Origin of the sequence: Butyricicoccus porcorum, assembly GCF_002157465.1 — a bacterium.
GTDB lineage: Bacteria > Bacillota > Clostridia > Oscillospirales > Butyricicoccaceae > Butyricicoccus_A > Butyricicoccus_A porcorum.
Genome location: NZ_NHOC01000005.1, coordinates 229,615 through 287,285 on the forward strand (window position 1 = coordinate 229,615; position 57,671 = coordinate 287,285).

Annotated in this window: 49 protein-coding genes, 2 tRNA genes, 1 pseudogene and 1 riboswitch (2 of these 53 only partly in view); of the genes and pseudogenes, 13 read left to right on the forward strand and 39 right to left on the reverse strand. The window is 54.9% G+C overall.

Annotated features, from left to right (window positions below; genetic code table 11):
- Positions 1 to 514 carry the 3' end of a PEP/pyruvate-binding domain-containing protein gene (locus CBW42_RS06905; RefSeq protein ID WP_087019086.1) on the forward strand. 2,069 nt of this gene lie to the left of the window's left edge, so the window shows 514 of its 2,583 coding nt (coding positions 2,070-2,583); the start codon falls outside the window, past its left edge; its stop codon occupies positions 512 to 514.
- Positions 515 to 613: 99 nt separating this feature from the next.
- Here the strand turns inward: CBW42_RS06905 and CBW42_RS06910 are convergent, their stop codons facing one another.
- Both CBW42_RS06910 and CBW42_RS06915 read right to left on the reverse strand, forming a co-directional pair.
- Positions 614 to 1,855, reverse strand: coding sequence for an MFS transporter (locus CBW42_RS06910; protein ID WP_087019088.1), 1,242 nt, complete (start codon positions 1,853 to 1,855; stop codon positions 614 to 616).
- Entirely contained in the window at positions 1,848 to 2,663 is an 816-nt protein-coding gene (locus CBW42_RS06915) for a zinc dependent phospholipase C family protein (RefSeq protein WP_087019090.1), read from the reverse strand. The genes CBW42_RS06910 and CBW42_RS06915 overlap by 8 nt, the downstream gene beginning before the upstream one ends.
- A gap of 230 nt (positions 2,664 to 2,893) precedes the next feature.
- Here CBW42_RS06915 and CBW42_RS06920 point away from each other — a divergent pair, with 230 nt between their 5' ends.
- Positions 2,894 to 3,709, forward strand: coding sequence for a MerR family transcriptional regulator (locus CBW42_RS06920; protein WP_087019092.1), 816 nt, complete (start codon positions 2,894 to 2,896; stop codon positions 3,707 to 3,709).
- A gap of 51 nt (positions 3,710 to 3,760) precedes the next feature.
- Here CBW42_RS06920 and CBW42_RS06925 read toward each other — a convergent pair whose 3' ends face one another.
- Together CBW42_RS06925 and CBW42_RS06930 are read right to left on the reverse strand one after the other, a co-directional pair.
- Positions 3,761 to 5,074, reverse strand: a complete 1,314-nt coding sequence (locus CBW42_RS06925; protein WP_087019094.1) for an FAD-dependent oxidoreductase — start codon at positions 5,072 to 5,074, stop codon at positions 3,761 to 3,763.
- A gap of 216 nt (positions 5,075 to 5,290) precedes the next feature.
- Positions 5,291 to 5,366 (reverse strand) — tRNA-Pro (locus CBW42_RS06930).
- A gap of 163 nt (positions 5,367 to 5,529) precedes the next feature.
- Here CBW42_RS06930 and CBW42_RS06935 point away from each other — a divergent pair.
- Positions 5,530 to 6,921: a glycine--tRNA ligase gene (locus CBW42_RS06935; protein WP_087019096.1), complete on the forward strand. Its 1,392-nt coding sequence runs from the start codon at positions 5,530 to 5,532 to the stop codon at positions 6,919 to 6,921.
- 201 nt (positions 6,922 to 7,122) lie between these two features.
- On the opposite strand, the gene CBW42_RS06940 is transcribed toward CBW42_RS06935, so the two are convergent.
- The 3 genes from CBW42_RS06940 to CBW42_RS06950 all read right to left on the reverse strand — a co-directional run bounded on the left by CBW42_RS06940 (position 7,123) and on the right by CBW42_RS06950 (position 10,078).
- On the reverse strand, positions 7,123 to 7,374 hold the full coding sequence (locus CBW42_RS06940) for a hypothetical protein (protein WP_087019098.1): 252 nt from the start codon (positions 7,372 to 7,374) through the stop codon (positions 7,123 to 7,125).
- 109 nt (positions 7,375 to 7,483) lie between these two features.
- The gene (locus CBW42_RS06945) at positions 7,484 to 9,184 is read right to left on the reverse strand and encodes a Na/Pi cotransporter family protein (protein WP_087019100.1); all 1,701 of its coding nucleotides are present in this window, start codon (positions 9,182 to 9,184) and stop codon (positions 7,484 to 7,486) included.
- 15 nt (positions 9,185 to 9,199) lie between these two features.
- The gene (locus CBW42_RS06950) at positions 9,200 to 10,078 is read right to left on the reverse strand and encodes a substrate-binding domain-containing protein (protein WP_242969821.1); all 879 of its coding nucleotides are present in this window, start codon (positions 10,076 to 10,078) and stop codon (positions 9,200 to 9,202) included.
- 283 nt (positions 10,079 to 10,361) lie between these two features.
- Between CBW42_RS06950 and pepF the strand changes: the two genes are divergently transcribed.
- Complete coding sequence (gene pepF / locus CBW42_RS06955) at positions 10,362 to 12,161, forward strand: oligoendopeptidase F (RefSeq protein WP_087019102.1); 1,800 nt, start codon at positions 10,362 to 10,364, stop codon at positions 12,159 to 12,161.
- A 122-nt stretch (positions 12,162 to 12,283) separates the two neighbouring features.
- Here the strand turns inward: pepF and CBW42_RS06960 are convergent, their stop codons facing one another.
- The 8 genes from CBW42_RS06960 to CBW42_RS06995 form a co-directional block, all read right to left on the reverse strand.
- Positions 12,284 to 14,074: an S-layer homology domain-containing protein gene (locus CBW42_RS06960; RefSeq protein WP_087019103.1), complete on the reverse strand. Its 1,791-nt coding sequence runs from the start codon at positions 14,072 to 14,074 to the stop codon at positions 12,284 to 12,286.
- Between the two features lie 151 nt (positions 14,075 to 14,225).
- Complete coding sequence (gene argF / locus CBW42_RS06965; RefSeq protein WP_087019105.1) at positions 14,226 to 15,152, reverse strand: ornithine carbamoyltransferase; 927 nt, start codon at positions 15,150 to 15,152, stop codon at positions 14,226 to 14,228.
- 94 nt (positions 15,153 to 15,246) lie between these two features.
- Complete coding sequence (locus CBW42_RS06970; protein WP_087019107.1) at positions 15,247 to 16,431, reverse strand: aspartate aminotransferase family protein; 1,185 nt, start codon at positions 16,429 to 16,431, stop codon at positions 15,247 to 15,249.
- Between the two features lie 29 nt (positions 16,432 to 16,460).
- A complete protein-coding gene (gene argB / locus CBW42_RS06975; RefSeq protein ID WP_242969822.1) occupies positions 16,461 to 17,330 on the reverse strand; it encodes an acetylglutamate kinase in 870 nt (289 codons plus the stop codon).
- A 16-nt stretch (positions 17,331 to 17,346) separates the two neighbouring features.
- Positions 17,347 to 18,573, reverse strand: coding sequence for a bifunctional glutamate N-acetyltransferase/amino-acid acetyltransferase ArgJ (argJ, locus tag CBW42_RS06980; protein WP_087019109.1), 1,227 nt, complete (start codon positions 18,571 to 18,573; stop codon positions 17,347 to 17,349).
- Between the two features lie 40 nt (positions 18,574 to 18,613).
- Positions 18,614 to 19,552: an N-acetyl-gamma-glutamyl-phosphate reductase gene (argC, locus tag CBW42_RS06985; protein WP_087019111.1), complete on the reverse strand. Its 939-nt coding sequence runs from the start codon at positions 19,550 to 19,552 to the stop codon at positions 18,614 to 18,616.
- 15 nt (positions 19,553 to 19,567) lie between these two features.
- Positions 19,568 to 20,986: an argininosuccinate lyase gene (argH, locus tag CBW42_RS06990; RefSeq protein ID WP_087019113.1), complete on the reverse strand. Its 1,419-nt coding sequence runs from the start codon at positions 20,984 to 20,986 to the stop codon at positions 19,568 to 19,570.
- A gap of 154 nt (positions 20,987 to 21,140) precedes the next feature.
- Positions 21,141 to 22,394: an argininosuccinate synthase gene (locus CBW42_RS06995; protein ID WP_273349310.1), complete on the reverse strand. Its 1,254-nt coding sequence runs from the start codon at positions 22,392 to 22,394 to the stop codon at positions 21,141 to 21,143.
- 432 nt (positions 22,395 to 22,826) lie between these two features.
- On the opposite strand from CBW42_RS06995, the gene CBW42_RS07005 reads away from it, so the two are divergent.
- The 3 genes from CBW42_RS07005 to CBW42_RS07015 all read left to right on the forward strand — a co-directional run bounded on the left by CBW42_RS07005 (position 22,827) and on the right by CBW42_RS07015 (position 24,431).
- Entirely contained in the window at positions 22,827 to 23,354 is a 528-nt protein-coding gene (locus CBW42_RS07005; protein WP_087019117.1) for a hypothetical protein, read from the forward strand.
- A gap of 157 nt (positions 23,355 to 23,511) precedes the next feature.
- Positions 23,512 to 23,784 carry an autorepressor SdpR family transcription factor gene (locus CBW42_RS07010; protein WP_087019119.1) on the forward strand — a complete coding sequence of 91 codons (273 nt, stop codon included), beginning with the start codon at positions 23,512 to 23,514 and terminating at the stop codon, positions 23,782 to 23,784.
- Complete coding sequence (locus tag CBW42_RS07015; RefSeq protein ID WP_165761095.1) at positions 23,781 to 24,431, forward strand: SdpI family protein; 651 nt, start codon at positions 23,781 to 23,783, stop codon at positions 24,429 to 24,431. Before CBW42_RS07010 ends, CBW42_RS07015 begins: the two co-directional genes overlap by 4 nt.
- Before the next feature lie 114 nt (positions 24,432 to 24,545).
- On the opposite strand, the gene CBW42_RS07020 is transcribed toward CBW42_RS07015, so the two are convergent.
- The 5 genes from CBW42_RS07020 to CBW42_RS07040 all read right to left on the reverse strand — a co-directional run bounded on the left by CBW42_RS07020 (position 24,546) and on the right by CBW42_RS07040 (position 30,702).
- Positions 24,546 to 25,889 (reverse strand): glucose-6-phosphate isomerase, encoded by a 1,344-nt coding sequence (locus CBW42_RS07020; protein WP_087019123.1) that lies wholly within the window; start codon positions 25,887 to 25,889, stop codon positions 24,546 to 24,548.
- 346 nt (positions 25,890 to 26,235) lie between these two features.
- Positions 26,236 to 27,459 (reverse strand): M20 metallopeptidase family protein, encoded by a 1,224-nt coding sequence (locus CBW42_RS07025; protein ID WP_087019125.1) that lies wholly within the window; start codon positions 27,457 to 27,459, stop codon positions 26,236 to 26,238.
- Positions 27,460 to 27,679: 220 nt separating this feature from the next.
- Positions 27,680 to 27,756: transfer RNA gene (locus CBW42_RS07030), tRNA-Arg, on the reverse strand.
- A 129-nt stretch (positions 27,757 to 27,885) separates the two neighbouring features.
- Positions 27,886 to 29,382, reverse strand: coding sequence for a glycerol kinase GlpK (glpK, locus tag CBW42_RS07035; RefSeq protein WP_087019127.1), 1,497 nt, complete (start codon positions 29,380 to 29,382; stop codon positions 27,886 to 27,888).
- A 69-nt stretch (positions 29,383 to 29,451) separates the two neighbouring features.
- Positions 29,452 to 30,702, reverse strand: a complete 1,251-nt coding sequence (locus CBW42_RS07040; protein ID WP_087019129.1) for a M16 family metallopeptidase — start codon at positions 30,700 to 30,702, stop codon at positions 29,452 to 29,454.
- Positions 30,703 to 30,905: 203 nt separating this feature from the next.
- Here CBW42_RS07040 and CBW42_RS07045 point away from each other — a divergent pair, with 203 nt between their 5' ends.
- The gene (locus tag CBW42_RS07045; RefSeq protein WP_087019131.1) at positions 30,906 to 31,289 is read left to right on the forward strand and encodes a hypothetical protein; all 384 of its coding nucleotides are present in this window, start codon (positions 30,906 to 30,908) and stop codon (positions 31,287 to 31,289) included.
- Positions 31,290 to 31,362: 73 nt separating this feature from the next.
- On the opposite strand, the gene CBW42_RS07050 is transcribed toward CBW42_RS07045, so the two are convergent.
- From CBW42_RS07050 to CBW42_RS07060, 3 genes are all read right to left on the reverse strand, one after another.
- Positions 31,363 to 33,486 (reverse strand): polyribonucleotide nucleotidyltransferase, encoded by a 2,124-nt coding sequence (locus CBW42_RS07050; RefSeq protein ID WP_087019133.1) that lies wholly within the window; start codon positions 33,484 to 33,486, stop codon positions 31,363 to 31,365.
- 179 nt (positions 33,487 to 33,665) lie between these two features.
- Positions 33,666 to 33,932, reverse strand: coding sequence for a 30S ribosomal protein S15 (rpsO, locus tag CBW42_RS07055; RefSeq protein ID WP_087019135.1), 267 nt, complete (start codon positions 33,930 to 33,932; stop codon positions 33,666 to 33,668).
- Positions 33,933 to 34,396: 464 nt separating this feature from the next.
- Positions 34,397 to 34,621: a hypothetical protein gene (locus CBW42_RS07060; protein ID WP_087019137.1), complete on the reverse strand. Its 225-nt coding sequence runs from the start codon at positions 34,619 to 34,621 to the stop codon at positions 34,397 to 34,399.
- A gap of 31 nt (positions 34,622 to 34,652) precedes the next feature.
- Positions 34,653 to 34,770: riboswitch (TPP riboswitch) on the forward strand.
- An 85-nt stretch (positions 34,771 to 34,855) separates the two neighbouring features.
- Between CBW42_RS07060 and thiC the strand changes: the two genes are divergently transcribed.
- Positions 34,856 to 36,166 carry a phosphomethylpyrimidine synthase ThiC gene (gene thiC / locus CBW42_RS07065; protein WP_087019139.1) on the forward strand — a complete coding sequence of 437 codons (1,311 nt, stop codon included), beginning with the start codon at positions 34,856 to 34,858 and terminating at the stop codon, positions 36,164 to 36,166.
- A 64-nt stretch (positions 36,167 to 36,230) separates the two neighbouring features.
- Here thiC and CBW42_RS07070 read toward each other — a convergent pair whose 3' ends face one another.
- From CBW42_RS07070 to CBW42_RS07090, 5 genes are all read right to left on the reverse strand, one after another.
- Positions 36,231 to 36,878 carry a DUF3267 domain-containing protein gene (locus CBW42_RS07070; protein ID WP_165761096.1) on the reverse strand — a complete coding sequence of 216 codons (648 nt, stop codon included), beginning with the start codon at positions 36,876 to 36,878 and terminating at the stop codon, positions 36,231 to 36,233.
- A 355-nt stretch (positions 36,879 to 37,233) separates the two neighbouring features.
- Positions 37,234 to 38,961, reverse strand: coding sequence for a phospho-sugar mutase (locus CBW42_RS07075; RefSeq protein WP_087019143.1), 1,728 nt, complete (start codon positions 38,959 to 38,961; stop codon positions 37,234 to 37,236).
- A gap of 328 nt (positions 38,962 to 39,289) precedes the next feature.
- Positions 39,290 to 39,733, reverse strand: coding sequence for a Gfo/Idh/MocA family oxidoreductase (locus CBW42_RS07080; RefSeq protein WP_133058278.1), 444 nt, complete (start codon positions 39,731 to 39,733; stop codon positions 39,290 to 39,292).
- The gene (locus CBW42_RS07085) at positions 39,649 to 40,314 is read right to left on the reverse strand and encodes a Gfo/Idh/MocA family protein (protein WP_087019147.1); all 666 of its coding nucleotides are present in this window, start codon (positions 40,312 to 40,314) and stop codon (positions 39,649 to 39,651) included. Before CBW42_RS07085 ends, CBW42_RS07080 begins: the two co-directional genes overlap by 85 nt.
- A 113-nt stretch (positions 40,315 to 40,427) precedes the next feature.
- Positions 40,428 to 41,270, reverse strand: a complete 843-nt coding sequence (locus tag CBW42_RS07090) for an AraC family transcriptional regulator (RefSeq protein ID WP_087019149.1) — start codon at positions 41,268 to 41,270, stop codon at positions 40,428 to 40,430.
- A gap of 215 nt (positions 41,271 to 41,485) precedes the next feature.
- Between CBW42_RS07090 and CBW42_RS07095 the strand changes: the two genes are divergently transcribed.
- Positions 41,486 to 42,484, forward strand: a complete 999-nt coding sequence (locus tag CBW42_RS07095) for a Gfo/Idh/MocA family protein (protein ID WP_087019151.1) — start codon at positions 41,486 to 41,488, stop codon at positions 42,482 to 42,484.
- 112 nt (positions 42,485 to 42,596) lie between these two features.
- On the opposite strand, the gene CBW42_RS07100 is transcribed toward CBW42_RS07095, so the two are convergent.
- The 9 genes and pseudogenes from CBW42_RS07100 to CBW42_RS07140 form a co-directional block, all read right to left on the reverse strand.
- Positions 42,597 to 43,808, reverse strand: coding sequence for a GTP-binding protein (locus CBW42_RS07100; protein ID WP_087019153.1), 1,212 nt, complete (start codon positions 43,806 to 43,808; stop codon positions 42,597 to 42,599).
- A 216-nt stretch (positions 43,809 to 44,024) separates the two neighbouring features.
- The gene (locus CBW42_RS07105) at positions 44,025 to 44,888 is read right to left on the reverse strand and encodes a DegV family protein (RefSeq protein WP_087019155.1); all 864 of its coding nucleotides are present in this window, start codon (positions 44,886 to 44,888) and stop codon (positions 44,025 to 44,027) included.
- Positions 44,889 to 44,923: 35 nt separating this feature from the next.
- Positions 44,924 to 45,358, reverse strand: a complete 435-nt coding sequence (locus CBW42_RS07110) for a MarR family winged helix-turn-helix transcriptional regulator (protein WP_087019158.1) — start codon at positions 45,356 to 45,358, stop codon at positions 44,924 to 44,926.
- A gap of 679 nt (positions 45,359 to 46,037) precedes the next feature.
- A pseudogene (locus CBW42_RS15245) lies at positions 46,038 to 46,865 on the reverse strand (PSP1 domain-containing protein); the annotation flags it as partial.
- Between the two features lie 65 nt (positions 46,866 to 46,930).
- Entirely contained in the window at positions 46,931 to 47,917 is a 987-nt protein-coding gene (locus CBW42_RS07120; RefSeq protein WP_087019163.1) for a DNA polymerase III subunit, read from the reverse strand.
- A complete protein-coding gene (locus CBW42_RS07125) occupies positions 47,904 to 49,379 on the reverse strand; it encodes an aminotransferase class I/II-fold pyridoxal phosphate-dependent enzyme (protein WP_087019165.1) in 1,476 nt (491 codons plus the stop codon). Before CBW42_RS07125 ends, CBW42_RS07120 begins: the two co-directional genes overlap by 14 nt.
- Positions 49,300 to 50,391 carry an alanine racemase gene (gene alr, locus CBW42_RS07130; RefSeq protein WP_087019167.1) on the reverse strand — a complete coding sequence of 364 codons (1,092 nt, stop codon included), beginning with the start codon at positions 50,389 to 50,391 and terminating at the stop codon, positions 49,300 to 49,302. The genes CBW42_RS07125 and alr overlap by 80 nt, the downstream gene beginning before the upstream one ends.
- 13 nt (positions 50,392 to 50,404) lie before the next feature.
- Positions 50,405 to 51,649: a lipid II:glycine glycyltransferase FemX gene (locus tag CBW42_RS07135; protein ID WP_087019169.1), complete on the reverse strand. Its 1,245-nt coding sequence runs from the start codon at positions 51,647 to 51,649 to the stop codon at positions 50,405 to 50,407.
- Positions 51,650 to 51,831: 182 nt separating this feature from the next.
- Complete coding sequence (locus tag CBW42_RS07140; RefSeq protein ID WP_087019171.1) at positions 51,832 to 52,653, reverse strand: epoxyqueuosine reductase; 822 nt, start codon at positions 52,651 to 52,653, stop codon at positions 51,832 to 51,834.
- A gap of 298 nt (positions 52,654 to 52,951) precedes the next feature.
- Here CBW42_RS07140 and serC point away from each other — a divergent pair, with 298 nt between their 5' ends.
- On the forward strand, positions 52,952 to 54,037 hold the full coding sequence (gene serC, locus CBW42_RS07145) for a 3-phosphoserine/phosphohydroxythreonine transaminase (protein ID WP_087019173.1): 1,086 nt from the start codon (positions 52,952 to 52,954) through the stop codon (positions 54,035 to 54,037).
- 64 nt (positions 54,038 to 54,101) lie between these two features.
- On the forward strand, positions 54,102 to 55,268 hold the full coding sequence (locus tag CBW42_RS07150) for a phosphoglycerate dehydrogenase (RefSeq protein WP_087019175.1): 1,167 nt from the start codon (positions 54,102 to 54,104) through the stop codon (positions 55,266 to 55,268).
- Positions 55,269 to 55,406: 138 nt separating this feature from the next.
- Here CBW42_RS07150 and CBW42_RS07155 read toward each other — a convergent pair whose 3' ends face one another.
- Positions 55,407 to 56,132, reverse strand: a complete 726-nt coding sequence (locus tag CBW42_RS07155; RefSeq protein ID WP_087019178.1) for a GntR family transcriptional regulator — start codon at positions 56,130 to 56,132, stop codon at positions 55,407 to 55,409.
- A 360-nt stretch (positions 56,133 to 56,492) separates the two neighbouring features.
- Here CBW42_RS07155 and ybaK point away from each other — a divergent pair, with 360 nt between their 5' ends.
- Positions 56,493 to 56,978, forward strand: coding sequence for a Cys-tRNA(Pro) deacylase (gene ybaK / locus CBW42_RS07160; protein ID WP_087019180.1), 486 nt, complete (start codon positions 56,493 to 56,495; stop codon positions 56,976 to 56,978).
- A gap of 65 nt (positions 56,979 to 57,043) precedes the next feature.
- Here the strand turns inward: ybaK and CBW42_RS07165 are convergent, their stop codons facing one another.
- Positions 57,044 to 57,671, reverse strand: partial view of a D-alanyl-D-alanine carboxypeptidase family protein gene (locus CBW42_RS07165; RefSeq protein ID WP_087019182.1) — the final stretch only. It continues 668 nt past the right edge of the window; 628 of the gene's 1,296 nt are visible here — the last part of the coding sequence; the start codon falls outside the window, past its right edge — the gene reads right to left on this strand; it ends in the stop codon at positions 57,044 to 57,046.

Genomic DNA, 57,671 nt, shown 5'->3' on the forward strand with positions numbered 1-57,671 from the left:
GACCTTTGACTATGTCGTACAGGTCGATCCAAAGGGCTACTACAATTATCCATATGTACAAAAACCTGCTGTTGCACGCGCCGTCGGTGCAGTCAACCGTGCATTCAATGAAACCGATGCAACCCTCATGCTGCTCGCACCGGGGCGCATCGGTACCTCCTCACCGGAGCTCGGTGTGCCGGTTGTCTTCGCGGATATTGCCAATTTTTCTGTCATCTGCGAGGTATCCGACAGTTCAGCGGGCTATATGCCGGAACTGTCCTATGGCAGCCATATGTTCCAGGATCTGGTCGAGGCGGATATCTTCTATGCCGCAGTCTTTGAATCAGAAAAGACCAAACTGTATCAGCCCGGTCTTCTGGCAGACTGTCCGGACATATTCGCAGAATTGTGTCCTGACGCACCCGAAGACCTGCGCGGTCTTGTGCGCGTATACGACGTGCGCGGACGCCATCTGACTCTGTGGTCGGAGATGATGACCGGACAGACCGTATGCGGCGAGAAACCCGAATAACACGTAAAAAAAGCCTCCGGCAGCCGCCGGAGGCTCAGTCTGTCGAAAAAGCCCAGGCTGATAGCCGGGCTTTTGTTATCGTAAAACCATACTTGTATTTTATGCTTCTGTTTCATACGCCACCGCCTTGCGGAACAGTATAATCCCGAGCAGGAACAGCACGACAATCGCGCCGACACCGAGGTTCATGCTGCCGGTCACCTGGGAAATGATGCTGACAACCGCGGTTCCCATAAAGGCCGCACCCTTGCCGCAGATGTCCAGCAGGCCGAAATATTCGCCCGATTTTTCCTGCGGAATGATTTTGGCGAAATACGAGCGGGACAGCGCCTGAATGCCGCCCTGGAACATGCCGACACACACCGCAAGAATCCAGAACTGCACCTGTGAATGCAGAAACATGGCAAACACGGCGATGCCGACATAGGCACAGATGCACACGGTAATCAATTGCTGCGGTTCAATCCGTCCCGACAGCCTGCCAAACAGCAGCGAAAATGGGCAGGCGACAATCTGTGTGACCAGCAATGCGAGCAGCAGGCCGGTCGAATCCAGCCCGAGCGCCGAACCATAAGCCGTTGCCATGTCGATGATTGTATACACGCCATCGATATAAAAAAAGAACGCAAGCAGGAAAAAGAGTACCTGCTTTTCCTGCCGCATGCCGCACAGTGTATGCCACAGACGGGAAAAGCTCATGCGGACGGCATGCGGGCGGCGTTCAACATAATACCGCTGGTGAAAGCTGCGCAGCAGTGGCAGCGTCATACACAGCCACCACACAGCTGTGAGCAGGAATGCCAGTGTCATCGCCATTTCCATCGAAATGCCAAGGCTGTCTGAACCGAGCACTATGCCGAGACAGGCGACAAACGGAATACAGCTGCCGATATAGCCCCATGCATAGCCGCTGGACGATACACGATCCATGCGCTCCGGCTCTGTGATATCAGTGAGCATGGAATCATAGAAAATCAGGCTGACAGCGTAACCGAATTTGGCAACCACAAAAACCACCAGAAACAGCAGCCACTGTTTCATAAAGCCGAGTGCGGCACAGCCCAGCGCGCCCACCGCCATTGCCGCCGCGAACAGCGGTTTTTTCATGCCTTTGATATCAGAAAACGTGCCAAACACCGGGCCGCTCAATGCAACCAGCAGCGTCGCAATCGAGGACGCATACCCCCAATAAGCAAGATATTGTACCGACGACAGCCCACCCTGATCTGCGAGATAATTAAAATAAATCGGCATGATGGTGGAGACCAGCATGACAAATGCCGAATTGCCGACGTCATACATCACCCACTGTTTTTCCAGCCGGGTCAGCGCTTTATCCATCTGTTTTCTCCTCCGGTGACGGGTCAAAGGTGCGGTCAAACAGACTGTCATATGTCCCACGCCCGTGTATGATATCAAAATAGGAGGAAATTGCTTCGACTGCCTTTGGCTGAGCCTGTACATAACGGCGTGCCAGTTCCTCTGTGCTGTCAAAACAAGCGGGATTGGCCCTGTAATTCACGACGAGGTCACACATGCCTCGGTTGCCTGACAACGTGAGGGCAGCATACAGCGCGCCGCGCCCCAGATGGGACGGCTGCGTAAGCAGGTTCAACTCCTGTACCATCGAACGCATGGCCTCATATGCCTGCCTCTGTGTTATACCGGAAAAAAATCGGCTGAGTACGGCGGCATGCGCTTTTGTCGGCTGAAGATGTCCGGTGACACAGTGGCGCACCGGATTATATCCATCGTGTACCATCAGTGCGCGGTCAAATTCCGCTTCAATTTCCGAATGGGAAATGCCGCTGTCCAAAATCTTCCGTGCCACATAGCCATGACACATGGCATCCAACACAAAATGGCACAAAAAACCATACGTATACACAAGCAACGGTCGGAAATCAAATTCCCGTAAAATCCGTTCCCCCGCCTGCGCAAATACTTCCTGTCCGGTCTGATTGTGCATGCTGTTGCCCAGCGCCTTCACTTCATTGGACAAAAACGGACGGTAATAAAACAGCACATCCGGCCCATGCAGCCCGATGTCATACAGCGGGCGATAGGTGTCAATCAGATGCTGCTGCTTCTCTGGCAAACGGTTGTATACGGTACAGCCAAAGCGATAATGTGCATATGTCGTTGGCATACCAGTCTCTCCCCTTTCTCTTCGATTGTCTATAAAGTCTAAAGTCTGTTGTTTCTTTTATTCTATACCTATAGCATAGGGGAAGGCAAACAAATTTACCACCATAGTTATGTTATTTTTTCTTAAAATCTATGTCAGCTTTTTTCAAATCCCTCTTGACTCTGACACTGTGGCAGGCTCTACAATAAAGCTGAGCTCAAACGAATCCGGACATATGTGAGGTACCGACCATGTTAAAAATCGGAGAATTTTCAAAGCTGTCCAGAGTCAGCATTCGCATGCTGCGCCATTACGATGAAATCGACTTGCTCGCGCCTGCCGCCATTGATCCGCATACCGGCTATCGTTACTACAGTGAGGATCAGCTGCCCATTGTCTGTCGAATCACTGCCCTGAAGGATCTTGGCTTCGGTCTGTCCCTGATTGGCGAAATCCTTGCCTGTGGCGAAAACCGGGAACAGATTGACCACTATCTCGCCATCCGGCAAATCGAGCTGGAGCAGCAAGCTGCGGATACCGCACGACGGCTGCGACTTCTGGACACCGCCCGCAGGCGGCTGCAAAAGGAGGAAGCTACTATGTATGATGTCACATTAAAATCCCTGCCTGAACGGCAGGTTGCCTCTGTCCGTATGACAATCCCTTCCTACGATCAGGAAGGCATGCTGTGGAGCATTCTGGTCAGTGAGACTGCATCGCTGCACATTCAGCCGGATGATCCATGCTATTGCAGTGTCATCTTCCATGACGGAGAATACCGTGAATCTGATGTAGATGTTGAAGCACAAAAAACGGTAAAGGGTTCATATCACGACACAGAACATGTCAAATTCAAGATCATGCCGCCCGTGACCTTCGCTTCTGCAACCTATCAAGGGCCGTACAGTGAAATCAATGCGGTCAACGCAGCTGTTGCTGCTTGGGTGCGTGACAACGGCTATATTTACGACGCTCCGGCATTTAATATTTATCATATCAGCCCACACGAAACGCAGAACCCTGAAGAATTTGTCACCGAGATCTGTTATCCGGTCAGAAAACCATAAATCTGCGAGCAGCGGCGGAATCCATCTTCCGCCGCTGCTTTTTATGTGCCGCTATTTTTTTGCCTGTGTTTTCAAATTTCCTGTCGCGGGATTGTCCAGCAAAGTTCCGTCCTCCGCAAAGCGTGATCCATGGCACGGGCAATCCCATGAATGTTCCTGTGCATTCCATTTCAATGCACAACTCATATGCGGACAACGCGGTTTGGAAAGAGTCAGCAGGTTGGCTGTGGCTTCCAGTGCATTGCTCACCAACTGTGGGCGCAGCATGGTTCGTGACGGAGAAAATACCCGCGCATGATCCGACTGCTTTCCCTGTACCATATCGCACAGCAGCATGGCAGCAGTCATAGAGGATGTCATTCCCCATTTGTGAAAGCCAGTTGCCACATACAACCCCGGTGTCGTCCTGCTGTATTGCCCAATATAAGGAATATCGTCCAGCGACATGCAGTCCTGTGCCACCCAGCGGCAGTGTTCCTGTGCATCCGGATAGTGCTTTTGTACAAACCGTTCCAGCTCTGCCCAACCGCCACCCGGTTTTCCGGTACGGTGTCCGCCGCCGCCAAGCAGCAACAACCCGTCCGCATTGCGGAAGGACATTCCACCCTTCGCTTCATCCACATACATGCCATGCACATCCGGTGCTCGTTCCAGTCCCAGTACATAGGAACGGTGCTGATACAGCTTGAGAAAATATGCACCATGCTTATTCAGCATTGGAAAATGTGTCGTTACAATAATGTTTGACGCGGCAATCCCGCCCCGGTTGGTCACAACGGTATGCCCGTCAAACGCACGGGCTGTAGTTTGTTCCCGAATCGGCAGACCGCGTGCAATCTCTGCGGCAAACTTCAGCGGATGGAACTGTGCCTGACCATGCACGCGCACTGCGCCCGCCGTGTCAAACGGCAGCGGCAGCTGATCGGCATATTCCGCACGAAAGCCGATGCGGTGCAGTGCTTCCAGCTCCTGCTCCAGTTTTTTTGGCTGATCTATGGAATATACAAAAGAATCTTTTTCCTCAAAATCACAGTCAATTGTCTGGCACAGCCTGCGGTACTGTGCGAGTGCTGCTTCATTCGCTTCCAGATACATGCGGGTTTTTTCCGAACCAAATCGACGGAGCATTTTGTCATAGATCAGGCCGTGCTGTACGGTCAGCTTTGCCGTTGTATTTCTCGTCACACCACAGCAAATCCGGTCTGCTTCAATGAGCAAACAGTCCACGCCCGCCTGTTTCAGCAAATACGTGCACAACAATCCCGCCATTCCGCCGCCGATAATCAAAACATCGGTTTTGCAGTCGCCGTCAAGCGATTCAAACGGCGGAAGCGCAGCTGTATCTGCCCATATGGAATTTATCATGCCATCACCCCGGCTTAGTATGTGCCGTTATCCAAAAAATGATGTACGAAACGTGGTAGGCGGTTCGCTCGCCTTTCATTTCCGGACAAAGGGCAGACTTCTTTACCCTCCGAGGTTTCCAGGCGCTATCCGAATCGGCATGATTCCCGTGGTAATTGCGGTAAAGAAAAAGAAGTAACCTGCCTGACTTCCCAATCAGACGGGTTACTTCTTGTTTGGTCCGAGTGACAGGATTTGAACCTGCGGCATCCTGCTCCCAAAGCAGGCGCGCTACCATCTGCGCTACACCCGGATGTATGATATTCTGCTGTTTTCCGGCACTGTTTTTCCGGTCTCCCGGACAGTTTCAAATGTCTTGACATTTAATTAGTATACGCTATAATAGGAGCATAGTCAAGTTTTTTTGACTAAATTTCGCGTGCATAAGCCATATGCGCCAGAAGGAGAAATAAAACATGAAAAACACCGAAAAAACGATGGAGAAAATTGTTGCCCTGTGCAAAGGACGCGGTTTTGTCTACAGCGGCTCCGAAATCTACGGAGGTCTTGCCAACACCTGGGATTACGGTCCGCTTGGTGTAGAGTTCAAGAATAATGTCAAAAACGCCTGGAGAAAGAAGTTTATTCAGGAGTCCCCGTGGAATGTCGGTCTGGATTCTGCGATTCTGATGAATCCGATGACCTGGGTTGCTTCCGGTCATGTCGGCGGCTTTTCTGATCCGCTGATGGATTGTAAGGATTGCCATACCCGTCACCGTGCTGACCAGCTGATTGAAGATGCCACTGGTGTAAATCCGGCTGGTTGGAGCAATCAGCAGATGATGGATTTCATCAAAGAAAAGAACATTGCCTGCCCGGACTGCGGTGGACATAACTTTACTGATATCCGTCAGTTCAATCTGATGTTCAAGACCTTCCAGGGTGTTACGGAGAATGCAAAGAGTGAGCTGTTCCTGCGTCCGGAAACCGCGCAGGGTATCTTTGTCAATTTCCAGAACATCCAGCGTACAACCCGCCGCAAGATTCCGTTTGGCGTTGGCCAGGTTGGCAAGTCCTTCCGTAACGAAATCACCCCGGGCAACTTCACGTTCCGTACCCGTGAGTTCGAGCAGATGGAGCTGGAATTCTTCTGCAAGCCGGGCACAGATCTGGAATGGTTTGCATACTGGAAGGATGCCTGCAAGAACTTCCTCCTGTCCCTCGGCATGAAGGAAGAAAACATGCGCCTGCGCGACCATGAGCAGGAAGAGCTGTCGCATTATTCCAATGCAACGACTGATATTGAATTCCTGTTCCCGTTCGGCTGGGGCGAGCTGTGGGGCATTGCTGACCGCACCGACTTCGACCTGACCCAGCATCAGAAGACCTCCGGTGTTTCGATGGAATATTTCGATCAGGAAGACAATACGAAGTATATTCCATATGTCATTGAGCCGTCCCTCGGCGCTGACCGTGTTGCACTGGCATTCCTGTGTGATGCATATGACGAAGAGGTTGTTGGTCAGGACAAGAAGGGCAATGATGATGTTCGTGTTGTCCTGCGCCTGCATCCGGCTCTGGCTCCGTACAAAGCTGCTGTCCTGCCGCTTTCCAAGAAGCTGCATGACCAGGCAATGCCGATCTATCAGGAGCTGGCAAAGTCCTTTAATATTGATTATGATGAAGCTGGTTCTATCGGCAAGCGCTATCGCCGTGAGGATGAAATCGGCACTCCGATGTGCATCACGGTTGACTTTGAGACCGAAACGGACGGCTGTGTCACTATCCGCGACCGCGACACCATGGAGCAGGTTCGTATCCCTGTTGCAGAGGTCAAGGATTACATCGCCAAGAAGTGTGAGTTCTAACTTTCTTTTCTTTTTGAGGAAAAGAAAAGAAAGCAAAAGAAAACCTTTCCCCGCGCTCCCGCGCGAACCCAAGAGCCCGGACAAACACGTCCGGGCTCTGGCTTTGTTTTTCTGTAACACTTACATCCGCTGCTGCTGCGCGAACCTAAAGCCCGGACAAACACGTCCGGGCTCTGGCTTTATCTTCTGTCTCTGTACTGCTTAATCCAGTTTTTCTCCGCAATACGAACAATACTCGGTTCCAAAGCCATGCAAATCCAGTGAATGCCCGCAAAACGGGCAGCGAACTGTAATGACACCAAACACAACACCGCCCAGTGCAAGCACCGCCCCGAGTACAAACATCGGATGAATCGGTTCCGCGCCAGACACTATGCCGGATAACCCAGCGAGAGCGATTCCTGCAATAATGGTTGCCATCATAACCCATCTGCAACGATTCGGATGCTTCATTTTTACCTCCAGTTTACCTCCAGATACTGCAAAACCCGGACAAACTATGTCCGGGCTTTGTTCTTTCTGTTTTAATCTGTGTTAATCCGTTTTTAAGTGTCAACGGCTGTTATGCCTTGGCAGGCTCCTTCTCGTGGATAAAGTATTCAATATTCATCTCGCCCGCTACTGCGTCTGCAATGTTCATACAGCTGTTACCCATACGGTTGATACAGTGCATAATATCATTAAACGGCGCAGTGAGGCTTGCCGAACATTCGCCCTTGCTGACACGATCCATATGTGCCTTGCGCATACTGATATCCAGACCGAGCACGGTACCTCTCTCTGCACGCACACGGTTTGCATACTGCGGATCATTTAATTTCAGGCTCTCCAGTACATTGGTATACATGTTCTGAATCATGGATACGCTGTTTTCGATATCCTTTGTGAAGTCTTCAGAATATTGGTAATTCTTTTCCCGTTCATCCTTCAGCGCCTGTACAAGATCGGTAGACAGGGAACTGATACGGCTGACATCGCTGAGGACATACATCAGTCCGGCGGTTTGGGTGGCCTGTTCTTCTGTCAGGACACCGGCAGAGAACATATCTGCCAGATACTCATTGATCTTTGCATCCAGCTTTTCCACAACGGCGGTCTGTTCAAAGACGTGATTCAACTGTTCTTCATTTTCTGTACGGACACATTTCGTCAGCTCGTCCAGTACACCCTTTACCAGATCACTGCACCGCAGGCATTCTCTGGCTACCATTTGCAGTGCGGCAGCCGGCTGGTTAATCAGCTTCTGATCGAGGAAGCGCGGCGCAGCGGCATCCTGTACTTTATCCTTTCCATCCGGAATGATACGGGTGACGATTTTAACCAGCAGCCAGATCAGTGGAATCCAGATAATGGTCATTGTGATGTTAAATGCCGTATGCGCGTTCGCAATCTGACGGGAAATCACTTCAATCTCCGGGCCCTTTGGAGAGATCATCTGAATGAGATAGGCGAACGGTTTAATCAGCCAGATAAAGAGCAGGCAGCCGGAAATATTAAATGTACAATGTGCCAGTGCGGTGCGCTTTGCGTCCTTGGACTGGCCGATGCTGGCGAGCAGCGCAGTAATGGTTGTGCCGATGTTGTCACCTAACAGAATCGGGATTGCACCGGTCAGGCCGATGATGCTGGTTACACCGTCCGGCCCCGCCTGCGATGCAAAATTCTGCAATACGGCAATCGTTGCAGAGCTGGACTGAACGACCAAAGTCATCAGTGTACCAACAGCAACGCCCAGAATCGGGATATCTGCTACTCTGCCAATCAGGTCGGTGAAAATCGGGCTGGAAGCCAACGGCTTCATGACATCGCCCATGGTCTCAATGCCGAGGAACAGCAGACCGAAGGCAAAAATAGTCTGACCGATGTTTTTTACCTTCTCTGACTTGCTGACAAAGGAGATAATAAAGCCGATAAAAACGATAACCAGGATATAATCGCTGATTTTAAATGCCAGCAGCTGTGCGGTCATTGTTGTACCGATATTTGCGCCGAGGATAATAGAAATAGCCTGTGGCAGCGTCATCAGCCCTGCACTGACAAAGCCAATTGCCATGACGGTTGTCGCACTGCTGCTCTGAAGGACTGCTGTCGTCAGCGCGCCGGCCAGCACACCCATGACCGGATTTCTGGTCAGCATGGCAAGAATACTCTTCATCTTTTCGCCTGCGGCCTTTTGCAGACATTCACTCATCATGTTCATGCCGAAAATGAAGATCGCAAGTCCGCCCAGCAGTCCGAAAATGATTTCTACTTTTTCGTTCATTTCTGTCTCCTTTTGTTATGAGTTCAGTTCATTCCATACATTGATTTTTCCTGTATAAATCTGTCTGAGCGTGTCCAGCCCGATATCCTGTAACGGATTTTCTGCATTCACAATGACAGCAATTTCATCCTGTGCAATCACCTGATAGTCCAGCAGTTCCTGTTCATAATCCTTCAGGTCTCGCGAAGACATACCCAGATCGCATTGACCCGACATAGCCTGCGTCAGGCCGTCAGTCGAATCGGTCTCCGTAATGGTAATATCCGCATGGGGATTGATCTGTTCATATGCTTCTGCCAGCTCACGCATGAGCGGGGCAACAGAAGTAGAACCGGCAATCGAGATCGTACCTTCCGCCTGATTGGACAGGAATGTATTGGTCTTTGCAACCTGCGTATAGGATTTACCCACAATATCCTGTCCTGCGCTGCGGATGTACGTGAGGAAATCCTCTTCCAGCTCGTTCAGTCCGCCGCAATATGTCAGATAAAAGGAACGGCGGAGTGGATAACTTTTGGCATCCACAGAAGTGCCGTTGACGGTCAGTGCCTTTACCTTGGATGCCCCTGACATAGAGCCACGGGAAATATATCCGATTGCGGCGGCATCGTCCTCAACGGCCTGGATCACTTCCTCTGTATCCTGTGCAATCGGTGCATCTTTTCTTGTCTGATCCGATTGCTGTGCATCTGCGGCATCGCCCTCAAAATCCACAAGCTGTGCAAACGCAGCACGTGTACCCGAGCCGTCCTCTCTGGCAATCACCCGGATGTCGCCCAGCTGATCCAGACCTTCCACCGGCTCACTGTTCTGTGCCGTACCGCTGCCGCATCCGGCAAGTCCGAGCACGGTGCAGACCGCCAGCGCCGCGGCCCACCTGCTTCTTCTTTTCAAGTAGATTCCTCCCACTGTTGTTCCGATTGGTTCAACTTCGTTTCTATTCTTAGTTTATCGCGCCTTTTCCCTACTCTCTACCATGTTTCGGTAAAGCTCATGTTAATTCTTTGTATGGTGCAAGAATCTGTGTTGCTGTTTTCCCTGCACAGTACAGGCACGAAAAAATTTCTGCGGCCGTTCAAAACTGCGGGATTTTTTACATCGTGTTGCTTTTTTCCTGTATCCTGCCGTGGTATACTAATAGCATATTGAATTTATGACACAGGAGGCTGCCTGTCAAATGGAAAAGAAAATCCCTGTCCGCAGCGAAGCGGACCCGAAATACACCTGGGCAATTCATGATGTCTACGCAACGGATGAGCTCTGGACTGCCGATCTGGAAAAGGCGCGCACCTTCCCCCAGCAGATTGCCGCCTATAAGGGCAGGCTGGGCGAGAGCGCACACACGCTGTATGAATTTCTCAGACTGGGCGATGACATGAATGTACTGTTCGATGGTCTGTATGGCTACGCACAGCGCCGGAGCGATGAGGACACCACCAACCCCACCTATCAGGGCATGGCGTCGCAGGCGATGAGTGCCATGGTTGCTGTCGATGCCGCCGGTTCGTTTGAGACGCCAGAACTACTTGCCATCCCGGATGAAACTCTGGATCAGTTTTACCGCGATGAGCCCGGGCTGGAAACCTATCGACTGTATCTGACCCGTGTGCGTGAAAAGCGCGCGCATATCCTGTCCGACGCAGAGGAAAAGCTGCTCGCGGCAGCAGGTGAAATCAGTCAGTCCCCCGACACGATTTACTCGATGTTTGGGGATGCCGACTTAAAGTTCCCGCCCGCTGTGGACAGCGAGGGCAAACCGCATCCCGTCACGCATGGCACCTATATTCCCCTCATGCACAGTCAGGATCGTGTGCTGCGCAAGTCTGCGTTTGAATCGATTTATGGCGTATACAGCTCGTTCCGCAATACAGCAGCGGCAATCCTGACCGCACAGGTCAAACAGCTGAAATTCCACGCTGACGCGCGCAAATATGACTCGACATTACAGGCATCGCTCGACGGCAACCATGTCCCGGTCGAAGTCTATCACAACCTCATCGATGCCGTACACCAGAACATGCAGCCGATGTACCGGTATGTCGCGCTGCGCAAAAAGCTGCTCGGTGTGAATGAACTGCACATGTATGACCTGTACACACCGATTGTCTCCGATGTCGATGTGAACATTCCATATGAAGAGGCGAAGCAGACCGTCTATGACGCGCTTGCGCCGATGGGCGATGCATACCGTGCCATCCTCAAGGAAGGCTATGACAACGGCTGGATTGATGTCTATGAAAATGTCGGCAAGTGCTCCGGTGCGTATTCGGCCGGCCTGCGCGTGCATCCATATGTCCTGCTCAATTATTCGGGCACACTGGACAGCATGTTTACGCTCGCACATGAGATGGGGCATGCCATCCATTCCTATCTGTCCAACCGAACCCAGCCGGTGGTCTACTCCAACTATTCGATTTTTGTCGCAGAGGTTGCTTCCACCTGCAATGAAGCACTGCTCATGCAGCACCTGCTCAAGACAACAACAGACAAACGCCGCCGCGCATATCTCATCAATTACTTCCTCGAACAGTTCCGCACAACACTATACCGTCAGACAATGTTTGCGGAATTTGAGCTGGAAATCAACCGCCGCAACGAACGCGGTGAAAGCCTGACAGCGGCCTCGCTCAACGAACTGTATCATGAGCTGAACTGCCGCTATTTTGGCGACGGCATTGTGATTGATCCGGAAATCGATGTGGAATGGGCGCGCATCCCGCATTTTTACTATGACTACTATGTCTATCAGTATGCAACCGGCTATTCTGCGGCCATCGCGCTCTCGCGCCGTATCCTCAAAGAGGGCGAACCGGCAGTCAAAGACTATATCAACTTCCTGTCCGGCGGCTGCTCCGCTGACCCAATCACGCTGCTGCGCGGTGCAGGTGTCGACATGGCGACTGCTCAGCCGATCAACGAAGCGCTCCAGTTATTTGACGAGCTGATCGACGAGATGGAACAGCTCATGCAGGACTGACAACAGCAATCTCACGATACAACACATGCCGTAACGCATTGTATGAAAAAAGCCCTTCCGGGAAAATTCCCGAAAGGGCTTTTGCATGGAATCGGTTGATTTGTTGTCGTCCGGTTGAGCGGTCAGGCAACCTTGGAAATCATAACCGCAGTTGCGGTGCGGGTTGCCTTGCCGGTCGGCTGCAATTCGTTCTTATTGGTGCCATTCATGACGCCGTCTCTGACAGCCCAGTTCATCGCGGTGAGTGCCCAATCCGAAACTTCGTCGGCATCGGCAAATGAATCGATGTAACCCTCTTCGACATACGGTGCACCCATGTACTTATACAGCATCAGTGCCAGCTGTTCGCGGGTAATGGCATCATTGACGCCGAAACGGGTGTCGGAAACGCCGTGCGCAATATCATTGCTGTCCGCCCACACTACCGCATTGGTGTACCACTGACCTGCCGGGACATCGCTGAAGTGGTTGATGTAGGTCACCTCCGGCTTGCCGGCAATGCTGTACAGAATCTGTGCAAACTGTGCACGTGTCAGCGACGTATTGATTCCGAAGTTGACACAGGTCAGACCGGACATGTAATTCTGCTCATAGACGTACTGAATATACGGCTTGCCCCAGAACTCAGAGCTGGAGGAAGCGGCATCTGCAACGTCATAGAACGGGAGGATCTTCCAGTCGGAAACAACGGACAGCTCCGGGTATTCCAGCCAGTCCACAAAATTCTGGTCATCCATCACATGACCGGACATATTATTCACTCTCTGGAAAAAGTAATCGTAATTGTAGCTGTTCTCGCTGCCGTCGTCCCAAGTGACGTCAACGCCGGTCCAGTACTTGCCATAGCGAAGATTGTTCCACATATGGTTGCCGCTGCCGCTGGTTACAACAGTCGCGGTGATGCCTGCGCGCTGGCAGAGCAGCTGGAATGCGCGGGAATATCCCTCGCAGACCGGACCCTTCACGCTGCTGTTCGAGCTGCTGAGCAGGGCACCGACACACGACCACGGTGCGCCGGAAACGCTGGTCGAATAATTGTCGCTGGAAACCGCATCATGGTTGTAGCTGTTGTTCTGGCACAGCCAGTCATGGAAGAACTGCATCTTGTCGTATGCGCGCGGATAATCTGCCGCCGCATTGACAAGTTCCTTGACCTTGTTTTCCATCTGGGTATTCAGCGTGGTGCGGTCCGACTTCGTCGTGAAGCCCGCCGAATACATTGGGCGGAAATAGATCGTCACAGAAGTTTTGCTGTAGGTGCCACTGATGCCCATATATCCGTTGGAATAGAACATCTCCGGGGTATCATAATCGAGACTCAGATACGTGAGCCATTCCATGTCTCCCATCAGATCTTCATAATTGGACGAATTGATGCCGCTCAGATTGATCGTCACGGCAAATCTCTTCATATTGCTGTCGCTGTTGTCCTTCAGACACTGGCTGTTTGCGCCCTTGCGGACATCCGCTCTGTAGGCATCATACAGCTTTTTCATCGCCTTGCCAACGGCATAGGTCTTGCTGCTGGTCTGAACCACGAGGTTCGACAGCTGCGCGCCATACGAAGAAAACTTCGTTGTCGTGTACTCTGCCTTTTCGGCACGCTCGGTCTGCTCCGGGAGCTCCGCAGAATAGGTCTTGATGCGTTCGGTCGGCTCGATCTCCTGTGTCGGCTCAGACATCTTGTTGCCGGTGCCAATTGTAATTTCAGGCTCAATGATTTCCGTTCCCTCCGGGAGCTGATCCCGCGTCGTAAACGTATATCCCTCGCCGGAAACCTCGTTCAGCAAAGCGGTGATATCCGAACCACCCGCTGCCGTATCATCATCCGGTCCACTGGTTGCAGCTGCCATCGGCATCAGCGAGCACAGCATTGCCGCCGTCAGAAGGAAGGCTGTCAATTTTTTCTTCATGGAATCCCTCTTTTCATAAATATGGTGTTTTCATTGTAACACATGAACAAAGGAAAATCTATGTATCTTTTCAGATTCATGCAATTTTATATATAAAATCCCGGAGCCGGCTGCTGCCTGTCCCGGGATTCTGTCATCCAAACCGGTCAGTTTATTCTCCTGTGTGCCCCATCAGTGCGACCATGACCGCCTTCTGTGCATGCAGACGGTTCTCCGATTCTTCAAAGATTTCATCTGCGTGTTCTTCCAGCACCTCATCCGTGATCTCCTCGCCGCGGTGCGCCGGCATGCAGTGCTGTACCATGACGCCCTCCTTGCAGCAGGCAAGCAGGTCACGGTTGATCTGGAAACCGGCGAAATCAATGCGGCGCTGGGCAGCCTGCCCTTCCTGTCCCATCGACGCCCAGACATCGGTGAACAGAACATCCGCATTTTCCGCCGCCTGATGTACATCGTGCGTTAGCAGGAACTTTGCACCCTTTGCCTTTTCTGCCTCGGTAAATGCCAGCACCTCCGGATGCGGCTCATACCCCTCCGGCGTCGCAATGCTGACATCCATGCCCGCTTTCAGGCAGCCGACGATCAGCGAATTGGCCATGTTAAAGCCGTCACCGATGAAGCCCATTTTCAGCCCTTCCAGCTGTGCGAAGTGCTCCCGCACGGTCATCAGATCTGCCAGCACCTGACACGGATGTGCAAAGTCAGTCATGCCGTTGATGACCGGGATGGAACCGTATTCCGCAAGCGATTCCGCTTCGTTCTGCGCGAAGGTGCGAATCATGATGCCGTCCAGATAGCGCGACAACACGCGCGCCGTGTCCTGCACCGGCTCACCGCGTCCGATCTGCAAATCGCGATTGGACAGGAACATTGCCTGTCCGCCCAGCTGATACATGCCCGCCTCAAACGAAACGCGCGTGCGCGTCGACGATTTCTGGAAGATCATGCCGAGGCTTTTTCCCTCCAGATGGCGGTGCGGGATGTTGTGCTTTTTTTCGTATTTGAGCTGGTCGGCGAGGTCAAGGATGGATACGATATCCTCCTTCGAGCAGTCGAGCAGCTTGAGAAGATTCTTCATCTGCGTTCACTCCTGTCTGTATTGTTTCAAAAATCTCCCCGAAGAGGGAGCTTTCTGTGACAGAAGCAGCAGCGCCCTCTCGTATATCCGGTGTTTACTTGCAGAATACCTTCTGCATGACAGCCAGCGCCTCGTCCATTTCCTCATAGGAAATCGACAGCGGCGGCAGCAGGCGGATGGCATTGGTTCCGGCAGTCAGCACAAGAACACCTGCATCCATGATTTCCTTAACCAGTGCTGCGCGCGCGTCTGCGTCGACAACGATGCCGAGCATCAGACCCATGCCGCGGACATCCTTTACCTTGTCCGAGCCGAAGCCGAGGATTTTTGCCTTGAGGTATTCGCCCTTTTCCGTGACGGATTTCAGGAATTCCGGCTGCGTGACCTCGGACAGCACCGCATTGGCTGCGGCGCAGATCATCGGCGTGCCGCCGAAGGTCGTCGCGTGCGTGCCCGGGCCGAGCACCGTATCGCAGGTATCTGCCGCCATGACCGCGCCGATCGGTACGCCGCCGCCAAGACCCTTTGCCATCGAAACGACATCCGGCTTGATGCCGTACTGCTGGAAGCAGAACAGCGAGCCGGTGCGGCCGATGCCGGTCTGTACCTCGTCGATGAGCAGCAGCAGGTCGTTCTCACGGCACAGTGCTTCGACCTGATGAACAAAGTCCGGATCGAGCGGCAGCACGCCGCCCTCGCCCTGAATCAGCTCCATCATAATGGCACAGGTGTGACCGTTGACCGCTGCCTTGACCGAGTCGATGTCATTGGCATTTGCATATGCAAAGCCCTCGGTAAACGGGAAGAAATACTGGTGAAATTTGTCCTGTCCGGTCGCCTTCAGCGTTGTAATCGTGCGGCCATGGAACGAATTGTACAGCGTGACGATTTCCGCGCGTCCCTCGCCGTATTTGTCATACGAATATTTGCGGGCGAGCTTAATCATGCCCTCATTGGACTCCGCGCCGGAGTTGGAAAAGAACACCTTGCTCATGCCGGTCTGCGTGCACAGCGTCTTTGCAGCCTGTACCATCGGTTCGGTGGTGAACAGGTTGGAGACATGCATCAGCTTATGTGCCTGCGTGGTGATTGCATCGATGATTTTCTCATTGTTATAGCCAAGGCAGCACACGCCGATGCCGCTGGTCAGGTCGATATAGCGCTTGCCCTCGACATCCCACAGCTGTGCACCGTTGCCGTGGTCGAGTGCAATGTCAAACCGGCCGTAGGTATTCATTACATACTGGTTTTCCTGCTCCTTGAGCTCGTGATATGTCATTGGATTGTTTTCCCCTTTTTTCTTTTGGATCAGTAGAACATCGTGCCGACACCCTGATTGCTGAACAGCTCGATCAGGATCGAATGCTCGACGCGGCCGTCCTGAATATTGGCCTGACGGACACCCTCGCGCACTGCTTCAACACAGCAGTCGACCTTCGGGATCATGCCGCCCGCAATAATGCCATCCTTGATGAGCTTGGGCACAGCGGAGACCTTGACCTCCGGCAGCAGAGTATTCTCATCGTGGCGATCCATCAGCAGACCGCGCACATCGGTCAGCAGGATGAGCTTTTCCGCCTGCAAGGCAACTGCCAGCTTGGCAGCCGCAAGGTCAGCATTGATGTTGTAGTTGGTGTCGTCATCCACACCGAGCGCAACGGTGGAGACAACCGGGATATAGCCGTGCTCAAGCATATCGACAACCGGCTCCGGATTGACCTTGACAATGTTGCCGACATAGCCGTAATCTGTGCCATCGGCATCGATCTTGCGCACAGCCTGGAACAGTCCGCCGTCCATGCCGCTCAGGCCGACGCCCGCGCCGCCCGCATTGCCGAGCAGCGATACAAGATCTTTGTTGACCTTGCCGCACAGCACCATCTGGACAATGTCCATGGTTTCACGGTCTGTATAGCGCAGACCGTTGACAAATTCAGACTGCTTGCCGATTTTCTTGAGCATACCGCTGATCTCCGGGCCGCCGCCGTGTACGACAACGACGCGGACACCGACCAGACTCAGCAGGACAATGTCATGAATAACGGCATCCTTGAGCGTTTCGTTAATCATAGCGTTGCCGCCGTACTTGACAACGACGGTTTTGCCATAATATTTCTGGATATGCGGCAGTGCTTCAATCAGCACCTGCGCGCGCTGGTTTTCCATTTCTTCTGCCATGTGATTTCCTCCGAACTCAGGTACGGTAATCGCCGTTGATCCTGACGTAATCATAGGTCAGATCACAGCCGAATGCAGTGGCCTGATCGTCGCCCTCGTGGATGTCGATATCGATGGAAATTTCCTTCTCCGACAGAACCTTCTTTGCGAGATCTTCATCAAAATCAAGGCCTTCGCCGTGCTCACAGACAGTGACCGCACCTGCTGCGCTGGAAAAGCCGATGGTGACATATTCCGGGCGGAACGGCGCCTTGGAATAGCCCATCGCGCACAGCACACGGCCCCAGTTTGCGTCCTCGCCGAACATGGCAGCCTTGACCAGGCTGGAAGCGATGACAGCCTTCGCCAGGCGTTCCGCATATTCCTCCGCACGGGAGTTTTTGACGGTGCAGCAGATCAGCTTGCTCGCGCCCTCACCGTCCGCTGCCATCTTCTTCGCCAGCGTCAGGCAGACTTCCTCGAGTGCGGCATAAAACGTATGATATGCCTCATCCTTCCAGTCGATCAGCTGATTGCCCGCCATGCCGTTTGCCATGACGACACAGGTATCGTTGGTCGAGGTATCGCCGTCGACCGAAATGCGATTGAACGTGCGTTCCACAACGTCCTGTAACGCGGTGCGCAGCAGCGACGGGTCGATGGCACAGTCCGTCGTGACAAAGCACAGCATGGTGCCCATATTCGGATGAATCATGCCGGAGCCCTTGGCAATGCCGCCCATATGGCAGGTCTTGCCGCCGCAGTCAAACTCAACCGCAGCCGTCTTCTCGACAAGGTCAGTGGTCATGATGGCTCGGTTTGCCTCCACGGACGCCTCCGCGCTGTCAGACAGCTTCGCCGCGAGTGCTTCCATGCTGCCCTCAATGGCTTCGATGTTGAGGCGCTGGCCGATGACGCCGGTCGAGCCGACGAGTACACGGTCTTCCTCAATGCCGGTGACCTTCGCCGCAGCTGCCGCCATGCGGCGTGCATTTTCCATGCCCTCCGGCGCACATGCATTCGCGTTGCCGGAATTGGCGACAATCGCCTGTGCCACACCGTTTTCCAGATGCTCCATGCAGACATAAATCGGAGCTGCCTTGACGCGGTTGTTGGTGAACGTCGCCGCAGTTGCCGCGGGGCATGCGCTGACGATCAGCGCGAGATCATTTTTCTCCTGTGGGCTGCCTGTCTTGACGCCGCAATGTAGTGCGGCTGCCCGGAAGCCCGTTGCGGCGCAAACGCCGCCTTCTATCTTTTTCATATATTCGTTCCTTTCAAACCAATCGAAAAAAGCGTGAATTTCACTTTGTCAGTCCGGTGGTTTCGTCAAACCCGAGCATGAGGTTCATATTCTGAACCGCCGCGCCGGATGCGCCCTTACCGAGATTGTCAAACAGCGCAGTGACAATGGTCTGTTCCTCATGGCCGCAGACGATCAGCTCCAGGCTGTCGCGTCCCGCCATCGTGTCGGAATAAATCACCGGTTCTTCGCCGCCGAACGGCATGACATTGACCATGGTCTGATCCGCATAATAGTCTGCCAGCTTCGCATGAATGTCCTGCGCCGTCGGCGCGCCGGGCAGCAGCCGGTTGTGCAGCATGACGGTGGACGCCATGCCCTTATAAAAGTCGCCGAGAATCGGGACAAACACCGGCGCTGCCGCCAGACCGCATACATGCGTCATCTCCGGCAGATGCTTGTGTTTGAGTGTCAGTCCATAAATGCGATGCGACTCATGGCGCGGGTCGCGGTTCACATCCTCATATTCCGCAATCAGCTTTTTGCCGCCGCCGGAATAGCCGGTCAGCGAAGAGCAGGTCAGCGGATAATCCGGCGGAACGATGCCCAACTTGACCAGCGGATACACCGAGGAGATAAACCCGGAGGCATGGCAGCCGGGATTTGCGACACGCTTTGACGTTGCAATTGCCGCGCGGTGCGCTGCGGACAGCTCCGGGAAACCATAATCCCAGTCGGGATGGGTGCGGTGCGCGGTGGACGCGTCAATAAACCGCGTGTTCGGGTTTTCGCACAGTGCAACCGCCTCGCGTGCCGCCGCATCCGGCAGACACAGAAACACGATATCCGCCGCATTGATGAACTTTTTGCGCTCCTGCGTGTCCTTGCGCTTGTCCTCATCGATGAGGATCAGCTCGATATCCTCACGGGATCCCAGCCGCTCAAAAATCTGCAATCCGGTGGTTCCCTCTTTGCCGTCAATATATACTACAGGTTTCATATCGCAGTCCCCCGATTACGTGCGCAGACGGGTGCGCATTTCCGCCAGCTGTTCCTCGGAATCCGCGAGGAAGGTCTCGATCTTGTTGATCTGGCGGGTCACTTCCTTCGGTGCCGGGCCGCCAATGACCGAACGTCCTTCGACACAGGTCTTGAGGTCGAGCGCGTCGTAGACATCCGGGCCGAACTTGTTGGAAATCGAAGCGAAGTCCTTGAGTGTCATGGTTTCCAGCGTCTCATCCGCACGGATGCAGGTGTTGACGAGGCGTCCGACGATCATGTAGGCATCGCGGAACGGTACGCCCTTCTTAACCAGATAGTCCGCGCAGTCGGTCGCATTGATGAAGCCCTGGCTTGCTGCCTTGCGCATGTTCTTCTTGCGCAGGGTCATCGTGCGGAACATCGGCGCAAATACCTCCAGGCACTGCTTGACGGTATCGATTGCGTCGAATACGCACTCCTTGTCCTCCTGCATATCCTTGTTATAGGCCAGCGGCAGTGCCTTCATCGTGGTCATCAGCGTCATCAGGTCGCCATAGACACGGCCGGTCTTGCCGCGGATCAGCTCACAGACATCCGGGTTTTTCTTCTGCGGCATAATGGACGAACCGGTGGAATAAGCGTCATCCAGCTCGGCAAAACGCCACTCCCACGAGCACCACGAGATGACCTCTTCGGACAGTCTCGACATGTGCATCATCATCATGGACAGGCAGCTCATCAGCTCAATGCAGTAATCGCGGTCGGAAACGCCGTCCAGCGAGTTCTCCGTCACACGTGCAAAGCCCAGCTGGTCGCGGACAAATTCACGGTCAATCGGATAGGTGGTGGAAGCCAGTGCACCGGAGCCGAGCGGCAGCTCATCCATGCGCTCAAAGCAGTCCTCCAGACGGGAAATATCACGGCGCAGCATCTGCGCATACGCCATCATATAATGGCCGAACGTGGTCGGCTGTGCGCGCTGCAAATGCGTATAGCCCGGCATGACGGTGTCGAGGTTTTCCTTTGCCTTTTCGACGAGTACCTTCTCGAAGTCAATGGCAAGCTGCATGATCTCGCAGATTTCCTTCTTGACATACAGGCGCATGTCGAGTGCAACCTGGTCGTTTCTCGAGCGCGCCGTATGCAGGCGCTTGCCGGTATCGCCGATGCGCTGCGTCAGCGCAACCTCGATGTTCATATGAATATCTTCGTATTCCGGATTGAATACGTCAAGATCGTTGTTTTCAATGTCATACAGGATTTCTTTCAGTCCTGCAACAATTTTTTCTGCTTCATGCTCCTCGATAATCCCCTGTCTGCCCAGCATCGTGGCGTGTGCGATGGAGCCTGTGATATCCTCGCGGTACAGGCGTCCGTCAAACTGGATGGAGGAGTTAAAGTCATTTACTACATTGTCGGTTTCCTTCTGGAAACGTCCGGCCCAGAGTTTCATAAGGCGGTCTCCTTTTATCCGGGAATCGGGTTTTCCCGGTCATTTGCTTGCGTATCGAAAAAATGGGCAATGCCCTGAAAAACACACAATGGGCGGACGCGCACGCCCGCCCGATTGTGACAATCGTTCCGATTTTATGGTTGTTTTTTTCGGATTACTCCACGGTCGGGAATTCACGGCCGGTGGTCTTCTTCAGGTTTGCGTCGTTGAGCGCACGCACCTTCAGCGGCAGGCCGAACAGGTTGATGAAGCCCTCGGAATCTGCCTGATTGTATGCATCATCCGCATCGAAGGTTGCCATCGCCTCGGAATGCAGGCTGTACGGAGAGGTGACGGAAGCCGGGATGATGTTGCCCTTGTACAGCTTCAGCTTGACGTCGCCGGTAACCGTCTTCTGGGTCTCGTCGACGAATGCGCTCATCGCCTTGCGCAGCGGGGTGTACCACTGACCGTTGTATACCAGCTCGCCGAACTTCATCGCCAGCTGAGCCTTATAATGTGCGGTCTCCTTGTCGAGGGTGATCTCCTCGAGCTTCTTGTGTGCCGCATACATGATTGCGCCGCCCGGGGTCTCATAGACGCCACGGCTCTTCATGCCGACCAGACGGTTCTCGACCAGGTCGAGCAGACCGATGCCGTTTGCGCCGCCCAGCTCGTTGAGCTTCTTCAGCAGTGCAACAGACTCCATCTCCTCGCCGTCGATTGCGGTCGGAACGCCCTGCTCAAAGTGGATGGTGACATAGGTCGGCTTGTCCGGAGCAGCCTCCGGGGAAACGCCCATCTCAAGGATCTCATCGTACTTCGGCTCGTTTGCCGGGTCCTCCAGGTCGAGGCCCTCGTGGGACAGATGCCAGATATTCTTATCCTTGGAGTAGTTGGTCTCACGGTTGATTTTCAGCGGGATGTTGTGTGCTTCCGCGTAATCGATTTCCTTATCACGGCTGTCCAGCTCCCAGAAGCGCCACGGAGCGAGTACCTGCATCTCCGGTGCGAATGCCTTGATTGCCAGCTCAAAACGTACCTGGTCATTGCCCTTACCGGTGCAGCCGTGTACGATGGTGTCCGCGCCTTCCGCCTTTGCGATTTCGACGAGGCGGCGTGCGATGATCGGACGTGCGAAGGAGGTGCCCAGCAGGTAGCCTTCGTAATCCGCGCCGGCCTTCATGGTCGGGATAATATAATCGTCAACGAATTCCTTGGTCAGATCCATGACATACAGCTTGGAAGCGCCGGTCTTGAGTGCCTTTTCCTCCAGGCCGTCCAGCTCGGTGCCCTGTCCGACGTCACCGGAAACCGCGATGACCTCACAGCCGTAGTTTTCCTTCAGCCACGGGATGAGGACGGAAGTATCCAGACCGCCGGAATATGCCAAAACTGCTTTTTTAATCTTCATATCTTTCGTTGCCATGTTGTATAAGCCTCCATTGAAAAGGGCGGTTTGTTTTGTTAAATCCGCAAAAACCGTGTTTTCGCGTCCCAATCGCCCCTGTTTTTGTCATGTCCCTATTATAATCCCCCTATGCACGGAATGCAAGGAAAATTTGTAATTATTTCTTAAATTGTATATTTATTCATACGATCTATTACTCTTGCGGGACAAATTTCCCATTTTTCTTCCTGCAATGTTTGATTTTGTTTGCAAAGCCGTTACAATATCATGTCAATTCCGTATTTTTTCGCGTTTTCTCTTGCAAATGTGTCGTCTTTGCCGTATGATAACCATAATGCGCGGAGTGATAATTTATTTAAAAATTCCGTGTGATTTTTACAAAATTCCCGTGCATACGCATGCACATTGCATCGCTGTGCTGCGGTTTCCGCACGGCAGAGGAGGCTTGTCATGAAACGATTCCTGTGTATCCTGCTGTCCGCATCGCTGCTGCTGTGCCCAGTTCTGACCGGCTGCGGCGATAAAAAAGAAGACACATCTGAGTCCGCCGGAGCAGAGGCGCTTACTCCGCAGGACAGCGACACCATGCACCTGAACATGCTGTTTACTCTGATCGGCACACCGGATGTCGGTGTCACTGAGCTGCTGGGCGATGGCATCGATCAGAAATACCGCGCGGACGGTTCGCTGAAAATGCGCACATTTGACGGCACCGCCTGCGGCGTCGATATCACCTTTGATGTCTGTTATGATGAACTGGGCGATGTCTCCTCTGTCGATGTGGATTTCCCCTCATCGGTCTCGGAGGAGCAGCTCTCCGCGACAGTCACCGAGCTGACCGGACGCAAGCCGTCCAAGGACGGCAAATGGCAGGCGGAAACCGCCATCATCTCGCTCGCAAAAGCCGACGGGTACATGTGCATGACGCTGGAGCCGTTCTCCGCCGAACCGGACAGCGATGACCCGGTGCAATACTGACCGTTCCTTTGCCGCTTTCCCTTCCGGGAAGCGGCTTCTTTTTTGCCCAAATATTCATTTAGAAATTTGTCTAATTGTCTATTGACACAATCCCGTGCGCATGCTATCTTATATTTAGACAACAATCTAAATATAAGACACACAGGAGGGATGCCGTATGTCCTTTCAACAGACGTTCAAGGCGCTGTCCGACCCGACGCGCCGCGAAATTCTGACGCTATTAAAAGGCGGCCCGATGACAGCGGGTGAGGTCGTCGCACACTTCGACAGCACCGGCGCGACGATCTCCCATCACCTGTCCATCCTGAAGGATGCGGGGCTGGTCGATGCGAGCCGCCGCGGAAAATTCATCTATTACGAGTTAAACCTGTCCGTGCTGGAGGAAATCATGGCATGGATTGCGGAGTTACAGGGAGGAGACCCATCATGAAACGATCCGATTCTGTCAGACTGATTCCGATCTGCCTTCTGGCTCTTGCGCCGCTGCTCGCCGCGCTCATCGCCTACCAATATCTGCCCGCGCGCATTCCGACACACTGGGATGCATCCGGTGTCATCACATACAGTGACCGCTGGTTTATTCTGCCGCTGTCCGCCATCAGCGCAGTTGTCACCGGTCTGATGTTTGTGACGCGACGCATTGATCCGAAACGGGAAAATTACACCCGGTTTTCCGATGCGTACCAGACCTTTATCCTGATCTTCGATGTGTTCATGCTTGCGATCACGCTGTTTGTCATCACCGAATCGGTGCGCCCCGGCACACTGGACGCACAGGTCTTTGTCACGGTCCTTGTGGGCATTCTGATTGTCGTCTGCGGCAACCTCATGCCGAAGTTCAAGCACAATTATTTCATCGGCATCCGCACGCCATGGACGCTGGCGAATGAGACCGTCTGGTACCGCACGCATCGTCTGTGCGGTGTGGTATGGGTCATCGGCGGGCTGGTCATTGTGCTGAGTGCATTTCTTCCGGCCAGGGTCTCTCTCCCCGTGCTGCTGACCGCCATTGCCGTTCTTGTCCTCGTCCCGTATATCATGAGCTACGTCTTTTTCCGCCGGGAACAGGGAACCTAACACACACCAGAAGCAGCAGGGCAATTCGCCCTGCTGCTTTTTCAATCTCGGCACACGCAAAAGCGGCCCACCGGAAATTCCGGTGAGCCGCTCTGTTTGTTCCATTTCAAACGTTTAGCCGTTCATTCTCGCCTCAAGGATCTTCTTCTCCTCTTCAAAGCCCGGCTTGCCGAGCAGAGCGAACATGTTCTTCTTATAGCTCTCAACGCCCGGCTGGTTGAACGGATTGACACCCAGCAGATAGCCGCTCAGGCCGCATGCCTTCTCGAAGAAGTAGCACAGGTAGCCGAAGTGGTATGCATCAGCCTTGTCGACCTCGATGAGGACATTCGGTGCGCCGCCGTCGACATGTGCCAGCAGAGTGCCTGCATATGCCTTGGAGTTGACGAACTGCATGGTCTTGCCTTCCAGATAGTTCAGGCCGTCCAAGTCGCCGTCCATATGGCCGATGGTGACATCAGAGCGCTGCTCCTTGACCCAGACAACCGTCTCAAACAGGTTGCGGGTACCGTCCTGGATAAACTGGCCGATGGAGTGCAGATCCGTGGAGAATGCTGCGGATACCGGGAAAATGCCCTTCAGATCCTTGCCTTCCGACTCTGCGAACAGCTGCTTGTACCACTCGCCGAACATAACCAGTGCCGGGTCATAGTTGACCAGAATCTCCGTGCCCTTGCCCTTGCGGTACAGGATGTTGCGGATTGCCGCATAGCGGAAGCAGTCGTTGTCCAGCGTGGTGCCGTCAGTAAACGCCTCGCGTGCCTCAGCAGCGCCGCGCATCATCTCAGCGATATCAATGCCGGCAGCGGCGATCGGCAGCAGGCCGACTGCGGACAGAACGGAGAAACGGCCGCCAACGTCGTCCGGTACTACGAAGGTCTCATAGCCCTCTGCATTTGCCAGTTCCTTAAGTGCGCCGCGCGCCTTATCGGTGGTAGCGAAGATGCGATCCTTTGCGCCTTCCTTGCCGTACTTCTTCTCGCACATATCCTTGAAGATGCGGAATGCAATGGCAGGCTCGGTGGTTCTGCCGGACTTGGAAATGACATTGATGCAGAAGTCACGGTCACCGATGATCTTAATAATATCATTCAGCGCGCCGGAGCTGATGTTGTTGCCAAGGAAATATACCTCCGGGATGCCTTCCGGACGGACACTGTTGTACATCTGGCCGAGGCAGAACTCAATTGCCGCACGTGCGCCCAGATACGAGCCGCCGATGCCGATGACGACCAGCACATCACAGGTCTTCTGAATCTTCTTTGCTGCTTCCTGAATGCGCGCGAATTCTTCCTTATCGTAATCGACCGGAAGATTCACCCATCCGAGGAAATCATTGCCCTGCGCAGACTTTTCCAGCAGCATCTTGTTGCAGGTCTGCACCAGCGGGTTCATATACTTCAGCTCGTCTTCGTTCATAAAAGAAGTCAGACCGGTCATTTTCAGTTCCATTGCCATTGTAAACTCCACCTTTTAACGTAAATTTTCTCATATTCTCTTACATGCCGAACCCCTGCATTTCCAAATCCATGCAGGGATTGTTTATAGTATAACACGCCTCTCTTCAAGTTTCCAGTAAAAATTGTGCAAAATTATAATTTTATCCAGTATAACTTATCTGTTTTTGTCATCTTTCCCAACACTTGTGTATACTTCGCCAAAACACGCCAAAATTTTACTTATTTCAGTGTATAGTTTCACAATATCTTCCATTTTATATCATATGTAAATTGACTGTCTGCGCGCTGTACAGCAAAAGAGCCTGCCGGAACGGCAGGCTCAAAAATCGCTTTCACGCTGAATTTTATCTGTGCTCCTCCAGCCAGCGCAGTGCGGTATAGGCATAAACGGCACTGCCGGCGGAAAGTGCATCTTCGTCAAAACGCACCATCGGGTGATGCTGCGGATAACCGTACCCCTTTTCCGGCTGGCCGGCAGCCAGTGCCAGCATAATAGACGGCACCTCCTGACTGACATAGGCAAAGTCCTCGGAACCTGCGGCACCGGAGGATTTCCCGCCGCCCATCGCACTCAGCTCTGCTGACGAGAACGCCCTGCCCTCGCCCAGCAGTTCCTTGACATAGGTTCCGGCACAGGCCGCAAGGTCTGCATCATTGACCAGCGTCGGGCAGCCGCTGCCAAATACAACCTCCGCCTGTGCGCGGAATGCCGTGGCAACGCCCTGCGTGATCTCCGTCATGCGTTTCTTAATCTTTGTACGCGTCTCCTCGTCAAACGTGCGCAGACTGCCGCCCATGACGACAGCATCCGGGATGACATTCGCAGCCGTACCGGCGTTCATCGTGCCGATGGTCAGCACAGCGCGGTCATCCATCGCCAGCTCCCGCGCCTGAATTTCCTGAAGGGCGATCAGGATATGTGCTGCCGCAGTCAGCGGGTCAACACCCGTGTTCGGCATAGAGCCATGACAGCCCTTGCCCTGTACCTTAATTTCAAAATAATCGGCAGCCGGGGCGCTCACGCCGGGTGGCGAAACGATCACCGTTCCGGCGGCAAACGGCATGCCCGCCATGACATGAATCATCAACGCGGCATCGACATCCGGATTTTTCAGCAGACCCGCTTCGATCATGTCACTGGAGCCCTCGAAGATTTCCTCTGCAGGCTGGAACATCAGCTTGATGGTTCCCTGAATTTCATCCTCATGCTGTTTGAGCAGCCGCGCTGCGCCGAGCAGCATGGCAGTGTGCAAGTCATGCCCACAGGCATGCATCTTTCCGTTGGGGCAGGCAAAATCGACTCCCGACTGCTCCGCAATCGGCAGCGCGTCCATATCGCTGCGCAGCAGGAACACCTTTCCCGGTTTTTTTCCGCCTGCCAATGCGACAAGTCCCGCCTTTCCGCAATCCACAGGCTGATACCCCATATCAGTCAGCTGTTTCCGGACAAATGCAAGCGTATCATGCAGGGCAAAGCCTGTTTCGGCATGCGCATGCAGGTACTGTCTGTCGGACACAATTGTCTGGCGGAGTGCTTCCGCTTCCTGTTTGATCTGTTCTGACGTCATTGTATCTCCTCCATGTATACCAATGCTGTGCCGGCTGGTTTCCTCTTCGCTGCGCACGGCGGCGCAATCCCTTTGTCCTGTATTATACCATAGTTTTTCGGAAAAGAAACGATATCCGGCTTTTTTGCCGTCCAATCTCCGGTTTCTGCGCATCGCAGCCAACATCGTCCAAAACAAAAAAAGAAAAACCGTTGATCTCATTTGAAATCAACGGTTTTTCTGGTACGCCAGAAGGGATTCGAACCCCCGACCTTTTGGTTCGTAGCCAAACACTCTATCCAACTGAGCTACTGGCGCATGTGCAATCTCTTGAGTTTTTCTTGCCATCTCTCGACTGCTCGATTAGTATACCAAGATTTTGCACCCATGTCAACAGTTTTTTCAAGTTTTTTAAAAAAACATTTTCAAAGCCTGTTTTGCGGCTGTTTATTCGGTTTTTGCCCAGCCCAGTGCACGCGAAACTGCCTTATGCCAGCCGGCAAGCAATTCTTCCCGCCGTGCTGTCTCCATCTGCGGTCGGAACGTCCGGTCGGGCACAATCGTGCGGCGAATCTCGTCGCGGTCTGCCCAGCAGCCGACTGCCAGCCCTGCCAGGCAGGCAGCTCCCAATGCCGTTGTCTCCACACAGGCCGGGCGTTCTACCGGCACACCGATGAGGTCTGCCTGAAATTCCATCAGGAAATTGTTGGCACTCGCACCGCCGTCTGCCTTCAGGCTCTGCAATACCAGTCCGGCATCCTTCTGCATGACATCCAGCACATCGGCCGTCTGATACGCCAACGATTCCAGTGCGGCGCGGACGATATGCGCCCGGCTGGTCGCACGTGTCAGGCCGATCAGTGTGCCGCGCGCATAGGGATCCCAATAGGGTGCTCCAAGACCGGTGAATGCCGGGACGAGATACACGCCGCCTGTATCCGCCACACTGCGCGCAATGTCCTCTGATTCAGACGAATGCTCCAGCAGACCGACTTCATCGCGCAGCCATTGAATCGCCGCACCTGCGACAAATACAGAGCCCTCCAGCGCATATTCTACCGTGCCGCCGATGTTCCATGCAATTGTCGTGAGCAGGCCATTGCTGCTGCTGACGGATGTTGTGCCCGTATTCATCAACAGGAAGCAACCCGTGCCGTAGGTATTTTTTGCCTCGCCCGGCTGCCAGCATGCCTGTCCGAACAGCGCCGCCTGCTGGTCGCCTGCAATGCCTGCAATCGGAATCTCCCGGCCGAGCATGGATGCATCCGCATACGCCACAATGCCGCTCGACGGCACAACCTCCGGCAGCATACACGCCGGAATGTCCAGCTCGCGCAAAATATCTTCATCCCATTGCAGCGTATGAATGTTGTACAGCATCGTGCGCGCCGCGTTGGACGCGTCCGTCACATGCCGTTTCCCGCCCGTCAGGTTCCAGATCAACCAGCTGTCCACTGTGCCGAACAGCAATTCGCCGTTTTCCGCCCGCTGACGCGCGCCGGGAACCGTATCCAGAATCCAGCGCAGTTTGGTCGCAGAGAAATACGCATCGACCACAAGACCGGTTTTATCGCGCAGCATGTCCGTCAGGCCGCGGCTGCGCAGGTCATCCGCCTGCTCTGCCGTGCGGCGGCATTGCCACACAATGGCAGGCGCAATCGGCTTACCTGTCGCCTTATCCCAGACAATGGTTGTCTCGCGCTGGTTGGTAATACCGATGGCGACAATCTGCTCGGGCTGTATTAGGTGTACAGACATGGCACTGCGGCACACCTGTAGCTGTGTTTTCCAGATTTCCATGGCATCCTGTTCCACCCAGCCGTCATGCGGATAATTCAGATGCAACTCCTTCTGTGCCACAGCACACATCTGTCCTGCGCGGTCAAACAGGATACAACGCGCACTTGTCGTACCCGCATCAATCGCAAGAATATATTGTTCCATTTCATCACTCTCCCATGAGAAAAAATGCGGCGTACCCACACAGCACAGGCACGCCGCTCCTCTGTCTGCTTACTTACCGAGCAGCTTTTTATAATAGTCCTCATCGCCGACCTGTCCGACTGCACAGATTGACGCCTGATCGAAATCAAAGATCTGGCGAGCCAGCCGTGCGATATCATCCGCCGTAACGGCGTCATACATCGCCATGACCTCATCCAGCTCCGGTGCGCGATCAAAGAACATCTCGCCGCGTCCGAGCTGATTCATGCGGGCAGAGGTGCTCTCCATACCGAGCAGCATATTGGTTTTCGCCTGTTCCCGGCAGCGACTCAGCTCCGCACGATCCGGGCCATCGGCTGCCAGACGCAGGCATTCTTCCCGAATCAGCTCAATGGCCTTTGCCTCAGTCTCCTTGCCGAGCGCGGTGTAAATACTGAATACACCGGTATCTTCATGCGAAGTATTGAACGAATACACCGAATAACACAGGCCGTTCTGTTCACGGACGGTCTGGAACAGGCGCGATGCCATGCCGCCGCCCAAAATGGCACCCAACAGAGCATTGACATACCGCTCCTCTGAGCACATGGAAATGCCCGGGAAGCCGATGCAGATATGATTCTGTTCAATTTCCTTGGGGCGCACGACGATACTCGGCTGATAGGTTGCCGGCTCGATGACATTGTGCCCTGTGCCCTTCATGCCGGAGAACATCTCGCAGATATAATCCACATCCTCCTGTGTATAGGAGCCTGCCAGCGCAATGACGGTGTCTTCCGGATGGTAATACTCCGCCATATACCGACGCAGCGTGTCACCATTCATCGTTTGCAGTGTGTCCTCGCGGCCGAGAATGGGACGGCCAAGCGATGAGCCTGCAAAACATGATTCAAAAATCTTTTCGGTTGCAACATCTTCCGGCGAATCCTCATACATGTCGATTTCTTCCAGCACGACACCGCGTTCCAGATCGATATCACGCTGCGAAAACTTCGGATTCATGCACATATCCGCCAAAATTTCGACGCCGGTCTGCAAATGCCTGTCCAGCGTCTTTAAGTAAAAGCACGTGCATTCTTTGGTTGTGAATGCATTGACCTGTCCGCCTATGGCATCCATTGCAATGGCAATATGCTGTGCGGAGCGTTTTTCCGTCCCCTTGAACACCATGTGTTCAATAAAATGGGAAATACCACTCAGTTCATCCGGCTCATACCGCGAGCCATTGAGCACCCAGATACCGACCGCCGCGGAGCGCACACCGACAATGGGTTCGGTGACGACACGCACGCCGTTCGGCAATACAATGCGATCATACATATTCTATCTTCTCCATCTATTCGGCAAATTGCCGCTATCCTTCCCTCAAGTATATCACATTCTACCGATAAGTCGAACGGTTTTGAAAAGTTTTTTATGAGAACATATCGATTTTTCGTTTTCCCGTCGATTCCTTGCTTTTTCCGGCGGACAACGGTATACTGAGACAAAACAATTTTTGACCCGGAAAGGAGTCTTTTCCCATGCAGCGATTCCTTCGCTTACTCATATGGGACGCGCTGTTCTGCGTTGTCCCCACAGTCGGCTATGCCGCATCCTCCATGCTCACCTCATCCACCGCGAATTATGTTGTCACCCTGCTGACCTTTGCGGTTTGCGGCGCGTTCCTTGCCCAGCTGTCACGCTGGGGCTCCACCTGGATGGAGGTCGTGTTCGTCGCCCTGCCGGGGCTGTATCTGGCGCTGGCACCGTTTCTCGCGCCGCTGCTCAACGGCCTGCCGCTGTCGTTTGACCTCGTGCCCGCGTTGCTGCTGACGGCACAGACCACCTCCCTGCGCACCGCAGGCGCACTCGCGGCAGGGTTCGTACTGTGGCAGCATGTGTTTATCAGCATTCCGCACAGATGACAAACCGAACCGTACATAAAAAAGGCTGTATCCGAAATCGGATACAGCCTTTGCTTTTTCTATAGAAGGAAACTTACAGAACCTTTTCCTCTTCCTTGACGTCCTTGCGGGACAGGTTGATGCGGCCCTTGTCGTCGATCTCGATGACCTTGACCCAAACCATATCGCCGACCTTGACAACGTCCTCGACGCGCTCAACGCGGCGCTTTTCCAGCTTGGAGATGTGAACCAGACCGTCCTTGCCCGGTGCAATCTGAACGAATGCGCCGAAGCCCATCAGGCGGACAACTTTGCCATAGAATACATCGCCGACCTCCGGGTCCTTGACGATGGTCTCAATCATCTTCTTGGCCTTCTCGCCGTCGGAGCCATTGATAGAGGAAATGCTGACGGTGCCGTCCTCGGCAATGTCAACCTTTGCACCGGACTCAGCGGTGATCTTCTGAATGACAGAACCGCCCTTGCCGATGACATCGCGGATCTTGTCCGGATTGATGTGGATGGTGATCGTCTTCGGTGCCCACGGGGAAACCTCATGACGCGGCTCAGCGATTGCCTTGAGCATAACCTCATCCAGAATCTTATACCGCGCATCGCGGCACTTGCGGAATGCTTCCTTGATGATGGACGGGGTCAGGCCGTCAACCTTGATGTCGACCTGAATGCCGGTGATGCCCTTCTTGGTACCGGCTACCTTGAAGTCCATGTCGCCGTAGAAGTCCTCGACGCCCTGAATATCGGTAAAGGTGGTCTCCTGGCCATCATCCGTAATCAGGCCGCAGGAAATACCTGCAACCGGTGCGGTAATCGGAACACCTGCATCCATCAGAGCCAGCGTAGAACCGCAGACAGAGCCCTGCGAGGTGGAACCGTTGGAGGACAGAACCTCAGATACGACGCGGATTGCATACGGGAATTCCTCCGCAGACGGCAGAACCGGTACGAGGGAACGCTCTGCGAGTGCGCCATGACCGATTTCACGGCGTCCCGGGCCGCGGGACGGGCGGGTTTCACCGACCGAGAAGGACGGGAAGTTGTAATGATGGATATAACGCTTTTCCTTCTGCTCGAAGATGGTATCCAGCTGCTGTGCATCTGCCAGCGTGCCCAGCGTGCAGACAGACAGAACCTGCGTCTGACCACGGGTGAACAGGCCGGTACCATGTGCGCGCGGCAGGACGCCTACCTGTGCAGCCAGCGGACGGACTTCCTCCATGCCGCGGCCATCGACGCGCTTGCCCTCGGTCAGCCACTTGCGGACAACCTTCTTGCACAGCTTGTCTACGATTTCGGTGATCTCACCTGCGCGCTCGGTTGCAACCTCTTCGCCGAGGAATTCGTCGATCTCAGCGCGGACAACCTGCATACGTGCATCGCGAACGGTCTTGTCATCGGTATCGAAAGCAACCTCGACCTTTGCACGTGCAAAGTCCTCGATCTTGTCGAACAGCTCGTGGTCGACATCGTGGTGCTCATACTCAAACTTCGGCTTGCCGATCTCCGCCTTGATGGAGTCGATGAATGCACACATCTTCTTGATTTCCTCATGTGCAAACAGCAGACCCTCGAGCATCTGATCCTCCGGGACTTCCTTTGCGCCAGCCTCGATCATGACGATCTTCTCCGCGGTGCCGCAAACGGTGACATCCATCAGGCTCTTCTGGCGCTGCTCAACCGTCGGGTTGAGGACGAACTCGCCGTCAACCAGGCCGACGTCAACACCAGCTACGGTGTAGTTGAACGGGATATCGGAAATTGCTACCGCAATGGATGCACCGTTGAGTGCAGTGACCTGCGGGGAATTGTCATAATCGTTGCCCATAACCGTGCAGACGATGGAAACATCGTTGCGCAGATCCTTCGGGAACAGCGGACGCATCGGGCGGTCGATCTGGCGGGAAGCAATGGTTGCCTGCTCGCTTGCCTTGCCCTCACGGCGCATAAACGAACCCGGGATACGGCCGACTGCATACAGCTTTTCTTCAAAATCTACCGAAAGCGGGAAGAAATCTACGCCTTCACGCGGCTTCGGGGATGCCGTTGCAGTAACCAGCACGACGGTATCGCCATAGCGAACCAGTGCGGAGCCGTTGGCCAGCTGTGCAACCTTGCCGGTCTCGACGGTCAGCTTGCGGCCGGCAAACGTGGTTTCAAATACACGCTCTTCATCAAATGACTTGTGTGTAATAGTAGTCATAACTCAGACTGTCTCCTTTTCTCAAAAGAATGATGCGGAACCTCCGACAGTCCTTCAAGCACTTGAAGCGCGGGCTTAACCGGATAAGCCAGTCCTTCAACTGCTCAAGGAATTGCCGTACTGTTCCAAAAAACTGGTAAAGAGGAGACCGCATGCAGCCTCCTCTTCCGTCGGAACTCTTACTTTCTCAGGCCGAGCTTCTTAACGATTGCTCTGTAACGCTCGATATCCTTCTTCTTCAGGTAAGCGAGCATGCTGCGGCGCTGGCCGACCATCTTGAGCAGGCCGCGACGGGAATGGTTGTCGTGCTTGTGCTCCTTCAGATGCTCGGTGAGCTGAGCGATGCGCTCGGTCAGGATTGCGATCTGTACTTCCGGAGAACCGGTATCGGTCTCATGCATGCGGTTTGCTTCAATAACTGCTGCCTTCTGTTCTTTGCGGATCATTTTAACACCTCATGAAAAAAATAATATTTGTTATCTCCCTTGCGCTGGGCAGCGGCCTAAGGTGATGGGCACGGTCAAACATGTCCGGTATCCAGACTGCTAAGCACAGGGAGCGCACTAACTCTTGCATCATATCATACCCAAAGTTGTTTGTAAAGTATAATATGGGTAAAAAATACGGATTTTATACTGCGCAGGGATTGGCAGGGATTGGAGATTTATTCAACCATGCGTGTCGCGCGACGCACCGGCGACATCGACAGAATGACAAATTCCGAAAAAAACCTCTGCAATTCAACTGTTTTTTCCTATCCATCGAAAAATTTTTCGCAGGTTTTACATTCCCATCCTGCGATTTTACCGGTTGTTTTCCAATTGTTTTCATTTTTTTTGCATTTTTTCATCTCTCAACTTTCTTATATATTGAAACTGCACAGTTTTCTTCGCCGTTTCTTGTCGATAATTCATGAATTTTGCTTCTTTTCATCTTTGCCGGCGGGTGATATAATTTCAGCACAATCGAAAGAGAGAATAACCGGAAAGTTCCCCCACTTTCCACCCAAAAGAGCGTCCGCAGCAGGCGGCGCTTCTTCCTCTTTTTTGCCAAGAAACACATGACGGTGGCTGTGCAATAGTGCGGCCTGGATGTCGTGTGTTTTTCTTTTTTGTGGATTTTGTCCAAACCGCATTGACAGATGCCCGCCGTGTTGTTATAATGATATCAATTTACAGGGGAACTGATGTGCGTTCCGCCCGGAACGCCGAGTTGAGAAGGTTAAAACCTGACCCTTTGAACCTGTCGGTTAACACCGTTGTAGGAAGTAAAGGTACAATCCGGTTACGATTTCCAGATATGCGCTGAATTCCTATGAATCCAGCGCATTTTTTGTTCCCTAAGTTTTTTCAGCAGGAGGAAAACCAGCATGCATATGACACAGATCGAAGCGGCAAAAAAGGGCATTGTTACCCCGCAGATGGAAATTGTCGCAAAGAAAGAAAACATTGATGTCGAAGTGCTGCGCGAGCGCATCGCCCGCGGCACGGTCGTCATCCCGGCAAACAAAAATCACACCGCGCTGTCCCCGGAGGGCATCGGCGAAGGTCTGAAAACCAAAATCAACGTCAACCTCGGCATTTCCGGCGACTGCCACAACTATGAAGAGGAGTTCGAGAAGGTTCGCATGTCCATCGATTTCGGCGCCGAAGCCATCATGGATCTGTCCAACTACGGCAAGACCCACACCTTCCGTCAGGAACTGATCGACATGTCCTCTGCCATGATCGGCACTGTTCCGATGTATGATGCCGTCGGTTATCTCGAAAAGGACCTCAAGAGCATCACCGCAAAGGACTTCCTGCGCGTCGTCGAAGCACATGCCAAGACCGGTGTTGATTTCGTCACTATCCACGCAGGCATCAACCGCAAGACCATCGATACGTTCAAGCAGACCAAGCGCCTGACCAACATTGTTTCGCGCGGCGGTTCTCTGCTGTTCGCCTGGATGGAAATGACCGGAAACGAAAACCCGTTCTATGAATACTACGACGAGCTGTGCGACATCCTGCATGAGTACGATGTCACCATCAGTCTCGGCGACGCAATGCGTCCCGGCTCCACCCATGACTCGACCGATGCCAGCCAGATCACCGAGCTGATCGAACTCGGTATCCTGACTCAGCGCGCATGGGACAAAAACGTACAGGTCATGATCGAAGGCCCGGGTCACATGGCACTCAACGAGATCAAGGCCAACATGGAGATTGAAAAGCGCCTGTGCCATGGCGCACCGTTCTATGTCCTTGGCCCGCTGGTCACCGACATCGCACCGGGCTATGACCACATCACCTCTGCCATCGGCGGTGCCATTGCAGCCACCTACGGTGCAGATTTCCTGTGCTATGTCACCCCGGCTGAGCACCTGCGCCTGCCGGACGTCAACGACGTAAAGGAAGGCATCATTGCGTCCAAGATTGCTGCCCATGCCGCTGACATGGCAAAGGGTATCCCGGGTGCACGCGAAATCGACGACAAGATGAGCGACGCACGCCGCCGCCTCGACTGGGATGAGATGTTCTCCCTCGCCATCGACGGCAAGAAGGCACGCGAATACTTCGAGTCCAAGCCGCCTCAGGATCGCCACACCTGTTCGATGTGCGGCAAGATGTGTGCCATGCGCACCACCAACTACATTCTCGAAGGCAAGGACGTCAGCCTGCTGTCCGACGAGAAGTAAATTCCGAACACACCTTACCTATGCAAAATCCCCGACCGGAAAAAGACCGGCCGGGGATCTGTTTTTATGCCCGTTCAAACGCGACCACCCCCGCCGCATATGGGTGGTCAATATACAGAACCTCGCGCGCCGCACTGTGGTGCCGCAACAGCTTCAGCACAACCGCCATGTCTCCACCACCGCCAAAAATCAGCGCAATCCCCAGAATCAGCAGCAGCCAGGAGCCTGCAAACACTGCGACAAGTGCCGGCAGAATTCCCAGCAGAAGGGTCGGCATCAGCCCGCCTGCAATATATTGATACCGTTCCAGCGGCTCGCTGCACGTGCAGTAAGGCGTCAGATATTCTTTTATCAATCCGAACTCCACTGCTTTCCAGTGCGACAGCGCAAAGATTGCCCACGTAATGCCGTGGATCAGCTCATGCACACAAATCAATACAAAGAACAGCACGAAAACCAGCACCAGACCCGCAAGTCCAATCGACCCTTCCGCTGCTCCATTGTGCCACAAAAACACAATGATAAAAAGAACGCTGAGCGGCAGCGCCAGCACAAATGCCATCATGTTCGCATAGACCAGCCCGATGGTCAGATCATGTTCCACATAGCCCTGTGCCTCCAGCTTTGCTTTCAGCTGTTCAAATTGTGCCTTGCGGCGCTCCTCTGCCTTCGACAGCTTCCGTTCATTCTCTTTTTCCCTGTATTTGTCCATATACTCCCTTTCAAGCCGTAAAAAACTCCCTCCACCGACCCGCCTCCCGCAGGAGACGAGCCGGACAGAGAGAGCTGATTGATCGAAATACCTCAAATGCATCCCGCAAATTTTATTCATAAGAGGCGGACTGGCAGACGTGTTTGTCCGACATGTCCGCTGTGCGCGGGAGCGCACCGGAAAGGTTTTCTTTTGCTTTTCCTCTCCGAATTGCTCTCAGCCCGCTTCAGAATTCATCTCTGCGGCGTTGGGGCGGACTGGCGGACGTGTTTGTCCGACATGTCCGCTGTGCGCGGGAGCGCACCGGAAAGGTTTTCTTTTGCCTACTTTTCTTTTCCTTAAAAAGAAAAGTAGGTTACTTGACGATTTCCTTTGCAGCAGCAGCGTACTTCTCGACCTTTGCGTCGACCTCTTCCTTGCTCGCGCCGTTTGCCATGATATAAACCTTGACCTTCGGCTCGGTGCCGGACGGACGGATGATGAAGCTGGTACCGTCAGACAGATCATAATACAGAACGTTCTGACCCTTGAGTTCGACCTCAGTGGTCTCGCCGGTTGCCAGCTCGGTCTGGATACCGGTCTGGAGATCGCGCACGTCCTTAACAGCGGTGCCGCCGACTTCCTTGAGCGGAGATTCACGCAGCTCCTTCATCAGCTCTGCCATGCGGGTCAGACCGGAAACACCCGGCATAACGATAGACAGGGTTTCCTCTGCATAGTAGCCGTAACGCTTATACATATCCTGCATTGCATCGTACAGAGTCATACCCTTGGTGCGGTAATATGCAGCCATCTCCGCAATCAGCATAGATGCAATTACAGCGTCCTTGTCGCGTGCATGGTCGCCGCACAGATAGCCATACGACTCCTCAAAGGCGAACAGATACTGATGCGAACCGGTTTCCTCAAACTGCTTGATCTTCTCCGCAAGGAACTTGAAGCCGGTGAAGGTGTCGAAGCACTCAACGCCGTTGTCATTGGCAACCTTGCGCGCCATCTCGGTCGATACAACAGACTTGAGTACAGCCGGATGCGGCGGCATGGTGTTGGTCAGCTTCTTCGCCGTAATAATATAGTCAATCAGCAGGACGCCCATCTGGTTGCCGCTCAGGGTGACGTATTCACCTGTGCTGCTCTTCAGGACGGTGCCGCAGCGGTCGGAGTCCGGGTCGGTGCCGATAATCAGGTCAACACCCATTTCCTTCGCCATCTCGATCGCAATGTTAAAGCCTTCCTTGTTCTCCGGGTTCGGGCTCTTGACCGTCGGGAAATTGCCGTCAATAACCATCTGCTCCGGTACACAAATCACGTTCTTATAGCCAATACGCTTCAGAATTTCCGGTACCAGCTTATAGCCTGCGCCGTGGAACGGAGTGTAAATAATCTTAAAGTCATCCGCAACCTGCGCAATGCAGTCCGGATTGATGCACATCTTCTGAATCTGGCGCAGATAAATCTCGTCGGATTCCGGGCCGATGATCTTAATCAGACCCTTGTCGACTGCTTCCTGATGATCCATGGTCTTGACCTCGGTAAACATGTCGAGCGCGCCCATTTCCTTTGCAACGACATCCGCTTCCTTCGGCGGCAGCTGTGCGCCATCCTCCCAGTAAACTTTATAGCCGTTGTATTCCTTCGGGTTGTGGGAAGCGGTAATCATGACGCCTGCCAGCGTACCGTAGGTGCGGACGGTGAACGACAGTACCGGAACCGGGCGCAGGGATTCCCATTCAATGACATTGATGCCGTTTGCCGCCAGAATGCTTGCTGCCAGATGGGAGAACTCATCCGACTGAATACGGCTGTCGCAGGCAATGGCAACACCGCGCTGCATGGCGCGCGGGCCGTACTGCTTAATCAGATTTGCAAGACCCTGCGTCGCTGCACCGACAGTAAAGCGGTTCATCTTATACAGGCCGACACCCAGCGTACCGCGCAGGCCTGCGGTGCCAAAGGAAAGCGGCGCAAAAAAGCGTTCCTGAATTTCCTTTTCATCTCCTTCCAGCGCTGCCAGCTCGGCGTGCTCCGCCTCAGTCAGTGCCGGGGATTCCATCCACTTGCGATATTCTTCCATATAGCCCATTTCAAACACCTCATATTTCTTGATTTTATTGGAGTGGGTTTTGATCCATCCAATGATGGATATCAATTTTCTCTAGGAAAATTATACAGCATTTCCCCGCAGATTTGAAGGACAATTTGTGGAAATGATGAAGTAATTTTTCCACAAATCGCAAGATGCACAAATTTTGCACTGTCTTTTTCACACTTCCGGCAAATTTGTCAGCAATTTATCGGCTGTCATGTGTCCATATATATCGAAAAATCGGGAATCCCGCCGACAGGAATACACACATCAAAAAAAGCAGCGGCGCAGCCATTCGGCCCGCCGCTGCTTTGACAGCTTCCTGTTATTCCTGTGGAACGTCGACCCAGGCATTCCCCTTCCGGTTGCTTTCCACGCAGGCATCTACAAACTGCATGCTGTGGATTCCATCTGCAATGGTGGGATGCGGCAGCACCGGTGCATCGCTCTCCCCCATGCGGCGCAGTACTTCCGTACAGAAGCCGCGATAATAATTTCCGAATGTCTCAAAGAAACCCTCCGGATGTCCCGCTGCAATGCGTGACATAGATTTTGCACGGTCACACAGGAACGAGCGCCCATTAGTCAGATAGATATCCGGCCCGTTGGCACGTGTAAATTTCAGACGGGTCGGCTGGTCATGTGTCCATTCCAGTGAGCCCTTGTCGCCGAACACACGCAGCGCTACACTGCACTCATGTCCAATCGCAACCTGCGATGCCCACAGCAGTCCGGGCAGGACAGATGTGTGCCGATATCGGCCGCACATGCCGACTCACCTGCCTGCGCCGGATCAAACCGCCACTTGTGTGCCACATCGACACCGGCGTTCAGGTCATTGGCCACCCAATCCTGTGGATATTCCGCCGTAACCGTTAGGATTCGTCCGATTTCTCCCTGTTCGATCATCTCACGCATCTGGTGTATCATCGGATAATTGACATATGTGTAGCTGACGCCAAAATGCAGCCCCTTCTGCTCTGCGAGTGCCTGAAGCTGCTTTGCCTCTTCGACATTCATCGCCACCGGCTTGTCACAGGATACATAAATGCCATACTCCAAAAAGCATTTCGCAATGGAAAAATGTGTCTTGTTCGGCGTGGCAATGACGACAAAATCAATGCCGTCCTCCCGTGCGCTCTCCGCTTCCGCCATGGTCTGATAATCTGCATACAGTCGGTCATGCGGAATATGCCAGCTGTCCCCGGTCGCGCGGCTCTTTTCCGGGCTGCGCGAAAAGCAGCCGGCCGTCATTACCGCCAGATCATCCATCTGCGCGCCGCGCCGATGGACATCACCGATAAACGAACCCGCAGCACCGCCTACCATGCCAAATCGAAGTAATTTCATAAAATTCCCCTCCTGTCGCTGTCTGACAATACCAGTCTCTTACGCTATCTGTATTGTAAAACGACAGAGAAAAAAGTTCCTGCGGAATTCATGCACAAACCGATGAAACCCAGTCATACCGGCATGCTGCGGAACTGACGCGGCGACATACCGGTTTTGGTGCGGAAGGCGGCGGCAAAGCTCGTATCATAGCCATAGCCGACCTCCTCGGCGATCTGCGTAATGGACAGCCGCGTTTCCTTGAGCAGGGTCTTCGCCCGATTGATCCGCAGATTGACCAGATATTCATGCGGTGACTGTCCGGTATGTGCCCGAAACAGCCGGTTGAACTGCGACGCGCTCAGATGGAATGCCGCCGCGAGCGACGGCACAGACAGCTCCTCTTTCAGATGCTCCCGCAGATAGCGCTGTGCCTCCGCAATCAGCGGGTCACGGGCTTCAATCTGGTCGGGTGTATACAGCAGACCGCACAGCAGCGCATGAATGCGCTGGGATGCCGTTACATCCTCCACGCTGCCAACGGTACTCAGCTGCCCGAGCAGCTGCTGCATCTGGTCAAACACGCGGCGCGGATTGTCCAGACGAAGTACCGGCCCATGTGTGCGCAGCACCTCCCGGTAAAAGTCCATCGTGTTCGCTCCGTCAAAATGCAGCCAGATATATTCCAACGGCTCCACGGCACGGTATAAATGCGGCTCATGGCTGTTGAGAAATGCCAGCTCCTCCGCACTGACCTGCACAGTACCGTGATCCGCTGTCTGGATCTCCAGCTTTCCACTGCATACATACAACATCAAAAAACTCGGAAAGCTCTCGCGCTCTACCCGGTACGATGTATCACAGAAAAAATGTCCGGCACGGTGCAGATAGTACAACACTGCCTGCGCCTGCCGCGATGGCGTCGCATCATACAGCTCCGATTGCGGCGCAACGCCCCGTTCATACGGCAAAATCATACGTTCCTCCTCTTGCAGCCGACCGGCCGCCCGCTCTCTCAATCTTTGTTTCAGTATAACATGTGCACCGCCCTCTGCACAGAGGTTGACTGAAAACCTTTCTTTTTTGCCTGCTTCTCCAAGTTTTTCCGGCAGCACATTCCGTATACTTGAGACAGATCGCAACACAACTATACCGAAACGCCCACACCCTTTCCGCAAAGGAGGAACCCTACATGAAACATCCGAAGATTGTCACCGTCGGCGTTGTCGGCGCAGGCGGCTTCATCGGTCAGTATCATCTCAAGCGCCTGTCCACCGTCATCGAGGGCGTCCGCATCGGCGCGGTTTATGACATCAACCGTGAAAAGTGCGATGCCATCGCCGCACAGTATGGCGCAGTCAGCGAGGCAACCACCGAGGAGCTGATCGAGTCCCCGGACATCGATGCCGTTGTTGTCACCGCATGGAATGCAGCTCATGCCGACCTGACCCGCAAATGCATCGCCGCACACAAACCGGTATTCTGTAAAAAACCGCTCGCAACCACACTGGAAGACTGCGCTGCCGTCGTCCAGGCGGAAAAAGAAGCGGGAGAATCGCTGGTACAGGTGGGCTTTATGCGCCGCTTTGACCCGGATTACCGCAAAATCAAGGAAATTCTGAAGTCCGGCGAACTGGGCGCACCGCTGATGGCGCACTGTGTCAGCCGCACCCCGCGCATCGCGCCGAGCCATACGACTGCCATGTATGTCACCAATATTGTCATCCATGAGATCGATCTGTTCCGCTGGCTTCTCGACGAGGAGCTTGTCAAGGGACAGATGCTGTTCCCGCGCTCGACCAGCCTGGCGGCAGAAGGTCTTGCAGACCCGCAGCTCGCCCTGATGTGGTCGGAAAGCGGCGTCCTGATCGATGTGGAAGCCGCGGCAAACAGCTACTACGGCTACGACATCCAGTGTGAGCTGGTCTGTGAAAAGGGCACCATCCGCCTGCCGGATCCGGCGGCACCGATTGTGCGTTCCCGCCTGCAATGCGGCTTTGCCATTCTGGACGACTGGTCGCAGCGCTTCCCCACCGCGTATCAGATGGAACTCCAGCACTGGGTCGACTATGTCCGTGGACGTGTGTCCCAGCCGGGCCCGGGCTGCCAGGACGGCTGTGCCGCCTGTGCTGTCGCGGAGGCGCTCATCCGTTCGCAGACAACCGGCCAGGTGGAGTCCGTCACGCTGTAATCTTCGCGTTCTCACTTTTTTCTTTTTCTCAATCTCTTTTATGTCTCAAGGAAAAAGCATCGGCAGATCCGAAATACGGGTCTGCCGATGCTTTATTATGATATCGTGATATTTATTCTTCGACCTGTTCTTTTTCCGGCTCCAGAACAGACGCACAGCGTCCGAGCATGCCGGACAGCGCTGCCAGCACCGTGCCGTAATTGGCAATCGGCACGCCCGCCTCGCGGCAGATGGCCACGCGCGCCTGCACCGAGCGCTGGGTCATCGAGCAGCCGGAGCAGTGAATGACGAGATCATACTTCTCGATCTCATCCGGCAGATCAAGACCAAAGGAATAGTCGATACGCAGTTCCTCGCCTGCCAGCCTGCGCAGCGCGCGCGGGATTTTGACGCGGCCGATATCGCGGTGCATGCTGCTGTGCATGCAGCCCTCCGCGATGAGAACGCGGCTGTCCTTATTCAGTGAAGCAATCGCCTGCGTGCCCTCGATAAAGGTATCCAGCTCACCGGTTTGCAGACCGTACAGAAGCGAATACGAGGTCAGCGGAATGTTCTCCGGCACGAGGTCGCGCACCATGCTGAACGAACGCGCATAGGCAATGACGAGGTCGATGTGCGGCATCTCCTGAATCGTCGCCTCCAGATGCTCCTCCTCGACAGCGACAACGCGCGCGCCGTGGTGAACCAGCTGGGTGAGCATCTGATGCTCGTTGCGGATCGGGCCGCCGCCGGACGGCGCCATCAGCAGCAGGACATAATCGCCCGGCTTGACCAGTCCCTCCGGAATGAGCGGAGCTTCCTGCACATTGATAGCACGCACCATCTGCGACAGGCGTGCGCGCAGCAGGGAGATGGAGCCCGGTGTCTGTGTGGAAATAAAAATGGCATCCGGGAATTCGGTTTTCAGCTGTGCGATGGTGCCCGCATATGCCTCATCGCAGTGGTTGAACACCAGCAGATACGGGATCATGTTGCGCTCCAGCCATTCATGGTCGCGCGTATATGCCTCGCGGTCGAATTCCTGCATGTTGATGACATAAATCGCAATATCCGCGCGGCGGATGATGTTCAGCGTGCGGCGCACCTGCTCGTCGCCCAGCTCGGATGTATCATTCAGACCCGCCGTGTCGATCAGTGTCGCATTGCCCGCACGACCGAGCTTGCACAGGCCGACCACCGGGTTGTATTTGGATGTGCCGGTGCTGACTGCCATCTCGCCGGTCAGCTGCTTAAAAATACTGGTTTTACCGCTGCCGGTCTTGCCGAACAGCACAATATGCCGATTATTGCCGTCTAAAACGGCGGAGTTCTTGTTCTGCTTCATTGCTGCCTATCCTCCCGCCCGGGGGAGCGCCTCCTTCTGAAAGCTGGACTGTCCATACAGCTTTATTGTACTAAAGATACTTCTCATTATAGCATGAAAATCTGAAATGTACAGCATGCCGCGACGGTTTTCAGACAAAAAAGACTGTCATTTTCCCGCACTGCTACACGGAAGGAGAACGCGACTTCATCCGCGGGAGTAAGCCTTCGGAAACCTTTACCAGCGCGCCTGCTTTTCTTCATAGGCGAGCGCAATGCCGCCCGGTCCGATATAGGTGCCGATAACCGCACCGATTTCCACGGATGTGATTTCGATATCACTGATATGCGTCTGAAGCATGCGGGTGATGGTCTGCACGCGCTCCGGCGCACAGGAGGAAATCACCGTCACGCGGTGCAAGTCGGCGGCATTTTTCAAAAAGCCGTCCACGAGCTTTTTACAGCCCGCCTGTATGCCGCGCACCTTGTCGATGCTGGTTGCCTCGCCCTCAGACAACGTCATCAGCGGCTTGATGCCCATCAGCTTGCCCGCGAGCATGGTCACGCTGCCGATCCGTCCGCCCTTGCGCAGATAGTCCAGGGTATCGATGATAAAATAAATGCCGACATGGCTTTGCAGATACGTCATGCGCACCAGAATTTCCTGCACGAGCTTTCCCATCTTCGCCATGCGCGCCGCTTCGACGGCGAACAGTGCGACGGCTGCGGATGCATTCAGCGAATCAATCAGGTGGATATGCGGCTGGAATCCGTCCTCACGCAGCAGGCGCCGCGCCATGGAAGCGCCTCCGATGGAACCGGACAGCTTAGAGGACACCGTAATGCAGATGATATCGTCGCAGTCCTCATGCCTGCGGAATTCCTCCATCCAGTCATCCAGTGTCGGCTGGCTGGTTTTGGGCAGCGTCTTGCTCGCCGCGAGCTTTTGGAAAAACTGCTCGCCGCTCAGGTCGACGCCGTCGCGGTAGGTCGTGCCGTCTTCAAAGGTTACGCCCAGCGGGATGACGGAAAAACCCGCCTGCTTTGCGCGCTCCGGCGTGTAATCACAGCTGGAATCCGCAATGACTGCTATTTTGCCCATAGTGCACTCCTCTTTTCTTTCTCGTCCCGCGCACTTCAGAATGTGCCGAGGAAATCCTCAATTTTTTGCAGCGCGCTGCCCAGCACGCGCTGTTCGTCATCAGTCAGCCCGGACAGCGCGGAATCGATCAGGTTATTATGAAACTGCTGATGATAGTGATACGCCGCCCACCCCTTCGGTGTCAGCGAAACGAGCACGACGCGCCGGTCATGCTTGGCGCGCACCCGCTCGATCATTTCCTTTTTCTCCAGCCGTTCACACGCGATAGTCAGCGTCGCCAGCGTGATATCCAGCGCACGCGCAATGTCCGACATGCGGGCACATTCCATATCTCCGATTTTCTCGAGAATGTGGATCTCCGCAATCGTTACCTCATCGTTCAGTCCAGCGGCAAGGGCGCGCTGCTCAATCTTGTTGATTCGTCCGAAAATTTCCACCAGAAACGTATTGACCTGCTCATGCACAGACATGCCCTGTCACCTCCTTCGGATAATTAAGTAAACTAACTAAATTACCTTCAGTGTACCACGTTCCGCGGCGAATAGCAAGCAAAACCGGCGGTTTCGCGCACATTTTTTTGCAGAACGGAGGTGTACTGTAAAATGTATGCAAAAAAACTCCCTGTATCCGGTCAGATACAGGGAGTCGGGCTCAATCCTTCTTTTCAGCTGTGCCGGACGGCTTTCCGTCCCCGCTCTGCGGGCGGCGGCGCGGGCGGCGGCGGCGCGGCTGGCGATGCGCGTCGACAAATTCACCGCCGGTACTGTCTGTCGGGCGGCGCTCCTGACGCGGTCGCTCCGTTTTGTCGCCGTTTTTCTCACCGTTCTTCTCATGGCTGCTGCGGCGGGGTTCGCGGCGCGACGGCTTGTTTTCCCCCTCGTGCTTCTGCTCGCCGTTCTGCGGACGGCGGCGTCTGCGCGGACGGTCAGAGCGGCGGTGTTCGCGCTGCGCCTTGTCGCCGGACGGCTCACGGTTTTCCATTTCCTGTTCCGGCGCATCCGCCTGTGCATCCTGCACCGGCTTTGTGGCCTGCGGTACCGCAGGCTGTTCGGATACCGGCTTTTCCACAGTTTTTTCTGCGGCGAGTTTTTCCGCAACCGGCTTTGCCGCCTTTTCTGTCGGCTCTGCCGGCTTTGCAGCCGCGTGCGACGGGCGACGCTGCTTGCGCGCTGCCTGCAAAATCTGGCACTCCTGACACTTATAGCAGTGCGGCGTGCCGGGGTCATCATCCAGCACGACGGTGCACGTGCCGCGCAGCAGTGAGGCATCGGTGACAACACCCGGTCCGTCCGGCGTCTGCACGGTGGAATCCGGTCGCGGCGTGACGCGTCCCAGCTCCTCATATGCCTCCTGCTCGTACTTGAGGCAGCACATCAGGCGGCCGCACGTGCCGGAAATCTTAGTCGGGTTGAGTGACAGGTTCTGCTGCTTCGCCATGTTGATGGACACCGGCTGGAAATCGTCGAGGAACGACGCACAGCACAGCGGCCGGCCGCAAATGCCCAGGCCGCCGAGCACCTTTGCTTCATCGCGCACGCCGATCTGGCGCAGCTCGATGCGGGTGCGGAACACGGACGCGAGGTCTTTGACCAGCTCGCGGAAATCCACACGCCCGTCGGCGGTGAAATAAAACAGCACCTTGTTGAGGTCAAACGTGTATTCGACCGAGACCAGCTTCATATCCAGCTTGTGCTCGGCAATTTTCTGTTCGCAGATGCGGAAGGCTTCCTTCGCACGCTTCTGATTGGTTTCGACGACCTTGGCATCCGACGGGGTTGCCACACGGATGAGCTTTTTGAGCGGCTTGACCACCTCGCCCTCGGCGACATCGCGGTTTGCCAGCGCAACCTCGCCGTATTCGACACCGCGCGCGGTCTCTACAATGACATTCTGCCCGACCTCGACCTGTATGCCGCACGGGTCAAAATAATATACTTTTCCGACTTTTTTGAATCGGACTCCGATAATCTGAGCCAAAATTGTTCCTCCTGTTTATGAGAAAAAACGCATATGCGTTTGCAAGATGAGAATCCCCGTTCCCATTACTTTTGAATGCGCTCATAGCTCCCCGCCGCAAGACAGCCGGTGAGCAGCGCCATACCGGGGTTGCGGCTGATGCGGGAATCCAGCTCGCCCATCCAGTCATACAGCGCGAGCAGCTGCCGCACGGTCAGTGCGCGCGCCAGCGCGTGCGACTGTTCCCACAGTGCGGGAAGCAGCGGTGTCTGCATGCCGTTCGCATCAAAAATCGCGTCGCGCAGCGCCGTGCGCAGCGCGGCGAGCACATGCGAAAACTGCTGACGGGAGAGCGATGCACACTGCTCCGCCGCGCGGAACAGTTCCAGCTCCTCGCGCGATGCCAGCGCGTCCGCAAACGCGCCTGCGTACGGCACCAGCTCACCGGTGTCATCCGACAGCGCCGCGACCGCGTCGCCCGCGATGCCCTGACAGCCTGCGGCGGCAGCCTGAAGCTCCGCCGCACTTTTGTCCGGATATCTGCGCCGCAGCAGCTCCATCACCGATGCCGTATCCAGCGGCGCCAGCGCAAAGCGCGTGCAGCGCGAAAGAATGGTCGGCAGAATCGCGCCCGCATTTTCCGTCATCAGGATGAAAAACGCATAGGACGGCGGTTCCTCCAGTAGCTTGAGCAGTGCATTCTGCGCGGAGGCATTCATATTGTGCGCATGGCGGATGAGAAAAACACGCCGTTCGCCGTCGCCCGGCAGTACGGCGCAATCCGAGCGGATGGTGCGCGCGGTTTCGACCTTGATCTCTGCGTCGCCCATGTCGATGAGCGACACATCGGAATGCAGGCTGTCCGCGACCTTGCGGCAGGCGGTGCACACGCCGCACGGGCGCACGCCGGTGCTCTCGCACAGCAGTGCCGCCGCGAGAATGCGCGCAAGCGTCAGCTTGCCGATGCCCGACGGGCCGGTCAGCAGGATCGCCTGCGGGAAGCGTCCGTCGAGCGCATGCCGCAGCGCGTTTTTCAGATCGGTATTTCCAAGCAGGCTGTCAAATGTCAGCATAATGTGCCTTTCTTTCGGGGATTCCTGTTTCGTCCATCACGCAGATGGGCGCAGTATCAGTATACCATCCGGCACGCAGGAATTCAATGTGAACTTGCCCGATGCGCTCGCCCGGATACAGCAGCGGCACGCCGGGCGGATATGGCGTCAGTGGGCGCGCACAGATCCGACCGGCTGCCTGTGCAAGCGGCACCTCCCGCCGTGCGGCAAACCACGCCTGCCGCACGGAACACGCGCGCTGCGGCGCGGGAAACGGCAGCAGGGGAATCGGTTCCTGCGGCCCGCGGCAAAACCGGCTGTCGCGCAGCGCGCCCATCAGCCGGGCATATGCGCGCTCTGTGTCCGCTCCGGTACAGATGCACACGATGTGGTCGCGGTCGGACATCTCGACGTCGATGCCGAAATCGGCGTGCAGAATTTCGTTTAATTCGTGTCCGGTCACGTTCGTGCCGCGGCAGCGCACGGTCAGCCGGCACGGATCGAGCGGTACAATCTCATCTGTCAGCGCGGAAAACACCGTGGTTCGATCAATCTCCCGCCGCAGCGCCGCGACGCGCTGCGCGCACCGTGCATAAGCCGCCGCGCCCTCGCCTTCCAGCCACGCGCGCGCGAGGTCAATGGAGGCGAGCAGGACATACGACGGGCTGGAGGTGCCAAACATCGGCGCGGTCTCCAACAGCGTATCAAACGGGATACGCCCCGACGACAACAAAATAGCGCTCTGACCGAGTGCGGGCAGCGTCTTGTGCGTGCTGACCGCCGCGAGGTCTGCGCCCTGTTCGATGGCGGACGGCACGCCGACCGCCGGAAAATGCGCGCTGTGTGCCGCATCCACGAGCAGCGGTACGCCGTGCGCATGGCAGAGCTCCGCGAGCGCAGGAATCTCCTGCATCACGCCGTAATAATTCGGCGAGGTGACGAGCAGCGCAGCGGCCTGCGGCGCGCGCGCAAACGCATCCTCCACCTCCTGCGGGTCAATCCGACCGGGCAGGCCGGTCTCATCCAGCGGATGCGGCACGATAAACTCCGGCGTCAGATCGAGCAATGCCATGGCATGCGTCACAGCTTTGTGGCAGTTGCGGTCAACGAGCAGCGTGCCCCCCGCCGGGACTGCTGCGGCAATCGCAGTCATCAGTGCCTGTGTCGAGCCGCCGGTCAGGAACAGGCAGTCCGCCGCGCCATAATAACGCGCCGCCGCGCGTTCTGCCGACAGAATCGGCTCATCGCCGGCATATAAATTTCCTGTGCCCTCGATTTCCGTATAATCGATGGCAAACGGATGGTTGAGCTCCGGCAGCACAGGTTTCCCCTTGTGCCCCGGCATATGAAAACGGGCGGCCTTTTGAGCCGCCTGTTTCCGTAATTGCTGGTATAAAAATGCGTCAGACATATTCCTTTGGTACGAGTGGGCTGAGGTACAGCGGGTTGACGTCCAGAATGGCGGTATCGCCGTTATGGACATCCAGTCCGGTCACATCGACCGACACATGGCACAGGCCAACATGTCCCAGCACGCGCGCGCGCTGGCCGTTGACTGTGATATAAATCGCGCCTTTTCCCAGCCCGTTTTTGATTTCTCCGATGATATAACGGATGACGTCGCGGAAGCGGTACAGGTCTTTTTTCTTCTCCACAGAGAAGCCGTCGGTATAGCCGACCGGAACGACCGCAATGCGCGTCGCATCCTTCGTGACATAACCCGCGCCGTAGCCGACGGTGTGCCCCTTCGGGACAGTGCGCAGCTCGATGACGCGGCTCTCCAGATAGCCCAGGCGGTTCAGTCCCGTCGGAGTTTTCGCCGGAATGCGCCCGGTGAACGCCGAACCGACGCGAACCGCATCGAGCATCAGGTCGTCGTAGCAGAACAGGCCGGAGGAATTGGCTGCATGCCGCAGGCCGCAGTCCACACCGTCCGCCTTCAGCCGCTCCGTAATATTGCACAGCTGTTTGTACTGCGCGCGCGTCGCCGCTTCATCCGCAAAGGCGGAATGGAAATGCGTATAAATACCGGTGACCTGAATGCCCGCGCAGTGGGTATACACCGCCTTGATCTCTGCGTACTGATCGGGCAGGAAGCCATACCGTCCCATGCCGGTGTCAATTTTGACATGTGCGCGCGCCTGTGTGCCGCAGCCCTCTGCGACCTCGTTCAGGCAGTATGCCGCCTCCGGCGAACCGACGGTGGCGATGGCATTCGCCTGCACCGCCTGATACGCCTCATCTGCCATGGCGGTTGAGCGCATGACCAGAATTTCCTGCTGTGTGAAGCCCAGCTCACGCAGCTTGACTGCGTCCTCCGGCTCGGTGACGGCGAACATCGTGATGCCGGTCTCCGCCAGCACCTGTGCCATCTGTGCCATGCCGAAGCCATAGCCGTCCGCCTTGAGCACCGCGATGACCGGTACCCCTGCCCGTTCCTGAATCCGGCGGGAATTTTCCGCCAGCTTGTCTCTCTCTATGACGAATTTCTTCATCCCTCGCCGTCCTTTACTTGCTTTCCGGCTTTGCGTCGGTTTTTTTCTCCGCTTTCGGCTCTTCCTTCTTTTCGCCGCGGTGGTCGCCGGTCAGGTTCTTCGGCTTGGAGGTATCGAGCGCCGCATTCTTCTTCAGGAAGCGCTTGCGGCGCAGGTTGCGGTAAGTAGACTGTCCATGGACAACAGCAAAGTGAACCGGCTTGTTGAATACCAGATCGTATTCGCCGACGAACTGTACAAGATCGCCGTTGAAATCCTTCTTAAAACGGTACAGGCCGTACAGCGGGTTATCCGGTGTCAGGTCGCCCGATACACCGCGGAAGTCGTAAATGCGGCAGCCCTTCTCCAGTGCCCACTGGATCATCATCCACTGGAGCAGGTAGTTCGGCATCAGCTTGCGCACATCGAATTCCTTCGTGCCGTTGGCGGATGCGCCGTAGAGATACCAGACCTTGTCGCCGTAATAAATCGCAAGTGTGCCTGCAATCGGCTTGTCTTCATAAAATGCCATGTACAGGCGGGCATTGTCCCCCATTGCGTCGAGCATCTTGTTAAAGTAGCTCGCCGGACGGGTCACGAAGCCGTCGCGCAGGCCGGTCTCCATCATCATCTTGGAGAAGAACGGCATCATTTCCTTGCCGCACAGCTTGATCTTGACGCCGCGCTTGATCGCCTTGCGGACTTTGGTGCGCGTATCGGTCTTGAAGTGCATGATTGCGGCTTCGCCCTGCGTGTCATCGACCGAGATATCAAACGCCTCGCCCGGTGCGGGTGCCGAAAAGACCTTCTCATTCTTCATCCCGGATACATCCAGTCGGAAGACGAAGTTCGGCTGGATGCCTTCAAAGTTCTTGCCGTCGCCGGTGGCGTTGCGGAAGCCGAGATGCTCCAGCTCCTCGATGAACTGCTTGTCCTCAATGGATACGTCCGGGTCGAGCTTGAGCACATAGGCATGGTACTTCTTGGCGAGCACGCGCGCACCTGCAATCAGCTGCTCCATCGTTTCGCGGTCATGCGGGTCGCAGACCGGGCCGCGGCAGCCGTACATCAGTGTCCACGGCAGATGCGGCAGATTGCGGATGAGCACTGCCAGCGAGCCGACAATCTTGCCATCCTCGCCGCGCACGACAATGGCTTCCCACTTCCAGTTATCCTTGAGGTTTGCCCACTTTTTGGACTGCATAAAGTGGCCGTACGGATGACCCTCGTTAAAGGCTTCGTATTCGGCCAGCGTTTTGTCATTTACAAATTCAAACATCAAATCCATCCTCCTGATAAAAAATGGAACCGTTTTTTCTGTTTCTCTTTTCCGTCTATTATACCACCGGATTGCGCGCGGGTCTATGCGCGTCCGGCGCGTTCTTTTTATTATATGCCTTTTTTCTGCGTGCGACAATGCACAATGGGCAGAAAAACCGTGAAAAACCGCAGCGGCTTCCGTCACTTTTGCCGTTTGAGCGACAGATTCCGTGCAAGCGGCGCAGGTCCGCGCCATGTAAACGCGCGTTCCGGGAACGCAGCAAGGAATTGCTTCCGCGTCAGCCCGTCCACATTGTCTGCTTCCAGCGAGCAGATGCGGTTTCCCCGGAATGCCGGATTGGTGGTCTCGGCGGCATCCCGATTGAGCGGACAGGCAAGAGAGCAGATGTCACAGCCCCAGACCAGCGGATGATGTGCGAGCTGCCGCAGCTGTTCCTCCGTCATCGGCTGTTTGCTTTGCGTCAGTGCCGACAGACAGCTCGCTTCATCCACACAGCCATGCTGCAGTGCCTGCGCCGGGCAGGCGCGTGTGCACGCCCCGCAGCCCGGGCAGATTTCGCGTGCCGACGGCGTCGGCGGCAGCTCCAGATCGGTCAGCACCGTGCCGATAAACACAAAGCTGCCATAGGTGCGGTCAAAGATCAGCCCGTTTTGCCCCAGAATGCCCGCGCCACTCACCCATGCCGCGCGCACCTCCGGCAGCGGTGATGCATCCACAAGCGGTACAAAGCGGTTCTGCGAAAATTCCTGCCGCAGCCGTGCGCACACCGGCTCCAGTGCGCGCATGATCACGGCGTGATAATCCAGCCCGCGCGCATACAGCGACACGTTGCCTGCATCGCGCACCAGATATGGAAACAGCACGACAATGACGCGCGCCGCGCCCGGACAGCGCACCTGCACCGTGCGCACTGTCTCCTCGTCCAATTCCAGCGCCGACAGGCGGCAGATGCCTTTCCCACCCGTATGCGGAATATCGAAAAATCTGGAAAGAAAATCCATATCGGTACCTCTTTGGTATGTGTTGGATGCATCCAGTATACCACCTTTACACTACATCCTGCAAGAATACGTCCGCCAACCTGCAAAACAGACAAAAAAATACCAAATCCCCCTCAGAATTCCGGCAGACAGACGAAAACACGCCCTGCATCTTGACAACGCCGCCTCAAATGCGATTTAATAGGAACATAACACATTTTAGTAATGTGAATCGTAATAATATTTATGAGGGCTTCTCTTAAAATTTCAGTCATTCTGTGAAGCCTTCATGCACGTTTGAAAGGCAGGTACCTCTCTCATGTCCGATGGAAGAATTTATAACTTTTCGGCAGGTCCGTCCATGATGCCGCTGCCGGTTCTTGAAAAAGCCGCAGCACAGATGCTCAACTACGAGGGCTCCGGCATGTCCGTCATGGAGATGAGTCACCGATCTAAATACTACGACGATATCATTAATGGCGCACAGGACGTACTGCGCCGCGTACTGAATATCCCGGACAATTATAAAATCCTGTTCATGCAGGGCGGCGCAACCATGCAGTTCTCCGCCATCCCGCTGAACCTGATGGTCACCGGCAAGGCAGACTACGCCATCACCGGCAACTTTGCCCGCAACGCGGCAAAGGAAGCGCGCAAGTTCGGCACCGTCCAGATTGCCGCTACCTCTGAGGCCGACAACTTCACCTGGATCCCGACGCAGGATCAGCTGAACCTCGACCCGACCGCAGATTACTTCTATTTCTGCGCAAACAACACCATCTTCGGCACCGAATGGCATTATGACCCGGAGACCGGCAATGTACCGCTGGTTGCCGACATGTCGTCCAACATCCTGTCCAAGCCGGTTGATGTTTCCAAGTACGGCCTGATCTATGCAGGCGCACAGAAGAACATGGGCCCGGCAGGTATGGCAGTTGTCATCATCCGTGAAGACCTGATGGGCCACTACCGCGAGAACATGCCGGTACTGCTCGACTTCGCGCTGACCGCTGACAAGAACAGCATGTACAACACGCCTCCCACATACACCATCTACATGATGAAGCTGGTTGCTGAGTGGGTTGAACAGATGGGCGGCGTCGAAGCAATGGCAAAGCTCGCTGACAAGCGCAGCTCCATGCTGTACGAATTCCTCGATTCCTCCGAACTGTTCAAGGGCGCTGCACAGAAGGCTTCCCGTTCCCGCATGAACGTCACCTTCCGCACCGGCGACGACGAGCTGGATAAGAAGTTCATCAAGGAATCCATTGAAGCCGGCATGACCAACCTGAAGGGTCACCGCCTGGTCGGCGGCATGCGCGCTTCCATTTACAATGCAATGCCGGTTGAGGGTGTCGAGTACCTCATCGACTTCATGCAGAAGTTCGAGAAAAACAACAAGTAATTTTCCCCGTTTCTGCCATGCCCGCACAGCCGCGGGCATGGCGGTCGTTTTGAAGGAGTAGAACATGTATCAGGTAAAGCTGTTTAACAAGATTTCCAAGGCAGGCACCGGCCTGCTCACCCCGGAGAAGTACACCTGCGCGGATGATTTTGAGGATTATGATGCAATCCTCGTCCGTTCCGCAAAGCTGCACGACCTGGACTTCCCGAAGAGCCTGAAGTGCATCGCACGTGCAGGCGCAGGCGTCAACAACATCCCGCTGGACAAATGCACCGAAAACGGCATCGTTGTCTTCAATACCCCGGGTGCAAATGCAAATGCCGTCAAGGAGCTGGTCATCTGTGCTCTGCTGCTGTCCTCCCGTGATATCGTCGGCGGTGCAAACTGGGCAAAGACCCTCGCAGGCAACGGCGACGCCATTGGCACAATGGCAGAAAAAGGCAAGTCCAACTTCGCAGGCTGTGAAATCGCAGGCAAGACACTGGGTGTCATCGGCCTCGGCGCCATCGGCATCAAGGTTGCAAATGCTGCCCTCGCACTCGGCATGGAAGTCATCGGCTATGACCCGTACCTGTCCGTCGATGCAGCTCTGAAGTTGCAGCGCGGCGTCCGCTACACCACCGAGATCAACGACCTCTTCACCGAATCGGATTACGTCACGGTACACGTCCCGCTGATGGACGCGACGCGCGGCATTGTCGGCGCCGACGCAGTTGCTATGATGAAGGACGGCGTCCGCATCCTGAACTTCGCACGTGACGGCCTGTGTGACCAGAAGGCCATCATCGACGGTTTGGAATCCGGCAAGATCGCAGCATACTGCTGTGACTTCGCTTCCGAGGAAATGCTCGCGCAGCCGCACGCACTGTGCCTGCCGCATCTGGGCGCTTCTACCGCAGAGAGCGAGGACAACTGCGCAGTCATGGCGGCGCAGGAGATCATGGATTACCTCGAGAACGGCACCATCCGCAACTCGGTCAACTTCCCGAACCTGAAGGTTCCGCGCGAGGCAAAGACCCGTATCTGCATCATGCACCGCAACATGCCGAACCTGATCGCAGAGCTGTCCTCCACGCTGGCACAGCACGGCATCAACATCGAAAACATGGGCAGCCGTCCGCGCGGCGAGATCGCCTATACCATCATGGATACCAACAGCGAGCTGACCGAAGAAATCAAGGCAGCACTCAAGGCGGTAAATGGCGTCATCAAGTTCCGCATCATCCTGTAATTTCATTCATTGCAAACGTCCGCCCCGGTCAAATGATCGGGGCGGTTTTTCTGTATGTGCACATCCGTGCGGACACGCAAAAGGGGCAGCCGGAAAATCCGGCTGCCCCTTTTTATGAAATCATGGCAGATCGGTTGTTTATTTTTCGCGGATTCTCGTAACAGAGAAATTGAACAGCTCACTGTCGAGATAATCCACCGTGAACAGCACTGGATTGCCGCGCGAATCAAAGTGCTGCTGTACCAGACCGAGAATCTGTACATCCCGGTCACCGCGCACCTGTACCGCCAACGGATCTCCCGGCTTCGGGATGGTCAGGCTGGAATTGGAGCGGCTGACGAAGATACCCTTGCGGCGCTCAAAATAGGAAAACAGTGAATCCGGCATGTGCATCGGGTCGAGCTCATCCGCCAGATAAACCGGTATATAATGCAGGCTCGCACAGATCGGCATGCCTGTCTTGGTGCAGCGCGTGCGGTTGATATAGAAGACATTGACACCCGGCTTGACACCCAGCGCGGAAGCGATGTCACGGCTCGGAATGGTCAGCCCGGTGGTATACGAGCTCTGTCCCTCGGAGATTCCCGCCTGACGGATCATGTCGCTGACGGAGCACAGGCGCGTCAGATCGTTCTCGTTCTTTGCAGAGACTTCCATCAGGAATGTGCCGACGCCGTGTTTGGAATAGATGACACCCTCGCGGCGCAGCAGCTCGAGCGAAGCACGCCAGGTCTCGCGGCTGATGCCAAAGCGCTCCGCCATCTTCATTTCAGACGGCAGGCGGTCTCCTGCCTGAAACACGCCCTCACGGCACAGCATCATAAACTCTTCCTTCGCACGAAGCGATGACGACATTCGTTTCATTTCAAAGCCTCCAACTCATCCAGACCTGTCTCTCAGGTGGTCTGCACCTCATCTCCAAAAATGTATGATGTGATTTCCAACTTGTCTGCTTCTCTTTTTGTTGTATTCAGTATACCACGATTCCGAAAAAATAAAATTCGCAAAACAACCAAAATGCGGGCTCGTGCACACAGCAATTTGTACATTTACGTGCTCGTGCACGCACTTTGCTTGCGTGCGTTTTCCGGCGTGCTTCGCGTGCAGTCTGCGTGCAGGGTTCTGCAATCCCCGGTCTGGTTTTCTCAGACAACTGCCCGGCTGGTACAGCACCGTGTTTTGGTGTATAATACCGTATGCAAGCAACATCAGGAGGTCTGTATTATGGCAGAAATCAAAACGAACGCAATGCGCATACTCGATCGCGCGAAAATCCCCTATCAGCACTATTCCTACGAAACCGACGGTGAGCATGTCGACGGCATCTCAGTCGCCACGAAGATGGGACAGCCGCTCGAGCATGTATATAAGACGCTGGTCACAGCGGGCAAATCCGGCGGACACTATGTGTTCGTCATCTCGGTCGCCGCCGAGCTCGACCTCAAAAAGGCGGCAAAGGCAGTGGGAGAAAAGTCCGTGCAGATGATCCACGTGAAGGACATCAACAAGCTGACCGGCTATATCCGGGGCGGATGCAGCCCCATCGGCATGAAAAAACAATTTCCGACCGTGCTGAGCGAGTCGGCGCGCGCGCTGGATACCGTGATTGTCTCAGGCGGAAAAATCGGCTTTCAGGTCGAACTGAAGCCGGATGCTCTGCTGGGTCTGATCGGCGGCAAATACGGCGATATTGAGGTATCCGAAGCATAAAAAAGGCCTCCCTCAAAACGGGGAGGCCTGAGGCGGGGAAAGCGGTACAGCTCCCGCCTGTCTTTTTATTTTCTTCTGCGCCTGCGTATACGACGATACAGCCCGAGCAGGAACAGCAGCACAAACATGAGTGCCACAGCGCCGATGACAACAATGACGATTGTCACCGCACTGTGCACCAGGCCGGCCGTGCCGCTCTGCGTATCTGCACTGCCCTGCGCGCTGCCTGCGGAAGAACCGGCGGGCTCCGCATTTTTCAGCGGCAGCGGCACGCGCAGCAGCGGTTGTGTGCCATCCATATTGGTCACAGCAGCATATTCCTTCCGGCTGTCCTCCGCAATCGTGACGGCGAGCTGTGCGCCTGTCTCCGCAGCTTCACAGGTATATTCCAGATCGTCTGCATCCATGCCTGTCGGCAGGCGCAGTGTGAAATCAGCCAGTGCATCGGTGTCAATCTTGCAGCCTGCTTTTTTTGCGGCTTTTTTCGCCGCTTTTTTATAATCATCTACCGTCACGGTCAGCTTCTGATATGCCTGCTCCCCATAATTGAACAGCGCAGTCGTATCGGTAAAAATCCCGTTTTTTGCCGCGCAGCCCAGAACACTGACAACGAAGTCTCCCTGCTCCGACTTTCCGCAGGCAACAAAGGTATTGTGCGCGTTGGTTGTCCAGCCGGTTTTCGCCGCATACACA

Coding starts and splice junctions, on each gene's coding strand:
- CBW42_RS07150 (WP_087019175.1), top strand. CDS start 54,102: ATGTATCAGGTAAAGCTGTTTAACAAGATTTCCAAGGCAGGCACCGGC.
- CBW42_RS07100 (WP_087019153.1), bottom strand. CDS start 43,808: ATGAAGCAGAACAAGAACTCCGCCGTTTTAGACGGCAATAATCGGCAT.
- CBW42_RS07020 (WP_087019123.1), bottom strand. CDS start 25,889: ATGGCAATGGAACTGAAAATGACCGGTCTGACTTCTTTTATGAACGAA.
- CBW42_RS07135 (WP_087019169.1), bottom strand. CDS start 51,649: ATGTTTGAATTTGTAAATGACAAAACGCTGGCCGAATACGAAGCCTTT.
- CBW42_RS07085 (WP_087019147.1), bottom strand. CDS start 40,314: ATGAAATTACTTCGATTTGGCATGGTAGGCGGTGCTGCGGGTTCGTTT.
- CBW42_RS07060 (WP_087019137.1), bottom strand. CDS start 34,621: ATGCGGTTTGGACAAAATCCACAAAAAAGAAAAACACACGACATCCAG.
- argF (WP_087019105.1), bottom strand. CDS start 15,152: ATGAAGAATCTTCTCAAGCTGCTCGACTGCTCGAAGGAGGATATCGTA.
- argC (WP_087019111.1), bottom strand. CDS start 19,552: ATGAAACCTGTAGTATATATTGACGGCAAAGAGGGAACCACCGGATTG.
- ybaK (WP_087019180.1), top strand. CDS start 56,493: ATGGCAGAAATCAAAACGAACGCAATGCGCATACTCGATCGCGCGAAA.
- CBW42_RS07050 (WP_087019133.1), bottom strand. CDS start 33,486: ATGACTACTATTACACACAAGTCATTTGATGAAGAGCGTGTATTTGAA.
- CBW42_RS07120 (WP_087019163.1), bottom strand. CDS start 47,917: ATGCTGACATTTGACAGCCTGCTTGGAAATACCGATCTGAAAAACGCG.
- CBW42_RS06995 (WP_273349310.1), bottom strand. CDS start 22,394: ATGGCAACGAAAGATATGAAGATTAAAAAAGCAGTTTTGGCATATTCC.
- CBW42_RS07045 (WP_087019131.1), top strand. CDS start 30,906: ATGCAGCGATTCCTTCGCTTACTCATATGGGACGCGCTGTTCTGCGTT.
- rpsO (WP_087019135.1), bottom strand. CDS start 33,932: ATGATCCGCAAAGAACAGAAGGCAGCAGTTATTGAAGCAAACCGCATG.
- CBW42_RS07095 (WP_087019151.1), top strand. CDS start 41,486: ATGAAACATCCGAAGATTGTCACCGTCGGCGTTGTCGGCGCAGGCGGC.
- CBW42_RS06960 (WP_087019103.1), bottom strand. CDS start 14,074: ATGAAGAAAAAATTGACAGCCTTCCTTCTGACGGCGGCAATGCTGTGC.
- CBW42_RS07140 (WP_087019171.1), bottom strand. CDS start 52,653: ATGGATTTTCTTTCCAGATTTTTCGATATTCCGCATACGGGTGGGAAA.
- CBW42_RS06970 (WP_087019107.1), bottom strand. CDS start 16,431: ATGACATATCACGAGCTCAAGGAGCAGGAAAACCAGTATGTAATGAAT.
- CBW42_RS07040 (WP_087019129.1), bottom strand. CDS start 30,702: ATGTATGATCGCATTGTATTGCCGAACGGCGTGCGTGTCGTCACCGAA.
- CBW42_RS06910 (WP_087019088.1), bottom strand. CDS start 1,855: ATGGATAAAGCGCTGACCCGGCTGGAAAAACAGTGGGTGATGTATGAC.
- thiC (WP_087019139.1), top strand. CDS start 34,856: ATGCATATGACACAGATCGAAGCGGCAAAAAAGGGCATTGTTACCCCG.
- CBW42_RS07010 (WP_087019119.1), top strand. CDS start 23,512: ATGTCCTTTCAACAGACGTTCAAGGCGCTGTCCGACCCGACGCGCCGC.
- CBW42_RS06920 (WP_087019092.1), top strand. CDS start 2,894: ATGTTAAAAATCGGAGAATTTTCAAAGCTGTCCAGAGTCAGCATTCGC.
- CBW42_RS07090 (WP_087019149.1), bottom strand. CDS start 41,270: ATGATTTTGCCGTATGAACGGGGCGTTGCGCCGCAATCGGAGCTGTAT.
- argH (WP_087019113.1), bottom strand. CDS start 20,986: ATGAAACTCTGGGCCGGACGTTTCCAGAAGGAAACCGACAATGTAGTA.
- CBW42_RS06940 (WP_087019098.1), bottom strand. CDS start 7,374: ATGAAGCATCCGAATCGTTGCAGATGGGTTATGATGGCAACCATTATT.
- CBW42_RS07075 (WP_087019143.1), bottom strand. CDS start 38,961: ATGGGCTATATGGAAGAATATCGCAAGTGGATGGAATCCCCGGCACTG.
- glpK (WP_087019127.1), bottom strand. CDS start 29,382: ATGGAACAATATATTCTTGCGATTGATGCGGGTACGACAAGTGCGCGT.
- CBW42_RS07110 (WP_087019158.1), bottom strand. CDS start 45,358: ATGTCTGTGCATGAGCAGGTCAATACGTTTCTGGTGGAAATTTTCGGA.
- CBW42_RS07155 (WP_087019178.1), bottom strand. CDS start 56,132: ATGAAACGAATGTCGTCATCGCTTCGTGCGAAGGAAGAGTTTATGATG.
- CBW42_RS06935 (WP_087019096.1), top strand. CDS start 5,530: ATGAAAAACACCGAAAAAACGATGGAGAAAATTGTTGCCCTGTGCAAA.
- CBW42_RS07080 (WP_133058278.1), bottom strand. CDS start 39,733: ATGTGCGGCCGATATCGGCACACATCTGTCCTGCCCGGACTGCTGTGG.
- alr (WP_087019167.1), bottom strand. CDS start 50,391: ATGAAGAAATTCGTCATAGAGAGAGACAAGCTGGCGGAAAATTCCCGC.
- CBW42_RS07025 (WP_087019125.1), bottom strand. CDS start 27,459: ATGACGTCAGAACAGATCAAACAGGAAGCGGAAGCACTCCGCCAGACA.
- pepF (WP_087019102.1), top strand. CDS start 10,362: ATGGAAAAGAAAATCCCTGTCCGCAGCGAAGCGGACCCGAAATACACC.
- CBW42_RS07005 (WP_087019117.1), top strand. CDS start 22,827: ATGAAACGATTCCTGTGTATCCTGCTGTCCGCATCGCTGCTGCTGTGC.
- CBW42_RS07070 (WP_165761096.1), bottom strand. CDS start 36,878: ATGGACAAATACAGGGAAAAAGAGAATGAACGGAAGCTGTCGAAGGCA.
- CBW42_RS06945 (WP_087019100.1), bottom strand. CDS start 9,184: ATGAACGAAAAAGTAGAAATCATTTTCGGACTGCTGGGCGGACTTGCG.
- argJ (WP_087019109.1), bottom strand. CDS start 18,573: ATGAAAAAGATAGAAGGCGGCGTTTGCGCCGCAACGGGCTTCCGGGCA.
- serC (WP_087019173.1), top strand. CDS start 52,952: ATGTCCGATGGAAGAATTTATAACTTTTCGGCAGGTCCGTCCATGATG.
- argB (WP_242969822.1), bottom strand. CDS start 17,330: ATGGCAGAAGAAATGGAAAACCAGCGCGCGCAGGTGCTGATTGAAGCA.
- CBW42_RS06925 (WP_087019094.1), bottom strand. CDS start 5,074: ATGATAAATTCCATATGGGCAGATACAGCTGCGCTTCCGCCGTTTGAA.
- CBW42_RS06915 (WP_087019090.1), bottom strand. CDS start 2,663: ATGCCAACGACATATGCACATTATCGCTTTGGCTGTACCGTATACAAC.
- CBW42_RS07015 (WP_165761095.1), top strand. CDS start 23,781: ATGAAACGATCCGATTCTGTCAGACTGATTCCGATCTGCCTTCTGGCT.
- CBW42_RS07125 (WP_087019165.1), bottom strand. CDS start 49,379: ATGTCCATAACGGCGATACCGCCATTCTGGACGTCAACCCGCTGTACC.
- CBW42_RS07105 (WP_087019155.1), bottom strand. CDS start 44,888: ATGGGCAAAATAGCAGTCATTGCGGATTCCAGCTGTGATTACACGCCG.